Source organism: Tistlia consotensis USBA 355, from assembly GCF_900177295.1.
Lineage (GTDB): Bacteria > Pseudomonadota > Alphaproteobacteria > Kiloniellales > DSM-21159 > Tistlia > Tistlia consotensis.
Map to the genome: position 1 here is coordinate 94,124 of NZ_FWZX01000002.1, position 54,374 is coordinate 148,497.

At 72.0% G+C, this 54,374-nt stretch carries 54 protein-coding genes (1 of these 54 cut by a window edge); 24 read left to right on the forward strand and 30 right to left on the reverse strand.

The window, feature by feature from the left end:
* Window positions 1–274, reverse strand: a 274-nt coding sequence (locus B9O00_RS04035) for a Na+/H+ antiporter NhaA (protein ID WP_200808396.1), incomplete at its 3' end; no start/stop codon positions are given.
* 115 nt (window positions 275–389) lie between these two features.
* Window positions 390–1,526: an NAD(P)/FAD-dependent oxidoreductase gene (locus B9O00_RS04040; RefSeq protein ID WP_085121163.1), complete on the reverse strand. Its 1,137-nt coding sequence runs from the start codon at window positions 1,524–1,526 to the stop codon at window positions 390–392.
* Between the two features lie 167 nt (window positions 1,527–1,693).
* Here B9O00_RS04040 and B9O00_RS04045 point away from each other — a divergent pair, with 167 nt between their 5' ends.
* The gene (locus B9O00_RS04045) at window positions 1,694–3,100 is read left to right on the forward strand and encodes an FAD-binding oxidoreductase (RefSeq protein WP_085121164.1); all 1,407 of its coding nucleotides are present in this window, start codon (window positions 1,694–1,696) and stop codon (window positions 3,098–3,100) included.
* Window positions 3,101–3,158: 58 nt separating this feature from the next.
* Here B9O00_RS04045 and B9O00_RS04050 read toward each other — a convergent pair whose 3' ends face one another.
* Together B9O00_RS04050 and B9O00_RS04055 are read right to left on the reverse strand one after the other, a co-directional pair.
* The gene (locus tag B9O00_RS04050) at window positions 3,159–4,193 is read right to left on the reverse strand and encodes a cytochrome-c peroxidase (protein ID WP_085121165.1); all 1,035 of its coding nucleotides are present in this window, start codon (window positions 4,191–4,193) and stop codon (window positions 3,159–3,161) included.
* A 186-nt stretch (window positions 4,194–4,379) separates the two neighbouring features.
* Window positions 4,380–6,182 carry an aminopeptidase P family protein gene (locus B9O00_RS04055; RefSeq protein WP_085121166.1) on the reverse strand — a complete coding sequence of 601 codons (1,803 nt, stop codon included), beginning with the start codon at window positions 6,180–6,182 and terminating at the stop codon, window positions 4,380–4,382.
* A 417-nt stretch (window positions 6,183–6,599) separates the two neighbouring features.
* Between B9O00_RS04055 and B9O00_RS32980 the strand changes: the two genes are divergently transcribed.
* Complete coding sequence (locus tag B9O00_RS32980) at window positions 6,600–7,214, forward strand: YjiS-like domain-containing protein (RefSeq protein ID WP_159460096.1); 615 nt, start codon at window positions 6,600–6,602, stop codon at window positions 7,212–7,214.
* A gap of 87 nt (window positions 7,215–7,301) precedes the next feature.
* Here B9O00_RS32980 and B9O00_RS04065 read toward each other — a convergent pair whose 3' ends face one another.
* Window positions 7,302–7,784 (reverse strand): PAS domain-containing protein, encoded by a 483-nt coding sequence (locus B9O00_RS04065; protein ID WP_159460097.1) that lies wholly within the window; start codon window positions 7,782–7,784, stop codon window positions 7,302–7,304.
* A 148-nt stretch (window positions 7,785–7,932) separates the two neighbouring features.
* Entirely contained in the window at window positions 7,933–8,814 is an 882-nt protein-coding gene (locus B9O00_RS04070; RefSeq protein WP_085121169.1) for a 50S ribosomal protein L11 methyltransferase, read from the reverse strand.
* A 209-nt stretch (window positions 8,815–9,023) separates the two neighbouring features.
* On the opposite strand from B9O00_RS04070, the gene B9O00_RS04075 reads away from it, so the two are divergent.
* On the forward strand, window positions 9,024–9,275 hold the full coding sequence (locus B9O00_RS04075; RefSeq protein ID WP_085121170.1) for a hypothetical protein: 252 nt from the start codon (window positions 9,024–9,026) through the stop codon (window positions 9,273–9,275).
* A gap of 197 nt (window positions 9,276–9,472) precedes the next feature.
* Here the strand turns inward: B9O00_RS04075 and B9O00_RS04080 are convergent, their stop codons facing one another.
* Window positions 9,473–9,697, reverse strand: a complete 225-nt coding sequence (locus B9O00_RS04080; protein WP_085121171.1) for a YMGG-like glycine zipper-containing protein — start codon at window positions 9,695–9,697, stop codon at window positions 9,473–9,475.
* A gap of 171 nt (window positions 9,698–9,868) precedes the next feature.
* Window positions 9,869–12,199: an ATP-dependent helicase gene (locus tag B9O00_RS04085; protein WP_085121172.1), complete on the reverse strand. Its 2,331-nt coding sequence runs from the start codon at window positions 12,197–12,199 to the stop codon at window positions 9,869–9,871.
* A 154-nt stretch (window positions 12,200–12,353) separates the two neighbouring features.
* Between B9O00_RS04085 and B9O00_RS04090 the strand changes: the two genes are divergently transcribed.
* Entirely contained in the window at window positions 12,354–13,496 is a 1,143-nt protein-coding gene (locus B9O00_RS04090) for a succinylglutamate desuccinylase/aspartoacylase family protein (RefSeq protein WP_085121173.1), read from the forward strand.
* Between the two features lie 28 nt (window positions 13,497–13,524).
* Here B9O00_RS04090 and B9O00_RS04095 read toward each other — a convergent pair whose 3' ends face one another.
* Complete coding sequence (locus B9O00_RS04095) at window positions 13,525–14,097, reverse strand: hypothetical protein (RefSeq protein WP_085121174.1); 573 nt, start codon at window positions 14,095–14,097, stop codon at window positions 13,525–13,527.
* 395 nt (window positions 14,098–14,492) lie between these two features.
* On the opposite strand from B9O00_RS04095, the gene B9O00_RS04100 reads away from it, so the two are divergent.
* On the forward strand, window positions 14,493–16,283 hold the full coding sequence (locus B9O00_RS04100; protein ID WP_085121175.1) for a chloride channel protein: 1,791 nt from the start codon (window positions 14,493–14,495) through the stop codon (window positions 16,281–16,283).
* Between the two features lie 162 nt (window positions 16,284–16,445).
* The gene (locus B9O00_RS04105) at window positions 16,446–18,575 is read left to right on the forward strand and encodes a BTAD domain-containing putative transcriptional regulator (protein WP_159460098.1); all 2,130 of its coding nucleotides are present in this window, start codon (window positions 16,446–16,448) and stop codon (window positions 18,573–18,575) included.
* A 16-nt stretch (window positions 18,576–18,591) separates the two neighbouring features.
* Here B9O00_RS04105 and B9O00_RS04110 read toward each other — a convergent pair whose 3' ends face one another.
* The 3 genes from B9O00_RS04110 to B9O00_RS04120 all read right to left on the reverse strand — a co-directional run bounded on the left by B9O00_RS04110 (window position 18,592) and on the right by B9O00_RS04120 (window position 22,769).
* Window positions 18,592–18,966 (reverse strand): hypothetical protein, encoded by a 375-nt coding sequence (locus B9O00_RS04110; RefSeq protein ID WP_085121177.1) that lies wholly within the window; start codon window positions 18,964–18,966, stop codon window positions 18,592–18,594.
* Window positions 18,967–19,063: 97 nt separating this feature from the next.
* Window positions 19,064–20,842, reverse strand: a complete 1,779-nt coding sequence (locus B9O00_RS04115) for a peroxidase family protein (RefSeq protein ID WP_085121178.1) — start codon at window positions 20,840–20,842, stop codon at window positions 19,064–19,066.
* A gap of 97 nt (window positions 20,843–20,939) precedes the next feature.
* On the reverse strand, window positions 20,940–22,769 hold the full coding sequence (locus B9O00_RS04120) for a chloride channel protein (RefSeq protein WP_218822847.1): 1,830 nt from the start codon (window positions 22,767–22,769) through the stop codon (window positions 20,940–20,942).
* 145 nt (window positions 22,770–22,914) lie between these two features.
* On the opposite strand from B9O00_RS04120, the gene B9O00_RS04125 reads away from it, so the two are divergent.
* Entirely contained in the window at window positions 22,915–23,409 is a 495-nt protein-coding gene (locus tag B9O00_RS04125; protein ID WP_085121179.1) for a GNAT family N-acetyltransferase, read from the forward strand.
* A gap of 3 nt (window positions 23,410–23,412) precedes the next feature.
* On the opposite strand, the gene B9O00_RS04130 is transcribed toward B9O00_RS04125, so the two are convergent.
* On the reverse strand, window positions 23,413–23,901 hold the full coding sequence (locus tag B9O00_RS04130) for a thioesterase family protein (protein ID WP_085121180.1): 489 nt from the start codon (window positions 23,899–23,901) through the stop codon (window positions 23,413–23,415).
* A 119-nt stretch (window positions 23,902–24,020) separates the two neighbouring features.
* On the opposite strand from B9O00_RS04130, the gene B9O00_RS04135 reads away from it, so the two are divergent.
* The 6 genes from B9O00_RS04135 (at window position 24,021) to B9O00_RS04160 (ending at window position 30,895) form a co-directional block, all read left to right on the forward strand.
* On the forward strand, window positions 24,021–24,965 hold the full coding sequence (locus tag B9O00_RS04135) for a hypothetical protein (RefSeq protein ID WP_159460099.1): 945 nt from the start codon (window positions 24,021–24,023) through the stop codon (window positions 24,963–24,965).
* A gap of 280 nt (window positions 24,966–25,245) precedes the next feature.
* Complete coding sequence (locus tag B9O00_RS04140; RefSeq protein WP_143596138.1) at window positions 25,246–26,151, forward strand: MlaA family lipoprotein; 906 nt, start codon at window positions 25,246–25,248, stop codon at window positions 26,149–26,151.
* Window positions 26,152–26,185: 34 nt separating this feature from the next.
* On the forward strand, window positions 26,186–26,842 hold the full coding sequence (locus B9O00_RS04145; RefSeq protein ID WP_159460100.1) for an MlaC/ttg2D family ABC transporter substrate-binding protein: 657 nt from the start codon (window positions 26,186–26,188) through the stop codon (window positions 26,840–26,842).
* Between the two features lie 147 nt (window positions 26,843–26,989).
* Window positions 26,990–28,732, forward strand: a complete 1,743-nt coding sequence (locus tag B9O00_RS04150) for an IlvD/Edd family dehydratase (RefSeq protein WP_085121184.1) — start codon at window positions 26,990–26,992, stop codon at window positions 28,730–28,732.
* An 89-nt stretch (window positions 28,733–28,821) separates the two neighbouring features.
* Window positions 28,822–29,268 (forward strand): sugar dehydrogenase complex small subunit, encoded by a 447-nt coding sequence (locus B9O00_RS04155; protein WP_085121185.1) that lies wholly within the window; start codon window positions 28,822–28,824, stop codon window positions 29,266–29,268.
* Window positions 29,269–29,278: 10 nt separating this feature from the next.
* Entirely contained in the window at window positions 29,279–30,895 is a 1,617-nt protein-coding gene (locus B9O00_RS04160) for a GMC family oxidoreductase (RefSeq protein WP_085121186.1), read from the forward strand.
* On the opposite strand, the gene B9O00_RS04165 is transcribed toward B9O00_RS04160, so the two are convergent.
* The 3 genes from B9O00_RS04165 to B9O00_RS04175 all read right to left on the reverse strand — a co-directional run bounded on the left by B9O00_RS04165 (window position 30,892) and on the right by B9O00_RS04175 (window position 34,065).
* Window positions 30,892–31,326: a RidA family protein gene (locus tag B9O00_RS04165; RefSeq protein ID WP_085121187.1), complete on the reverse strand. Its 435-nt coding sequence runs from the start codon at window positions 31,324–31,326 to the stop codon at window positions 30,892–30,894. The genes B9O00_RS04160 and B9O00_RS04165 overlap by 4 nt on opposite strands.
* Before the next feature lie 16 nt (window positions 31,327–31,342).
* Window positions 31,343–31,849, reverse strand: coding sequence for an ASCH domain-containing protein (locus tag B9O00_RS04170; RefSeq protein WP_085121188.1), 507 nt, complete (start codon window positions 31,847–31,849; stop codon window positions 31,343–31,345).
* A gap of 182 nt (window positions 31,850–32,031) precedes the next feature.
* Window positions 32,032–34,065, reverse strand: a complete 2,034-nt coding sequence (locus B9O00_RS04175) for an oxidoreductase (protein ID WP_085121189.1) — start codon at window positions 34,063–34,065, stop codon at window positions 32,032–32,034.
* A gap of 155 nt (window positions 34,066–34,220) precedes the next feature.
* Between B9O00_RS04175 and B9O00_RS04180 the strand changes: the two genes are divergently transcribed.
* From B9O00_RS04180 to B9O00_RS04195, 5 genes are all read left to right on the forward strand, one after another.
* The gene (locus tag B9O00_RS04180) at window positions 34,221–34,808 is read left to right on the forward strand and encodes a YqaA family protein (RefSeq protein WP_322111190.1); all 588 of its coding nucleotides are present in this window, start codon (window positions 34,221–34,223) and stop codon (window positions 34,806–34,808) included.
* An 18-nt stretch (window positions 34,809–34,826) separates the two neighbouring features.
* Window positions 34,827–35,342 carry a disulfide bond formation protein B gene (locus B9O00_RS04185; protein WP_085121190.1) on the forward strand — a complete coding sequence of 172 codons (516 nt, stop codon included), beginning with the start codon at window positions 34,827–34,829 and terminating at the stop codon, window positions 35,340–35,342.
* On the forward strand, window positions 35,339–35,935 hold the full coding sequence (locus B9O00_RS04190) for a demethoxyubiquinone hydroxylase family protein (protein ID WP_085121191.1): 597 nt from the start codon (window positions 35,339–35,341) through the stop codon (window positions 35,933–35,935). Before B9O00_RS04185 ends, B9O00_RS04190 begins: the two co-directional genes overlap by 4 nt.
* A gap of 183 nt (window positions 35,936–36,118) precedes the next feature.
* Window positions 36,119–36,295, forward strand: coding sequence for a hypothetical protein (locus B9O00_RS32985; protein ID WP_159460101.1), 177 nt, complete (start codon window positions 36,119–36,121; stop codon window positions 36,293–36,295).
* 73 nt (window positions 36,296–36,368) lie between these two features.
* Complete coding sequence (locus B9O00_RS04195; RefSeq protein WP_085121192.1) at window positions 36,369–37,307, forward strand: ornithine cyclodeaminase family protein; 939 nt, start codon at window positions 36,369–36,371, stop codon at window positions 37,305–37,307.
* A 3-nt stretch (window positions 37,308–37,310) separates the two neighbouring features.
* On the opposite strand, the gene B9O00_RS04200 is transcribed toward B9O00_RS04195, so the two are convergent.
* Window positions 37,311–37,868, reverse strand: a complete 558-nt coding sequence (locus B9O00_RS04200) for an HNH endonuclease (protein ID WP_085121193.1) — start codon at window positions 37,866–37,868, stop codon at window positions 37,311–37,313.
* 261 nt (window positions 37,869–38,129) lie between these two features.
* Here B9O00_RS04200 and B9O00_RS04205 point away from each other — a divergent pair, with 261 nt between their 5' ends.
* On the forward strand, window positions 38,130–38,645 hold the full coding sequence (locus B9O00_RS04205) for a redoxin domain-containing protein (RefSeq protein WP_085121194.1): 516 nt from the start codon (window positions 38,130–38,132) through the stop codon (window positions 38,643–38,645).
* 6 nt (window positions 38,646–38,651) lie between these two features.
* Here the strand turns inward: B9O00_RS04205 and B9O00_RS04210 are convergent, their stop codons facing one another.
* Window positions 38,652–39,317 (reverse strand): alpha/beta hydrolase, encoded by a 666-nt coding sequence (locus tag B9O00_RS04210; protein ID WP_085121195.1) that lies wholly within the window; start codon window positions 39,315–39,317, stop codon window positions 38,652–38,654.
* A gap of 25 nt (window positions 39,318–39,342) precedes the next feature.
* Window positions 39,343–40,035 (reverse strand): DNA-3-methyladenine glycosylase family protein, encoded by a 693-nt coding sequence (locus B9O00_RS04215; protein WP_200808397.1) that lies wholly within the window; start codon window positions 40,033–40,035, stop codon window positions 39,343–39,345.
* Between the two features lie 41 nt (window positions 40,036–40,076).
* Here B9O00_RS04215 and gluQRS point away from each other — a divergent pair, with 41 nt between their 5' ends.
* Window positions 40,077–40,940, forward strand: a complete 864-nt coding sequence (gluQRS, locus tag B9O00_RS04220; RefSeq protein WP_085121196.1) for a tRNA glutamyl-Q(34) synthetase GluQRS — start codon at window positions 40,077–40,079, stop codon at window positions 40,938–40,940.
* 19 nt (window positions 40,941–40,959) lie between these two features.
* Here the strand turns inward: gluQRS and B9O00_RS04225 are convergent, their stop codons facing one another.
* The 9 genes from B9O00_RS04225 to wrbA all read right to left on the reverse strand — a co-directional run bounded on the left by B9O00_RS04225 (window position 40,960) and on the right by wrbA (window position 48,297).
* Complete coding sequence (locus B9O00_RS04225; RefSeq protein WP_085121197.1) at window positions 40,960–41,868, reverse strand: DUF4743 domain-containing protein; 909 nt, start codon at window positions 41,866–41,868, stop codon at window positions 40,960–40,962.
* Between the two features lie 83 nt (window positions 41,869–41,951).
* Window positions 41,952–42,212, reverse strand: a complete 261-nt coding sequence (locus B9O00_RS04230) for an ACT-like domain-containing protein (RefSeq protein ID WP_218822848.1) — start codon at window positions 42,210–42,212, stop codon at window positions 41,952–41,954.
* A 252-nt stretch (window positions 42,213–42,464) separates the two neighbouring features.
* Window positions 42,465–43,871: an MFS transporter gene (locus B9O00_RS04235; RefSeq protein ID WP_085121199.1), complete on the reverse strand. Its 1,407-nt coding sequence runs from the start codon at window positions 43,869–43,871 to the stop codon at window positions 42,465–42,467.
* A gap of 107 nt (window positions 43,872–43,978) precedes the next feature.
* A complete protein-coding gene (locus B9O00_RS04240) occupies window positions 43,979–44,440 on the reverse strand; it encodes a VOC family protein (RefSeq protein WP_085121200.1) in 462 nt (153 codons plus the stop codon).
* Window positions 44,441–44,543: 103 nt separating this feature from the next.
* The gene (locus B9O00_RS04245; protein ID WP_085121201.1) at window positions 44,544–45,125 is read right to left on the reverse strand and encodes a YceI family protein; all 582 of its coding nucleotides are present in this window, start codon (window positions 45,123–45,125) and stop codon (window positions 44,544–44,546) included.
* A gap of 88 nt (window positions 45,126–45,213) precedes the next feature.
* On the reverse strand, window positions 45,214–45,780 hold the full coding sequence (locus tag B9O00_RS04250) for a cytochrome b (RefSeq protein WP_085121202.1): 567 nt from the start codon (window positions 45,778–45,780) through the stop codon (window positions 45,214–45,216).
* Window positions 45,781–45,871: 91 nt separating this feature from the next.
* On the reverse strand, window positions 45,872–46,843 hold the full coding sequence (locus tag B9O00_RS04255; protein ID WP_085121203.1) for a glutathione S-transferase family protein: 972 nt from the start codon (window positions 46,841–46,843) through the stop codon (window positions 45,872–45,874).
* A 70-nt stretch (window positions 46,844–46,913) separates the two neighbouring features.
* Window positions 46,914–47,630 carry a pirin family protein gene (locus B9O00_RS04260; protein WP_085121204.1) on the reverse strand — a complete coding sequence of 239 codons (717 nt, stop codon included), beginning with the start codon at window positions 47,628–47,630 and terminating at the stop codon, window positions 46,914–46,916.
* Window positions 47,631–47,697: 67 nt separating this feature from the next.
* The gene (wrbA, locus tag B9O00_RS04265; RefSeq protein WP_085121205.1) at window positions 47,698–48,297 is read right to left on the reverse strand and encodes an NAD(P)H:quinone oxidoreductase; all 600 of its coding nucleotides are present in this window, start codon (window positions 48,295–48,297) and stop codon (window positions 47,698–47,700) included.
* Window positions 48,298–48,460: 163 nt separating this feature from the next.
* Here wrbA and B9O00_RS04270 point away from each other — a divergent pair, with 163 nt between their 5' ends.
* Together B9O00_RS04270 and B9O00_RS04275 are read left to right on the forward strand one after the other, a co-directional pair.
* A complete protein-coding gene (locus B9O00_RS04270) occupies window positions 48,461–49,396 on the forward strand; it encodes a LysR family transcriptional regulator (RefSeq protein ID WP_085121206.1) in 936 nt (311 codons plus the stop codon).
* Between the two features lie 140 nt (window positions 49,397–49,536).
* Entirely contained in the window at window positions 49,537–51,360 is a 1,824-nt protein-coding gene (locus B9O00_RS04275; RefSeq protein ID WP_085121207.1) for a B12-binding domain-containing radical SAM protein, read from the forward strand.
* 51 nt (window positions 51,361–51,411) lie between these two features.
* On the opposite strand, the gene B9O00_RS04280 is transcribed toward B9O00_RS04275, so the two are convergent.
* Both B9O00_RS04280 and B9O00_RS04285 read right to left on the reverse strand, forming a co-directional pair.
* The gene (locus B9O00_RS04280; RefSeq protein WP_085121208.1) at window positions 51,412–51,753 is read right to left on the reverse strand and encodes a hypothetical protein; all 342 of its coding nucleotides are present in this window, start codon (window positions 51,751–51,753) and stop codon (window positions 51,412–51,414) included.
* Between the two features lie 109 nt (window positions 51,754–51,862).
* Window positions 51,863–52,276, reverse strand: a complete 414-nt coding sequence (locus tag B9O00_RS04285; protein WP_143596139.1) for a hypothetical protein — start codon at window positions 52,274–52,276, stop codon at window positions 51,863–51,865.
* Between the two features lie 298 nt (window positions 52,277–52,574).
* Between B9O00_RS04285 and B9O00_RS04290 the strand changes: the two genes are divergently transcribed.
* Both B9O00_RS04290 and B9O00_RS04295 read left to right on the forward strand, forming a co-directional pair.
* The gene (locus B9O00_RS04290) at window positions 52,575–53,828 is read left to right on the forward strand and encodes a saccharopine dehydrogenase family protein (RefSeq protein WP_085121210.1); all 1,254 of its coding nucleotides are present in this window, start codon (window positions 52,575–52,577) and stop codon (window positions 53,826–53,828) included.
* Window positions 53,829–53,879: 51 nt separating this feature from the next.
* Window positions 53,880–54,374: the start of an ABC transporter substrate-binding protein gene (locus tag B9O00_RS04295; protein ID WP_085121211.1), read on the forward strand. Its footprint extends 627 nt past the window's final position; only the first 495 of its 1,122 coding nucleotides appear in the window; it begins with the start codon at window positions 53,880–53,882; its stop codon lies off the right edge, out of view.

Here is a 54,374-nt window from a genome sequence, read left to right on the forward strand (position 1 = left end):
GCTCGCCCTCGACCAGCTCGCGCTTGATCTCCAGCCCGACCAGCAGGAAGAAGATCGCCATCAGGCCGTCGTTGATCCAGAGCAGCAGCGGCTTGTGGATCTCCAGCGCGCCGATCTTGATGGCCACCGGGGTCGAGAGCAGGGAGTCGTAGAGCCAGGAAGCCGGCGAGTTCTGAATCGCCAGAGCCAGTATCGCCGCGCCGATCAGCAGGATGCCGCCCGATGCCTCGAGCTTCGTGAATTCGCGGATCGCCGATACCGCCCGCCTCACCATGCTCACTCTTCCCCCTCTGGTCTGGCCCGATGGCGCCTGTCATGTAGGAGACCGGCCGGTCGAGGCAAGCAAAAGCGGCCGGCGCGGGCCGCCGGCCGCCCGTTTCCGTTCCTTGTCAGGCTGCGGCCGAGGCGCCCTCCGCGAGGCGCTCCAGCACGAGGCCGGCGAGCGCCAGCGAGGCGGTCAGGCCGGGGCTCTCGATACCGTAGAGATTGACCAGCCCGGGCACGCCGTGGCTCGCCGATCCCTGGACCAGGAAGTCGGCGGCCGGCTCGCCGGGGGCCTGCAGCTTCGGGCGCATGCCGGCATAGCCGGGCAGCAGGGCGCCGTCGGGCAGCTCCGGCCAGTAGCGCCGCACGGCGTCGTAGAAGGCCTCGGCGCGGCGCGGGTCGACGTCGTAGTCGTCGGGGCTGTCGACCCACTCGACGTCGGGGCCGAAGCGCGCCTGGCCGCCCAGGTCGACGGTGACGTGCACGCCGAGGCCGGCCTTCTCCGGCATCGGATAGATCAGCCGGCCGAAGGGCGAGCGCCCGGCCAGGGTGTAGTAGTTGCCCTTGGCGTACCAGGTCCGGGGGATCGTCGCCGCCGGCAGGCCGCTGAGGCTGGCGGCGACCGCGCTGGCGCCCAGGCCGGCCGAGTTGACCACCGTGCGGGCCTCCAGCTCCATCGGCGCGGCGCCGCCGACCTCGAGGCGGATGCCCGCCGCGCCGCCGAGCACCGCGCCGCCGAGGACCGGCGCGTCGAAGGCCAGCATCGCGCCGGCCGCCTCGGCGTCGCCCTGGTAGGCGAGCATCAGGCCGTGGCTGTCGAGGATTCCGGTCGAGGGCGAGAACAGCGCGCCGACGCAGCGCACCGCGGGCTCCAGCACCGCGGCCTCCCGCGGCGTCATGTAGGTCAGGTCGTCGACGCCGTTGGCCGCGGCCTTCTCGCTGAGCTCCTTGAGCCCGGGCAGCTGGCTCTCGTCGGTCGCGACGATCAGCTTGCCGCAGCGCCGGTGCTCGACGCCGTGGCTGGCGCAGTAGGCGTAGAGCGCCCGCTTGCCCGAGACGCAGGCCCGCGCCTTCAGGCTGCCGGCCGGATAGTAGATGCCGGCGTGGATGACCTCGGAGTTGCGCGAGGAGGTGCCGGTGCCGATCGCGCCGGCGGCCTCCAGCACGATCACCTCGCGGCCGCTCAGCGCCAGGGCGCGCGCGCAGGCGAGGCCGACCACGCCGGCGCCGATCACCACGGCATCGATCTGCTCAACGCTCATGGCCTTCTAGCTAGCCGAAGCCGCCCGGGTCGGCAAAGGGCCTTTGCGCGGGCCCGCCCGCCGGCCTTTGCGCTGGCGCAGGCCCGGCCCATCTCTGCTAGTGTCGCGCAAGGACGACCGTCCCCGGCGCATCGCTGCCGGGGCCCCGCTACAGAGGAAACGCCGCCATGAGCGCGCAGCCCGCCGCCACTTCGCCCGCCCCCGCCACGCCGCAGGCGCTGATCGACAGCCTGAAGGACCTGCTCGGCGAGCGGCTCTCGACCTCGGCCGCCGTCCGCGAGCAGCACGGCAAGGACCTGACCTTCCACCAGGGCTTCCCGCCCGACGCCGTCGCCTTCGCGCGCTCGACCGAGGAGGTCCAGGCGATCGTCCAGCTCTGCGCCAGCCACAAGACGCCGATCGTGCCCTTCGGCACCGGCACCTCGCTGGAGGGCCACATCGCGGCGCTGAAGGGCGGCGTCTGCATCGACCTCTCGCAGATGAACGCGGTGCTCGAGGTCAACAGCAACGACCTCGACTGCCGGGTCCAGGCCGGCGTCACCCGCAAGCAGCTCAACGAGTACCTGCGCGACACCGGGCTGTTCTTCCCGATCGATCCCGGTGCCGACGCCTCGCTGGGCGGCATGACCGCGACCCGGGCCAGCGGCACCAACGCCGTGCGCTACGGCACGATGCGCGAGAACGTGCTCGGCCTGACCGTGGTCACCGCCGACGGCCGGGTCATCAAGACCGGCGGCCGGGCGCGCAAGTCGGCGGCCGGCTACGACCTGACCCGCCTGTTCGTCGGCTCCGAGGGCACGCTCGGCGTGATCACCGAGATCCAGCTGAAGCTCTACGGCATCCCCGAGGCGATCTCCGCCGCGGTCTGCTCCTTCGACACGCTGGAGGGCGCGGTCAACACCGTGATCCTGACCATCCAGTCGGGCATCCCGGTCGCGCGCATCGAGCTGCTCGACGAGGTCCAGATGGGCGCCGTCAACCGTTATGCGAAGCTCGACTATCCGGACAAGCCGACGCTGTTCTTCGAGTTCCACGGCTCCAAGGCCGGCGTCGAGGAGCAGTCGGAGTCGGTCGCGGCGATCGCGTCGGAATACGGCGGCTCCAACTTCGCCTGGACGACCCAGCAGGAGGAGCGCAGCAGGCTCTGGCAGGCGCGCCACGACGCCTTCTGGGCCTGCAAGGGCCTGAAGCCCGGCGCCGAGGGCTGGGCGACCGACGTCTGCGTGCCGATCTCGCGGCTCGCCGAGTGCATCCTGGAGACCAAGAAGGACATCGCGGCCTCGAACCTGCTGGCGCCGATCGTCGGCCACGTCGGCGACGGCAACTTCCACCTGACCTACCTGATCGACCCGAAGGACCCCGACGAGCTGAAGCGCGCCGGCGCGCACAACGACCGCATGGTGATGCGCGCCATCGCCATGGGCGGCACCTGCACCGGCGAGCACGGCATCGGCTACGGCAAGATCCCCTTCCTGCAGGCCGAGCACGGCGAGGCGGTCAGCCTGATGCGCACCATCAAGCAGGCCCTCGACCCCGACAACATCATGAACCCGGGCAAGGTGCTGCCGGCGTAGAATGGGGCGGCCCGGTGGCCGCCCCTTCCACGTCCGGCCTTCGCCGCCGGCCCCGCCCTCAGGGCTGGGGCCTGGGGGTCGAGGCGACGCTGGGCGGCAGCACCGGGAAGGGAATCTCCGGCTGCCGGCCGGTCAGCGAGTTCAGGAACGCCGTCACCTGATCGATCTCGCCGGGGGTCAGCTGCTCGCCGAGCTGGGCCGTCCCCATGATCGCGACCGCCTGCTTCAGGTCCCAGGCGTGCCCGCTGTGGAAGTAGGGTGCGGTCAGCGCGATGTTGCGCAGGGTCGGGACCTTGAAGACGTAGTCGTCCTCGACCGTCTTGGTGACCTGCAGGCGGCCATGGTCGTCCGGCGGCAGGAACTCCCAGCCCGGCTTCTCGACGACGCCGAAGGGGGCGTACATGCCGCCGCCGACGTTGATGCCGTTGTGGCAGCTGGCGCAGCCCTTCTCGATGAACACGGCCAGACCCTGCCTCTGCTGCTCGTCGAGTGCCCCGTCGTCGCCGGTGAGCCAGCGGTCGAAGGGGGCGTCCGGCGTGATGAGCGTCGCCTCGAAGACGGCGATCGCGCCCTCGATGTTGCCGTAGGTCACCGGGTCGGCCGCGTCCGGGTAGGCCGCCTTGAAGGCCTCGAGGTAGCCCGGGATGCCCTTCAGCTGGTTGACCGCGTGCTCCTTGGTGATGCCCATCTCGATCGGGTTGGCGATCGGGCCGCCGGCCTGTTCCTTGAGGTCGGCGGCGCGGCCGTCCCAGAACTGGGCGGTGTTGAAGACGGCATTGAACACGGTCGGCGCGTTGCGGCCGCCGCGCTGCCAGTTGTGGCCGATCGAGTTCGGCCGGCCGTCGGCGCCGGCCAGGCCGACCAGATGGCAGGAATTGCAGCTGATGTTGTGGGCTTCGGAGAGCCGCGGCTCGAAGTAGAGCATGCGGCCGAGCTTGAGCTTCTCGGCACTGGCCGGATTGCCCGGCAGGACCGGGGGCGATGCCGGGATCGGCTGGAAGAGATCCTTCGCCTGGTCCCGCAGGCTGTCGGCCGCGTCGGCCGGAACGACCCCGGCGAGGGTCAGGAAGAACGAGAATGCCAACAAGCGCATGACTGGGGTCTCCCGTTCGGTTGCTGCTCGTGACCCGCCGTTCCCGACGGCACCAGGCCGTCGTCTCGACAGGCGCTGGCCGCCGATCCGGCGGGGCTGCAGGATACCCGTCTTATGCTTACGTCAACCTGACATGATGCTCGCATCGGATGCGGCAATAGACCGCATTCCCGACGCTGCCGCTGCCTATCCGATCAGCGGCGCCGTCGCCTGCTCCAGCCAGGCCCGCGCGGCGCCGTCGAGCAAGGGCGACAGGCTCTCGCGCACCCGGGCGTGGTAGGCGTCCAGCCAGGCCGTCTCCTCCGCCGACAAGAGCGCCGGCTCGACGGCGTGGCGGTCGATCGGGGCCAGGGTCAGGGTCTCGAAGGCGAGCATCGGCTTCTCGTCGCCCGGCCGGGCGTCCTCGACCACCGCGACCAGGTTCTCGATGCGGATGCCGTAGGCGCCTTCCTTGTAGTAGCCCGGCTCGTTCGAGACGATCATCCCGGGCCTGAGGGCGACCGAGTTCGGCACCTTGGAGATGCGCTGCGGGCCTTCGTGGACGCCGAGGTAGCTGCCGACGCCGTGGCCGGTGCCGTGGTCGAAGTCGAGGCCGGCCTGCCAGAGGTGCATGCGCGCCAGGGCGTCGAGCTGGCTGCCCGTGGTGCCGGCCGGGAAGCGCTGGCGGGCCAGCGCGATGTGGCCCTTGAGCACCCCGGTGAAGCGCCGGCGCATCTCGTCGGAGACGCTGCCGATCGCGATCGTGCGCGTGACGTCGGTGGTGCCGTCCAGGTACTGCGCGCCGGAATCGACCAGCAGGAACTCGCCGGGCCGGATCGTCCGGTTGGTCGCCGGGATCGCCCGATAGTGGATCACCGCGCCGTTCGGGCCGCTGCCGGCGATGGTGCTGAAGGACAGGCTGCGGTAGCGCTCGCCCGCCGCGCGCAGGCCGGCCAGGTGCCCGATCGCGCCCAGCTCGTCGAGCCCGCCTGACGGCGCGGTCTCCTCCAGCCAGTGCAGGAAGCGGCTGAGCGCCGCGCCGTCGCGCCGATGGGCGGCGCGGGTGCCGTCGAGCTCGACCGGGTTCTTGCAGGCCTTCGGCAGCAGGCAGGGGTCGTCGCCCTCGACGATCTCGCTGCCGCCCTCGGCCAGGCGGTCGAAGATCCAGGCGCCGGCGCTGCCCGGATCGGCCAGCACGCGGACCTTGCCGAGCGACTCCAGCGCCTCGCACAGCTCGTCGGGGCGGCGCAGGATCACGCCGTTGCCGAGCTGCGCCTGCAGCTCGGGGCCGGCGACCTTCTCGGGCGCGACGAACCACTCGACGCGGGCGTCGTCGCGCAGGATCGCGAAGGACAGGGCCAGCGGCGTCTGGGTGACGTCGCCGCCGCGCACGTTGAGCAGCCAGGCGATCGAGTCCGGCTGGGTCAGCACGGCCGCGGCCAGCTTCTCGGCCTTCAGGCGGTCGGCCAGCTCGGCGCGCTTCTCGGCAGAGGGGCGGCCGGCGAACGCCAGGGGGTGCGGCACGACCGGCGCCGCCGGCTCGGCCGGACGGTCGTCCCAGACGGCGTCGACCGGGTTCGTCTCGACCGCGACGGCCTCGCCGCCGGCACGCCGCGCCTCGGCCTGCAGGCGGCGTGCCTGGCTCTGGCTGTGCAGGCGCGGGTCGTAGCCCAGGCGCTTGCCGGCCAGGTGCTCGGCCAGCCAGGCCGAGAGCGGCTGCTCGGTGACGTGGCGCGGCTCGAAGAGGCGGGTGTCGACCTGCTGGCGCGCCTGCAGGGTGTAGCGGCCGTCGACGAAGATCGCCGCGCGGTCGGCCAGCACCGCGGCGCTGCCGGCCGAGCCGGTGAAGCCAGTCAGCCAGGTCAGGCGCTCGGCCGAGGGCGCGAGCTCCTCGCTCTGGTGCTCGTCGGCGTGGGGCACGAGGAAGCCGTCGAGGCCGCGGCCGGCGAGCTCGCGGCGCAGCGCGGCCAGGCGCGTGGCGGAGAGGGAGTGCTGGGAGTCGGGGCTCATGCACGAAAAGCTATGCGGCCCCGCCCCGGCCTGCAAGCGGCGCCGGCGGCGGGAGCCGTCCAACGGTCCGGTGGGCCGGAGGCCGCCCGAACGGCCGGGGCAAGATTCCGCTGCGCGGCGGAGCCGGCCGGTCGCGTCGCGATGCCGTTGCCGGCAGGGCGCGAAACAATCTTTCCGGGAGCCTCGGAAACCGCCTTCGGGCGGGGGGCCGGCAGGTCTCTCCAGACTGCCCCAGTAGAGCCCGCGGGCCGTTGATTTCCCCTTAATGCGAGGCATGCCGGCCCCGCATTGCTGCAGTGCAAAATGCCCGCTAACGCGCGGCCCGCCTCGGTTCTATCTCCTTGAGTGAACGCTCGCTCCTATTTCCTGATGGAAGCGAGGACGACCGGAACGAGACCCCACGGAAGGATCGGAAAGATGACCCGTCTCATCGACCTCGAGAGCCAGCGCCGCATCGATGCGGCCCTGTCGCTCGACAACATCGACCGGCTGATCATGCGCGCCCGGCGCGAGCAGTCGAAGCACATGGCCCTGCTGACCCGCAAGGCCGCCGCCGCCGTCGCCAACGCGACCGGCCTCGCGGCGCTGGCCGACGCCATGCGCCGCCACACCGTCTACCGCCGGACGGTCGACGAGCTCAGCCAGCTCGACGACGCCGTGCTGGCCGACATCGGCTTGACCCGCTCGGAGATCCGCCGCCGCGCCCTGGAGTGCTCGAAGGAGTGCGTCCCGGCGCGCGAGACCTGGCTGAGCCGCCTGGGCGCCTGGTACGGCCGCGTCCGCGACGAGCACCGCACGGTGCGCGAGCTGTCGGCCCTGGACGAGCGCATGCTGCGTGACATCGGCATCGAGCCGGGCAGCATCCGCGGCGCCGCCGAGGGCATGACCAGCCCGAGCCATCCGATGGTCGTCGAGGCCGTCACGGCACTGCGCGAGGCCGCGGTGATCCTCTTCGCGCCCTTCAAGCAGTCGCGCGAGCTGCCGGCCGGCCAGGTCCAGGCCGAGCCCACGACCGAAAAGCGGGCCGCCTGACGCGTGAGCGCGGGAACCGAATTGCCAGCCCTGTCCTGACGGGACGAGTCGACCGCGGCTCGTCCCGACTTTTCTTTGATTGCATTTCTAGGAACTACGGCCGACCCGGCGCAGATCCGGCAGGTCGTAGACCGTGGCCCCCAGGATCACGTCGATCAGCCTGCCGTCCGCCGACAGCGGCAGCAGCAGCCGCTCGTAGCCGATGTGGCTGCGGTCCAGCCATTCCAGCCGGCCGCGCCGCAGCAGCGGCCGCCCGGTCGCGACCACGCTCGCGTAGTCCGGCCTCAGCGCCGCCGTGTAGTCCTGGTCGTCGAGCTCCGACAGCCGCGAGCCGGTCAGGTCGCGGCCGTAGACGCGGGCCATCTCCGAGCCGAAGAGCCGGAAGCGGAAATCGAGCTCCGGTTCGCGGATCACGTCGATCAGGAAGACCTGGCCGAGCAGCCAGACGAAGTCGGCCGGATCGATGTCGGCCCGACGCGGCAGGCCGGATCCGCCGCGTTCCGCCCAATAGAGCGCGAAGCGCCTGAGCACGGGCGAGGCGATACTTTCCAGGAATTCCGCATCGAGCACGACGACCTGCCCTGACGACGTCCTTGCGCCAGCACAACCCGCCTTGCCCGACGACTGCGGCAAGGAAGGATCTTCCCCGAAGGGGAGGACTCAACTATGTGGTGCGGAGACGCCCCAAGGCAAGCGTGTCACGTGCTCGGCAAGGCCGTCAGCGCGCCGACGGCTTCTGCAGCAGCAGCACCGACCATTCGTTGAAGTGGCGCCGCGCCACCAGCTGGAGGCCGACCGCCCGGTGGCGGGCGAGCACGCGCCGCTCCTGCCGGATCAGCAGGCCCGACAGCACGACCAGGCCACCGGGCGCGAGATGCCGGGCGGTGTCCAGCGCCAGGCGGCAGAGCGGCCCGGCCAGGATGTTGGCGACGATCAGGTCGTAGGGCGCGGCCGCGCGCAGCCGCGGATGGGCATAGCCGGTCGCGCCCAGCGTCTCGATCCAGGGCGCGCCGTTGGCGCGGACGTTCCCGGCCGCGACCTCGACGGCCGAGGGGTCGATGTCGGCCGCCAGCACCTGTGCGGCCGGCCACAGCTTGGCGATCGCCAGGGCCAGGACCGCCGAGCCGCAGCCGAGGTCCAGCGCCCGGCCGACCCGGACGCGCCTGGCCAGTTCGCAGAGCGCGACCAAGCAGCCGTAGGTCGTCTCGTGACGGCCGGTGCCGAAGGCGAGGTTGGCGTCGATCAGCAGCGGGATGCTGCCGCCGGGCGGCGGCTCGGTGACGTGGCTGCCGTGCACCCAGAACCGGCCGGCGCGGATCGGCTGCAGCTCGGCCTGGCTCTCGGCGACCCAGTCGATCTCCGGCAGCAGGCCGAGCTCGAAGTCCGGCGCCGCGACGCCGGCGGCCAGCGACGCCGCGACGAGCCGTGCCGTGACCCAGGCCCGGTCCGGCTCGTCGCCGAAGTACCAGGTCATGCGCACCCGGCCGTCGGCATCGGGCAGGTCGGTGGCCAGCGCGCCCTCGAGGGCGGCGAGCGCGGACTCGAGGATCTCGGCGGCGGCGGCGGGAGCCTTCAGGCTCAGTCGGTAGATCGCGGACATGGCGCCTGCCTCTGGACGAGGCCGGTGCCGCGGTCAAGGTGCTTCGCGTCACGGACCCGCGGTCCGGGGCGTCCAGGCAGGGACGACTGCTACCGACCCTGGCAGTGTTTCCGGGGGCGTGCTACCTTCGTCTGCAGCGTGGCGCTGCCGGCTTTCCGGCGACGGCGAACGGCCCGAGGGCCCATGTCGCCGTTCTTGGGAGTATCGCGATGAGCAACGGCCAGAGCGACCCGCTCACCGGCTACGACGCCAACGTCTGCGTCCTGGGCGACCAGGCCTTCAACATCGGCCAGAAGGTCAGCTACCAGGGGCGCATCCTCTACTGCGCGCCGCCGGGCGCCTGGATCGACTACGGGCCGTCCAACCCGACGCCGCTTCTCGACCGGGACAATCCCGGCGCTTCGTCCGGCGGTGGCAGCGGCGGAACCGGTGGAAGCAGCGGCAGCGGCGGCACGAGCTGAGCCGACGGCCACGGCACGACCCGCGCCGACGGCAGGCGAGCCGAAGCCCAGGCCGAAGCCCAGGCCGAAGCCCAGGCCGAAGCCCAGGCCGAAGCCCAGGCCGAAGCCCAGGCCGAAGCTATGCCGGCGGCTGGGCGACTGGCTGCGCCGGCTGGCGAGCGAGCCGCCCTGAGCGGCCCCCGCCAGCCGGTCGCCGCCTACTTCTTCAGCTTGTCGGAGAGATAGCCGGCGCCGGCGCCGACCGCGCCGCCGAGCGCGGCGCCGCAGGCGACGCAGCCGCCAGTGATGACGGTCCCGGCGGCGCCGACAGCCGCGCCGATCGCGCCGCCCGAGAGGGTGCGCTGCTCGGTGCTGTTCATGCCCGAGCAGCCGGCCAGGCCGAGGGCGGCAACCAGTGCCACGGCGAGAGTCACGCTGCGCATCTCAATACCTCCTTCGTCCCCCACAAGCGGTCCGCACCAGGAAGCGCGGAGCGCCGAAAAGGTTTCACCGGCTAATGAAATAGGGGCGATCTGGGGCCGCCGCGGGGTGGCCGCGGGGCCGAATTGTGGCATCCGGTTACCGCGGCGCCGCGGCTGGCCCGGCGCGGCGCCTCAGCCGGCCCGCTCGGCGGGCACCAGGAAGGCGGCCATGACCTTCTTGGCGTCGCTGTGGTCGAAGGCGACGGTCAGGCGGTCGCCCTCGACCTCGGTGATCGCGCCGTAGCCGAACTTCTTGTGGAACACCCGCTCGCCGCGGGCGAAGCCGTGGCTCTGCTTCGGCAGGCTCTCGACCGTGCGTGCCTTGAGGTCGAGCGTCGGGGCGCCGCGGCCGGCGGTGCCGGCCTCGCGCGCCTTCTGGGCGCGCAGCATGCCCGGCGACCAGCGGGTCTCGCCCCAGTCGCGGAAGCCGCCGCCGAAGGCCGAGCCGCCCCAGGTCGCGGCGGCCGCGCCGTAGAGCCCCTGGTCGCTCTCCTGCTCGACGTGGGCGGCCGGCAGCTCGTCGACGAAGCGCGAAGGGATCGCCGCGGCCCAGGAGCCGTGCAGCCGGCGGTTGGCGGCGAAGGAGACGATCGCGCGCAGCCTCGCCCGGGTCAGGCCGACGTAGGCGAGCCGCCGCTCCTCCTCCAGGCCGCGCAGGCCGGTCTCGTCGAGCGCGCGCTGGTTGGGGAACAGCCCCTCCTCCCAGCCGGGCAGGAAGACCGTGTCGAACTCCAGGCCCTTGGCGGCGTGCAGGGTCATCACGGTGACCTGGTCGGCGCCGCTGTCCTGCAGGCTCTCCATGACCAGGCTGACGTGCTCCAGGAAGCCGGCCAGGCTGTCGAACTCGGCAAGCGCGTCGATCAGCTCCTTGAGGTTCTCCAGGCGGCCCGGCGCCTCGATCGACTTGTCCTGCTGCCACATCGCCGTGTAGCCGGACTCGTCGAGCACGATCTCGGCCAGCTCGGGATGCGGAACCGCCGTCGCCTGGGCCTGCCAGCGCTCGAAGCCGGCGACCAGCTCGGCCAGCGCCCGGCGCGCCTGGGGCCTGAGCTCCTCGGTGCCGACCGCGAGGCGCGCCGCCTGGAACAGCGAGACGCCCTGGGCCCGGCGCAGGTGCTGCAGGGTCTGCAGGGCGGCGTCGCCGAGGCCGCGCTTCGGCACGTTGAAGATGCGCTCGAAGGCGAGGTCGTCGTCGGGCTGGGCGATCAGGCGCAGGTAGGCCAGGGCGTCGCGGATCTCGCGCCGCTCGTAGAAGCGCGGGCCGCCGACCACCCGGTAGGGCAGGCCGATCGAGACGAAGCGCTCCTCGAACTCGCGGGTCATCGCGCCGGTGCGCACCAGGATCGCGATCTCGGAGAGCGCATGGCCCTTGCGCTGCAGCGCCTCGATCTCCTCGCCGACGAAGCGCGCCTCGGCCTCGCCGTCCCAGAGGCCGCGCACGCGGACCTTCTCGCCCTGCTCGCCCTCGGTCCAGAGCGTCTTGCCGAGCCGGCTCTCGTTGTTGGCGATCAGGCCGGAGGCGGCGCCGAGGATGTGCGGCGTCGAGCGGTAGTTGCGCTCCAGCCGGACCACCGTGGCGCCCGGGAAGTCCTGCTCGAAGCGCAGGATGTTGCCGACCTCGGCGCCGCGCCAGCCGTAGATCGACTGGTCGTCGTCGCCGACGCAGCAGAGGTTGCGGTGGCCGGCGGCGAGCAGGCGCAGCCAGAGGTACTGGGCGACGTTGGTGTCCTGGTACTCGTCGACCAGGATGTAGCGGAACTGCTGCTGGTAGCGCTTCAGCACCGCCTCGCTGGACTGGAAGACGGTCAGGCAGTGCAGCAGCAGGTCGCCGAAGTCGCAGGCGTTGAGCTCCCTGAGGCGCGCCTGATAGGCGGCGTAGAGCCTGAGCATCTTGCCGCCCGCGAGGTCGCCGGCGTCGGCCGCCGAGACCCTGTCGGGAACCAGGCCGCGGTCCTTCCAGCGCTCGACGACGCTGAGCAGCAGGCGGGCCGGCCAGGTCTTGTCGTCGATGCCCTCGGCGGCGACCAGCTGCTTCATCAGGCGCAGCTGGTCGTCGGGATCGAGGATCGTGAAGTTGCGCTTCAGGCCGACCGCCTCGGCCTCGCGGCGCAGGATGCGCGCGGCCAGGGCATGGAAGGTGCCCATCCACCAGCCCTCGACCGAGGCGATGCCGAGCAGCGCGGCGACCCGGTCCTTCATCTCCCGCGCCGCCTTGTTGGTGAAGGTGACGGCGAGGATCTGGTGCGGCGCCGCCTTGCCGGTCCACAGCAGCTGGGCCAGGCGCGCGGTCAGCGCCCGGGTCTTGCCGGTGCCGGCGCCGGCCAGCATCAGCACCGGCCCGTCCAGGGCCTGCACCGCCTGGCGCTGCGGCTCGTTGAGGCCGGCGAACCAGGGCGGCACGCGGTCGGTCCCGGAAGGCGCGGCAGGGGCCTGGGAAGCGGGGGCGCGGTCTGAGGAGGACATGACGCCACTATATAGCGTCGGCCCCGCTGAGTCGGCAGGGGGCAACCGGCCGCTTCGGCACCTCCGAACCGCCGGCTCTGGATTTTTCCGGCCGGCCCGGCCAAAGATCGCGGCCTCTCCCGCCGCGTCCCCTCCAGAACCGGAGTTCCCCGCCATGCCCCGCCAGATCGAGCGCATCCTCCTGTCACGGCCGGCCCCCGGCACCGAGCGGGTGCTGCGCGTCTACCGCTGGGGCGATCCCGAGGCGCGGCCCAAGGCCTACATCCAGGCCTCGCTGCACGCCGACGAGACGCCGGGCCTGCTGGTCGCGCACCACCTGACGCGGCTGCTCGACGCGGCCGACGCCGAGGGCCGGATCCGCGGCCAGGTCGTGCTGGTGCCCTACGCCAACCCGATCGGCCTGGCCCAGTTCGTCAACGGCCAGCAGCTCGGCCGCTACGAGCTGAACGGCGGCGGCAACTTCAACCGCAACTGGCCCGACCTCGCGGCGCTGGTCGAGGACGAGCTGGAGGGCCGGCTGACCGGCGACGCCGAGGCTAACGTGGCGCTGATCCGCGGCGTCCTGAAGGCGGCCCTGGAGCGGCAGCCGGAGCCGAACAAGGAGCTCGACCGCCTGCGCCTCGCCCTGGCGCGCCGGGCCTGCGACGCCGACCTGGTGCTCGACCTGCACTGCGACGACGACTCGCTGTTCCACCTCTTCGCGATCCCGCAGCACTGGCCGGCCCTGGAAGACCTCGCCCGCGAGCTCGGGACCCGTGCGGTGCTGCTCGCCGAGGACTCCGGCGGCGGCTCGTTCGACGAGGCCCTGTCGGGGCCCTGGCTGCGCCTCGCCCGGCGCTTCCCGGACGCGCCGATCCCGCCGGCCTGCCAGTCCGCCACGGTCGAGCTGCGCGGCGCCGCCGACGTGCGCGACGAGCTGGCCGCCGCCGACGCGGCGGCACTGCTGCGCCTGCTGGTGCGGCGCGGCTACCTCGAGGGCGCGGTCGGCGAGCTGCCGGACGCGCTCTGCGAGGCGACCGACCTGGATGCCACCGACACGATCAAGGCGCCGGCCGCCGGCGTGCTGAGCTACCGGATCGAGCTGGGCGAGCGGGTCGGCAAGGGCGAAGTCGTCGCCGACCTGATCGACCCGGCCGCCGAGGACCCGCTGGCCGGCCGCAGCACCATCGTCTCCGGCACCGACGGCTTCCTGCTGTCGCGCCGCAGCCGCAAGTTCGTCACCGCCGGCGAGTCGGTCGCCAAGGTCGTCGGCAGCGAGCCGCTGCCGCACCGCAGGGGCTACCTGCTGGAGGATTGACGGCCGTCATCCGATCCGACGATCTGGCCTAGAGGCAGCGCCAGGCCGGCTGCGGGGCGGTCCGGCCGGGCAGCAGGACCTCGATCCGCTGGTCGCCGGCCGGCTGCGCGGGCACCGAGATGCGCAGCAGGCCGCCGTCGGCCAGGCGCACCAGGACCGCACCGTGCTCGATCCGGTAGTGGGCGCCGGCCCGGTCGTGGCGCCGGCCGAACCAGCGCACCCGGCCGTCCTCGATGACCAGCCCGGACAGGCAGTGCGACCCGGGATCGCCGCCGGTCTCCTCGTCCTCGGCCGAGGGCTCGGGCAGGGCCCAGGCGCCGATCAGGAAGTCGGGCGCCGTCTCGCGCCACCGGTCGAAGTGGCGCAGCCGCGCCAGCGCGTCGAGATAAGCCGCCATGCCGTGCCGGCTGCGCTCCAGCGCGAGGAAGCGCGCCGGCGCGGCCTGGCTGAGGCGGGCCAGGCGCGCCTCCTCGTGCAGCTCCATCAGGTCGGCGACCGGCAGGTAGAGCAGCAGCAGGGCCAGGGCGGCGGCGGCGAGCCGGAGCGGGGCCGGCAGTCGCCGGAGGCCGGCCAGGGCGCGATGCAGGAGCTTTGCCGTCATGCTGCGGCAAGTGTCGCCTGCCGCCGCGCCAGGTCAACCGCCGCCTGCGCGGGGCGCTCGACCCTTTCGTGGCGCGCCGTTCTGCCATGCGGCGACCGCGGGCGGTTCGAATGCCGCACTGCAAGGCGGACCATGGACTTGTCGCCTGTCAAGCGGTAGTTTCCGCGCCGCGGTGCGGGATTTTCGCGCTTTCACCGCGGTTTATTCGATGAGGCTGCCGGCGCTTCGGCGCCCAGTCCTCCTCGCCCTTCCGGGACGTCTCCAGGGACCCGCGCGGCCGGCCGTCTACGACGGCGCGCAAGCCGGGCCGGCCCCGAGCTTTGGCGGCGCCCCCGGGGCGCGCAGGGCCGGGCCGCGCCGCCGTCTCCGGGGTCGGACTCAGAGCAGAAAGAGCCATGGAAAAGATCGAGGAAGAGCGCAACGTCAGTCTGTGGGTCATGGGCGGGATGGCGCTGCTGGTCGGCATCGTCACCGGCTATGGAGCGGTCTTCTTCCGGCTGCTCATCTCGGTGATCCACAACCTGTTCTTCTTCGGCCAGTTCTCCTTCGCGGCGGCCGGCGAGCACTTTACGCCGGAGAGCGCCTGGGGCCCGCTGGTCATCCTGGTGCCGGTGGTCGGCGGCATGGGCGTGGTCTTCCTGGTCAAGACCTTCGCGCCGGAGGCCAAGGGCCACGGCGTGCCGGAGGTCATGGACGCGATCTACTACAAGGAGGGGCGCATCCGGCCGGTCGTCGCGGTCGTCAAGTCCTTCGCCTCGGCGCTCTCGATCGGCAGCGGCGCCGCGGTCGGCCGCGAGGGGCCGATCATCCAGATCGGCTCGTCCTTCGGCTCGACCCTCGGCCAGCTCACCAAGATCGCCGCCTGGCAGCGCATCACCCTGGTCGCCGCCGGTGCCGGCGCCGGCATCGCCGCGACCTTCAACACGCCGCTCGGCGCCGTGCTCTTCGCGGTCGAGCTGATGCTTCCCGAGGTCAGCACCCGGACCTTCCTGCCGGTGGTCATCGCGACCGGCACCGCGACCTACATCGGCCGCGTCGCCTTCGGCCTCTCGCCGGCCTTCCACATGCCGATGCTGCAGGTCACCGACCTGCACCCGGTGCAGGTCTCGACACTGCTCGGCTTCGTGCTGCTCGGCGTGCTCTGCGGCGTCGCCTCCTGGGCCTTCGTGCGCCTGCTGACGATCATGGAGTTCTACTTCGAGCGGCCCTTCTGGCACCGCCATCCCTACTTCACCCACGCCGTCGGCATGACCCTGCTGGGCTGCATGATGTACGGCCTGTTCGAGTTCTTCGGGCACTACTACGTCGACGGCGTCGGCTACGGCACGATCCAGGCGATCCTGCGCGGCGACATGACCGGCGTCTGGCTGCTCGGCCTGCTGTTCGTCGCCAAGCTGGTCGCCACCACCCTGTCGCTCGGCACCGGCTCGTCGGGCGGCGTGTTCTCGCCCTCGCTGTTCATGGGCGCGACGCTGGGCGGCGCGGTCGGCGCGCTCATCCTGCCGCTGATCCCGGGCGCGGACTTCTCGGTCGGCGACTTCGCGGTGGTCGGCATGGCCTCGATGGTCGGCGGCTCGACCGGCGCGGCGATGACCGGCATCACGATGATTTTCGAGATGACCCGCGACTACAACATCATCGTCCCGATGATCATCGCGGTGGCCCTGGCGGTCGGCGTGCGGCGCTGGCTGTCGCCGGAGAACATCTACACGATCAAGCTGGCCTGGCGCGGCCACTTCATCCCGAAGGACCGCCACGGCAACATGTTCCTGGTCCGTCACGCCAACGAGGTCATGACCTCGGCGCTGACCGTCCTGCCGTCCGAGCTGTCGCTCCACGAGGCGCTGCAGCGCATGCGCGCGACGCCGACCCCCGACGGCAAGCCGCTGACCCACATCATCGTCGAGGATCGGGGCCGGGTGCGCGGCATCGTGCCGGTGGTCGGCCCGCTGACCGCTCTCGAGGAGGTGCGCGGCACCGGCACCCTGGGCGACCTCGCCGATCGCTCCTTCGTGCTGACCCGCCCGGAGGAGTCGATGTTCGACCTGTTCAAGCGCCTCAACCGCCGCAACGCCGAGCGCGCCCTGGTCACCAAGGCGACCGGCGTGCCCAAGCCCGAGGACATCATCGGCGTGATCTCCAAGCGCCTGATCGCCGACTCGGTGCTGGCCAACTTCAAGGGATAGGGGGCGGCGCGGCGCCTCGAGACGGCGGGCGGCGGGCAAGACCCCTCACGGCGGGGGACACCTCTCACGACAGTGTTCCAGCCGGACGTCATACCGCTTGTTGATTGTCATACCTTCGCAAGCTTAGTCTCGGCGAGCGGCAAGACCAGCGCCGGGGGAAGGGTGACACAGGGCTCGGCCATCGAGGGTGCGCCAGCGCGGGGGAACGCGACTCCCGCCCCGGGCTCCGACGGCCGGCTCAAGGTCGAGGCGCTGGGCGGACTCGCCTTCGCCTTCCTCGAGCGGCCGATCGACCTGCCGAGCCGCAAGGCGCGGGCGCTGCTCGGCTATCTCGCCTCGACGCGGGGCGGCCGGGCCAGCCGGGAGCATCTGGTCGGCCTGCTGTGGAGCGAGTCGTCCGAGGAGAAGGCCCGGGCCTCGCTGCGCCAGGCCATCCGCCTGCTGCGCCAGACCTTCCAGGAGATCGGCTTCGAGGGCTTCGAGGCCGGCCGCAGCGAGATCTCGCTGCGGCCGGAGGCGGTCAGGCTCGACGTCGCCGAGGTGACCGACGCCGTCGAGCGCGGCGTCGTGCACCAGGCGCTGTTCGGGCGGGAGCGGATCGCCGACTCGCTGATCGCCGGCTACGAGGATCTCGATCCGGCGCTGCGCAGCTGGCTGGTCGTGCAGCGCGAGATGCTCGGGCAGAAGCTGGCGCGCGGTCTCGAGCTGCAGCTCGCCGACGCGGCGCAGGCCGAACCCGGAGCCGGCAAGGGCGCGGCCGAGGCGCTGCTGCTGCTCGATCCCACCCACGAGGGCGCCTGCCGCCACCTGATGCTGGCGCGCGCCCGGACCGGCGACGTCGCCTCGGCCCTTGCCCTCTACAACAAGCTCTACGAGCTGCTCGACCGGGAGTACGACGTCGAGCCCTCGGAGCCGACCCAGGAGCTGGTCGTCGCGATCAAGCTCGGCGAGGTCCAGGCCGCCGAGACGCCGCGCGCGGCCGGCGGCGAGGCCCGGGGCGAGCAGGGCGGCGTGGCGCGCCCGCCGGCCGCGGACGCCTCGCCCCGGCTGACGCTGCTGGTCGGCCACTTCGATCTCGACGGCGTCGGGGACGAGCAGAAGTACCTCTGCCTCGGCTTCCGCTCCGAGCTGATCTCGACCCTGACGCGCTTCCGCTTCTGGTCGATCGTCGACCTGTCCAACTCGGCGCTGCAGTTCAACCCGCAGTCCTTCCCGGAGCCGACCTACCTGATCCACGGCCAGCTCTACCGCGACGCGGCCAGCGTCTACCTGGTGATGGAGCTGAAGGAGCCGGCGTCGGGGCTGGTGGTCTGGAGCGAGCGCTTCGTGCTGATGCTCGACAACTACTTCTCGGCGCAGCAGAAGGTCGTCCGCAAGATCGCCTTCTCGCTCAATGTCCACATCTCGCAGGAGCGGCTGCAGCGGGTCGCCGGCCAGCCGGACATCTCGCTGGACGTCTACGACCGCTGGCTGCGCGGCCATGCCTTCGTGCTGAAGTGGGCGCCGGACCTGCGCTGGCGGGCGGTCGACATCTTCAAGTCGATCATCGAGGACTGCCCGCAGTTCGCCATGGCCTACAGCAGCCTGGTCGGCGTGCTCAACAGCAACCACTTCATCTTCCCGGGCATGAGCCGGAGCAGCGAGGTCGAGCGCGAGGCCCTGTCGCTGGCGAAGAAGGCGGTCGAGATCGACCCGCTGGATTCGCGCTCGCAGCTGCACCTGGCCTGGTCGCAGGCGATGAACGGCGAGCATTCGATCGCCGAGCTCGGCTTCAAGCTGGCCTGCGAGCTCAACGAGTACGACTCCTGGACCACCGCCTCGGCGGCCGGTGGCCTCGCCTTCTGCGGGCGCCCGGAGATCGCGGGTCCGCTGTCCGAGAAGGCGATCGAGCTGGCGGTCGCGCCGGTGCCGATGGTCTGGGCCTACGTCGGCTGCGTCCGCTACATCTGCGGCGACTATGCCGGCTGCGTGCAGGCCGCGACGCAATCCGAGGACGAGGTGCTGGTGATGGCCGGCTGGAAGGTCGCCGCCCTGCGCCGGCTCGGGCGTCCTGACGAGGCGCGCAGCCACGTCGGCCAGCTGTTCCGGCGCATCGTTGCCGGCTGGCGCGGCGAGGCCGAGCCGTCGGTCGAGACCATGATCGCCTGGCTGGTCGGCTGCTTCCCGATCCGCGACCAGTCGATCCTCGACGACCTGAGGGCGCAACTGCGCGCCGCCTGCTCCGAGCCCTATCCGCTCGACGACGACGACGCGCTGTCGCTGGTCGGTCAGGTGCGCACCGGCGCCAAGTGACCCGCGCGCCAGGGGCTCAGGTGCACAGCGAGCAGGTGTAGTCGCCGACGCGGAACTCGAAGAAGGCGAGGTCGTCCGGGAAGTCGCCCCTGACCCGCTTCGCGTAGTTCGGGTCCAGGTGGTACTCCTGGTTCGGGTCGGCGATGCGGTTGCGCGTGTCCTGCAGCATGTCCGCCGGCGGGATCTTGATGGTCCAGACCTCCTTGGTGGTCTTGATGAAGTTCAGCTTCGTGATGTAGCTCGGCAGCGGGAACGCGATGATGCCCTCCAGCTGCTGGGCGGCCTCGTCCAGGGTCTGCGGGATCGGCATGCGCCCGTCCGACCACTCCATGACGCGACGCCCGAAGGCCTGGCGGTCAAGGATGTTGATGCGCTCGATGAACTCGGTCATGGGGTTCTCCCCTTGCTTGGCTGCTTCGACCCTGCCGTTCTCGGCCGCCGCAGGGATTCGGAACTGAGGTGGGGCGGCCGCGCCGGACGGGCTCGGATCAGAAGGGCGGCTCGCCGCGTCGCGCGCGATCGCCGGCGATGAAGGCGATCAGCTCGGGCAGGGTGCCCGGCACGGCCCCGGCGAAGACGCTGTCGGCCGCCGCCGCCACCTCGGGGTCGCCCTCGACGACCGGCTGCATGACCCTGAGCGCCGAGAGCATGACGCCGGCGACGATGGTCGAGCCGAGGATGCCGAGCCGCTCGCCGCACTTGTCCATGGCGGCCTCGAAGAGCGTGAAGAAGTAGAGCGGCGGGTTCTCGGCGATCGCCTCGGCCTCGCCGCGCTCGAAGCCGTGGAACGGCGTCGCCAGCAGCCACTCCTTGATCGCGCGCTTGCGGATCTTCGGGAAGCCGAGCAGGTCCGAGCGGGCCTTGTCGCTCGGCGGCAGCCGGGCGATCAGCGAGTCGACGGTGCGCATGCCGCAGCCGACGCTGCGCATCAGGTCGCGGTGCATGACGCCGTGGCCGGTCCGGGTGTCGCCGACCACCAGGGTGGTGTCGCCGGCCATCGCGCCGCCGCCGAACTGGGGATTGATGCGCCGGCCGAGGTTCGGCTTCACCGCCGGATCGATCTCGAAGAAGTGCTTCCAGTCGACCAGCCAGTCGGTGCCGAGCGGCAGCAGGCTGGGGCTGCGCGCCGAGCTGCGCTCGAGCAGCTGGTAGATCGTGCCCGGCCGGCGCTGGATCCCGTTGACCACGTAGTTCGGCCGGACCAGCCGGTGGGCGAAGCGGTAGACCGCGTGGGAGAACTCGACCGGGATGCGCTGCTCGTCGGGCGAGACCGAGAAGAGCGGATGGTGGTGACGGCCCCTCGAGAGATCGCTCAGGGCCGTCTCCAGCCCGCTGTAGACGCCGGTGTCGAGCAGCCGCTTCAGCAGGTCCTGGACGACGATCCGCCGGAACACGTAGGCGACGATCTTGCGCGTCCGGATGAAGTGCTCGTAGTGCTCCAGGTTGCTGCTGCGCGTCGTCAGCGGGCCGGCCGTGGCGTCGAGCACGATGTTGTGGAACTCGTGGAACAGCGCGGTCATCTGCGACAGGATCAGGCTGTCGTCGTTGCGCGAATCGGCGAGCAGCGTATCGGTCAGGCCGGGGCGCGCGACCTCCTCGACGAAGGGGCAGCTGGCCCGCGGGATGTCGCGCGCGGGAAAGCCCGGCTCGAGCGGCCGCTCGCCCCACTTGGCCTTGTCGGGGCCGGTTTCCGCCTTGCCGACCCGGCCCAGGCGCAGGCGCTTGCGGACGTAGCTCCAGCTGTCCGGGGGCGCGGCGAAGGGCGCCGGCGTGACCAGCGGGCCGGCGCCGTAGATCGTCTCCAGGAACAGGCGCTGGGTGCGGAAGTTGCGCGCCGCGCGCACCTCCTGCTGGTCGGAGTGGGCGATCGGCGCGACGTGGGCGACCAGGTCGTGCGCAACCAGCTGGGCGAAGTAGGTGTAGCCGGCCGGCAGGTTCGGGTTGTCCTCGGCCTTGTAGCCGCAGTGCTGGTCCTCGTAGTCCTGGCGCGAGCCGAGCGTCATGCGCCGGAACAGACGGTCGAGCGTGCCGACGGATTCGTCCGGCGCGGCCGCCTCGGGGGCCTCGTCGGCCGTGTCGGGCTCCTCGCCGAGCCGCACGACCTTGCGGTCGGTCGGATAGCCGTCGAACAGCTCGTCGTCTGCCGCCGGGCCGAAGGCGTTGCTGCGGCCGAGGTGGTGTCCGAGCCGGTGCGCCAGGGCATCGCCCCTGTCCTGCGCGCGCGCCTTCGGCTCCGTGAGCTGCGGGCCGCTGAATGGGCAGTGCATCGGATCCTCCCCCCTTGCCGATCGAACCCAGGCTCGATCCTCGGCGGCCGAGCGTGAATCCAGCGTGATTCGCGAGGCGCTGAAAGCGCGCCCCCGGTTAGCCCGCCTCCTCCGACTGGCTCTGCAGCAGCAGGCGGTGGTAGGCGGCCATGATCTCGTGCTCGTGGGCGAGGCCGAGCAGGCGGCGGCTGTCGCGGTCCTCGACGACCGGCAGGTGGGCCTCGCCGGTCTGGCGGAAGCTGCGGATCGCCGCCTCCAGGTCGTCGTCGGCGGCCAGCAGCGGCGGGTTGCCGCGGGCGATCGCCAGCGCCGTCAGCTCGCCGTGGTCCTGGCCGTCGAAGGCGACGGCGGCGAGCTCTCCGTAGGTGATCAGGCCCTTCAGCACGCCGGCGCCGTCGACCACCGCCAGCTCGCCGTGGCGGGCCCGGGCGAAGGCCTCGCGCACCGCCGAGAGCGGCGACTCCGGCTCGATCCGCGGGATCTCGGTATCGGTCAGGCTGCGCACCTGGGTGTCGCGCAGCAGGCCGACGTCGCGGCCGCCCTGGATGTGGACGCCGCGGCGGGCGAGCTGCCAGGTGAAGAAGGAATGGCCGTGCATCTCCTGGACCAGCAGGCTGGCGATCGCCGTCGCGATCATCAGCGCGATGGTCAGGGCGTAGTCGCCGGTCATCTCGAAGACGATCAGGATCGTCGAGATCGGCGCGCCCAGAACGGCGCCGGTGACCGCGCCCATGCCGACGATGGTGTAGGCGCCCTGGCTGGAGGCGAGCTCGGGAAAGACGCTGCCGGCGACGATTCCGAAAACGCCGCCGAGCATCGCGCCGAGGAACAGCGAGGGCGAGAAGACCCCGCCGCCGAAGCCCGAGCCGAGCGTGATGCCGGTCGCCGCGGTCTTGGCGACGACCAGGGCCAGCATCAGGACCAGGCCGTAGCGCTCCTGCAGGGCGGCGTCGGTCGCCTCGTAGCCGACCCCCAGGACGTGCGGGAAGGCGAGGGCGATCAGGCCGAGCAGCAGGCCGCCGATCGCCGGCCAGGACCAGCGCGGCAGCCGGCTGCGCTGGAAGCACCAGTGCGAGAAGATGATCGCGTGCATGAACAGCAGGGCGGCGACCGCCGCCGTGACGCCGAGCAGCGCGAAGGCCGGAAACTCCCAGATCGAGACGTCCATGTGCGCGGCCGGCAGGATGAAGGCCGGGAAGTTGCCGTAGTGCATGCGGCTGACCAGCGTGCCCATGACGCCGGCGATGACGATCGGCGCGAAGGTCGCCAGGGCGTAGTGACCGACCACGACCTCCAGGGCGAAGAAGACGCCGGCGATCGGTGCGTTGAACGAGGCCGCGACCCCGGCCGCGACGCCGCAGCCGAGCAGCAGCCGCGTCTGGCGCCGCCCGAGGTGCAGGCGCCGCGCCAGGTGCGCGCCGATCGTCGCGCAGAGGTGGACGACCGGGCCCTCGCGTCCGGCCGAGCCGCCGATCCCCAGCGAAGCGGCCGAGACCGCGGCGACCTTGAGCCCGGCGGTCAGCGACATGCGGCCGCCCTTCAGCGCCGCCGCCTCGATGACCTCGGCGACCGCCTGCGGCCGGCCGGCCGGCAGCAGGCGCTGCACCAGCACCCCGACGATCAGGCCGCCCAGGGTCGTGATCAGCAGCAGGTGCCACCAGGCCAGGCTGGCCGCGGGGCTGGCCAGCTTCTCGCCGCCGACGCCGTAGCCGAGCCACTGCACGGCCTCGATCAGGTAGCGGAAGCCGATCGCCGCGAGGCCGGCGAGCAGGCCGATGACCACCGGGGCGACGCCGACGATCAGCTGCTCGGCGCTGGCGAGGCGGCGCAGGCCCTCGGCCAGGTGCCGGCGCGTCGGCAGGGGCGGGGCGCCCGCCGGGTCGGGGGGCCGGGACCTGTCTTTGCCGCTCTCCTCGGTCATCGCCATCGGCCGCGGCTCCGGGGACCGATGCCCCGGGCCGGACCGCCTCTCTCGACTGCCGCTCCGCTGCGCGGCAGTCTAGATTGCGGTGCCCGCCCGCGTCGTCACAAGGCGCGAGGCTCGGAAAGAGGACAGGGAGAGGGAGGCCCGGATGCCGGGAGTGACCATCCGACCGGCCGTCGAGGCCGACTGCGCGACGCTGCTGTCGCTGATCCGCGAGCTCGCGGTCTTCGAGGGGCTGCTCGACCACCTGGTCGTCGACGAGGCCAGGCTGCGCCGCGACGGCTTCGGGCCGACGCCACGCTTCTCCTGCCTGCTCGCCGAGGCGGACGGCGAGGCGCTCGGCCTCGCGCTCTACTTCCCGACCTACAGCACCTTCGCCGGCGAGGGCGCGCTCTACGTCGAGGACCTGATCGTGCGCGAGGCGGCGCGCGGCCGCGGCGTCGGACGGGCGCTGCTCGCGGCCTGCGCCGCCGAGGCCGAGCGCCAGGGCTGCGCCCGGGTCATGCTGGCGGTGCTCGACTGGAACCGGCCGGCGCGCCAGCTCTACGAGAGCCTCGGCTTCCGCGAGCTCTCGGCCTGGCGGCCCTACGGCCTTGCCGGCGAGGCCTTCCGCGCGCTCGCCCGCGAAGGGCGCGGCGACTGAGCCTTACCGCTTCGGCGCCGGCATGGCGATGCTCTTGCCGACCGCGGCGGGCCGCGGCAGGGCGGCATGCGCGCGCCCGATGGCGTCCAGCGCCGCGTAGATCTCGTCCGGCATCTCGGCGACCCGGCGCGTGTTGAGGTCGACGAAGAGGCTCATCCACTCGACCGTCGCGGCCAGGAAATCCTCCTCGGCGTGGCGCATGGTCATGAAGGTGTGCAGGCGCTTGCGGTCGTAGCCGATGACCTGGAGCGTCAGCGCGATCGGCGCGTCGAGCTTCAGCTCGGCGTGGTAGCTGACGTGGGCCTCGCCGGTGAAGATCGTGCCGCCGGTGCGCTCGCGGAACGCCTGGTCGACGCCGATCCGGTCCATGAAGACGTCGTAGCCGCGATCGAAGGCGAAGAGGTAGAAGGCGACGTTCATGTGGCCGTTGTAGTCGATCCAGCCGGGCTCGACCTTCAGGCGCTTCACTTCCAACGGCCCCTGGCTCGACATCGTGGGCGGCTCCTCTCGCTGCTGGTCCTTGGTCGGGCGGCGGAGCCTAGCCAATTGGCCGGACCGGCGAAAGCAGGCTAGCTTGCCGGGAAAACAACGACGAACGCGGACCTTCCTGCTTGCCCCTGCTCGCCTTCCTCGGTCGCCACGGAACCAGGGCCCTCTTCGCCGGCGTGTTCCTGGGCATTGCGCTGCCCGGTCTCGCGGCCCTGTTCCGGCCGCTGCTCGGCCCGGCCGTGGCGCTGCTGCTGCTGCTCGCCCTGCTGCGGGTCGACTGGCAGGCGATGGGTGCCGTGGTGCGCCGGCCCTGGCTGTGCGCGGCTCTCGTCGCCTGGATCCTGCTCGGCTCGCCGCTGGTCATGTGGGGCTGCCTGCAGCTGCTGGCCCTGCCGCAGCCGCTGACCGTCGCCCTGGTGCTGATGAGCGCGGCGCCGCCGATCGTCGGCGGCGCCGCCATCGCCATGCTGATCGGCCTCGACGGGGCGCTGGCCGTGGTCATCGCGCTGTTCTCGACGCTGCTGGCGCCGCTCAGCGTGCCGCCGTTGGCGCTGCTGCTGCTCGGGCTCGACCTCCAGATCGGCCTCTTCGCCTTCATGGGCCGGCTGGCGGCCATCGTCGCCCTGGCCTTCGCCGGGGCCTGGCTGCTGCGCCGCCTGGTCGGGCTGCCGCGACTCCGCAGCCTGTCCGGCCACATCGACGGCCTGGTCGTGCTGATCATGCTGGTCTTCGCCGTGGCGATCATGGACGGCGTCACCCGGACCCTGCTCGAGCGCCCCGGCACCGTCGCGCTCTGGCTGGCCGCCGCCTTCGTCGCCAATCCGGGGCTGCAGCTGATCGCCGCGCTGCTGTTCCGGCCGCTCGGCCTGCGGCGCGCGCTGACCGTCGGGCTGCTCGCCGGCAACTGCAACATGGGGCTGCTGCTGGCCGCCCTGCCGCCGGGCGCGGACTTCGACGTCGTGCTCTACTTCGCCCTGGCGCAGCTGCCGATGTACATGCTGCCGGCGCTCGCCCTGCCGCTCTATCGACGGCTTCTCGAGGCGCGCGGCGCCTCTACCGGAGGGTGAGGCGGCGATCATCGGCTCGCGAATTATCTGCGGCATTTCTGCCACAGACGGGGCGACGGCGGGGCGGCCGTTCCGTCACCTGACTGGTGTTCGGTGCGGTGCTATGATATCCGCAGTGCCGCTATGGGCAGGATGAGGGGCGCTTGCGAGAGCCGAGTCCGGCAACCGGCTAAGCAAGCTGACCTTAACGAATTTGGACGAGACTCCTGGTAGCGCAATACCGTCAGGCGAGTCGGCGGCTATGCGAGGATCGGGAGTGAGAAGACAGATCGGGATGGCCATGGTTTCTCTAGTCGACTTCGGCCGGCGCAAGTCCGGCCCGCGTGCCGGACGGTCCGCACTGGGGCTTGCGGCCGTGCTTTCGCTCGGCCTGCTCGCCGGTTGCGCCCAGCCGAACGCCGGCGCCCCGCAGATCGGCGCGTCCGGCGGCCTGATCGATGCCGCCCAGCCCGGCGACCAGCAGTTCGCCCAGAGCGACCTCTCGGACATCTATTCCGATGCGTCGCCCGGCGACATCTGGGACCCGCTCGAGCCGCTCAACCGCTTCATCTTCGCGATCAACGACGCGCTCGACACCTTCCTGATCAAGCCGATCGCCGTCACCTATCACTTCTGGACGCCGGCGGGCGTGCAGCACTCGGTGACCAACTTCGTGCGCAACCTCGGTGCGCCGGTGGTGCTGCTGAATGACGTGCTGCAGGGCGAGTGGGACCGCGCCGAGATGACGGCGGGCCGCTTCTTCATCAACTCGACCGCCGGCTTCGGCGGCCTGTTCGATGTCGCGACCGACTCGGGCTATCCCTATCACGACGAGGACTTCGGCCAGACGCTCGGCACCTACGGAGTCGGCCCGGGCCTCTACGTCGTGCTGCCGCTGTTCGGCCCCTCGAACGCGCGCGATGCCGTCGGCCTGCTGGTCGATTCCTACACCGATCCCTGGAACGACCTCGCCCGGGTCGAGGACAGCAACACCTTCCTCTACGGCCGCGCCGCCGTGACCGGCCTCGACCTGCGCGCCCGCAACATCGACTCGCTCGACGAGGTCAAGCGCGACGCGATCGACTACTACGCCCGCCTGCGCTCGCTCTACACGCAGCGCCGGGCGGACCAGATCCGCAATTCGTCGGATGCCGAGGACGCGGCCGGCACCGTGGTCTCGGACGCGGGCAAGAACAGCTCGCAGTGACACCTTTGTCAGGTCGTTCAAGAAGGGAGCTTTGATGCGAATCATGCTCACTCGGCTACGCCATGGGCTCTTCGGGCTCGCTGCCGGGCCGGCCCTGCTTCTGATCGCGGTGCTGGCGACGGCCCCGATCGCGCAGGCCGCGTCGAGCGCCGACCAGTTCCTGAAGCACTACGGCGAGGAGGTGCTGAAGCAGCTGACCCAGTCGGGGATCAGCGACGACGAGCGCAAGGCGCGCTTCGAGAAGCTGCTCGACGAGGGCTTCGACGTCCAGGCGATCGGCCAGTTCGTCGTCGCCCGCTACTGGCGCGCGGCCGACGATCAGCAGCGCGAGGCCTTCCTGAAGGTGTTCCGCGACTACCTGACCCAGCGCTTCCTGCCGCTGTTCAGCGACTACAAGGGCGAGTCCTTCGACACCCAGGCGCCCAAGCCGACCGACCGGCAGGGCCTGGTCTGGGTGCCGCTGAAGCTCGACCGCGCCGTCGGCGGCGAGCCGGTCAGGACCGAATGGCTGCTGCGCGCCACGGACGACAGCTACAAGATCCTCGACGTCAAGGCCGAGGGCACTTCGATGGCGATCACCCTGCGCGACGAGTACGCCAGCGTGATCCGGCGCGAGGGCAGCCTGGAAGGCCTGACCAAGGAGATCAAGCGCCTGCTCGACCAGGGCGCCTTCGTGCCCAAGAAGAGCTGAGCTCTCGACCCTTCCGGCCCGAGAAAGGCCCCGGTCGCCCGACCGGGGCCTTTTTTCATGCCTGCCGCGACCGCCGGGGCCGTTGCCCCCGGGCGGCCCGCCTGACAGCATCCCGACAAGAAGAAGCCGACCGGCGGGAGAGCGAACGTGAGCAGCAAGCGAGACGGCAGGACGGGCGGCTATCGCAGCGCCGAGTGGTTCGGGCCGCACGACGTTCACGGCGTGCGCCATCGCAACCTGATGAAGAACCAGGGCCTGCCGGACGACCTGTTCGACGGCCGGCCGGTAATCGGCATCTGCAACACCTACTCCGAGCTGACGCCCTGCAACGCCCACTTCCGGACCCTGGCCGACCGGGTCAAGCGCGGCGTCTGGGAGGCCGGGGGCTTCCCGCTGGAGTTCCCGGTGACCAGCCTCGGCGAGACGCTGATGCGGCCGACCGCCATGCTGTTCCGCAACCTGGCGGCGATCGACGTCGAGGAGTCGATCCGTGCCAACCCGGTCGACGGCGTCGTGCTGCTGGTCGGCTGCGACAAGACCACGCCGGCCCTGGTCATGGGCGCCGCCTCCTGCGACCTGCCGACCATCGCGGTCTCCGGCGGGCCGATGCTGAGCGGCCACTGGCGCGGCGAGACCATCGGCTCCGGCACGCACATCTGGAAGTTCGACGCGATGGTCAAGGCGGGCGAGATGACCACCGCCGACTTCCTGGAGGCCGAGGGCTCGATCGCCCGCTCGCCGGGCCACTGCATGACCATGGGCACGGCCTCCTCGATGGCCTCGATGGTCGAGTCGCTGGGCCTCGGCCTGCCGCAGAACGCGGCCATCCCGGCCGTCGATTCGCGGCGCAACGTGCTGGCCCACCTGGCCGGCCGGCGCATCGTCGAGATGGTCAGGCAGGACCTGCGCCTGTCGAAGATCCTGACCCGGGAGGCCTTCGAGAACGCGGTCCGCACCAATGGCGCGATCGGCGGCTCGACCAACGCCGTCGTGCACCTGCTGGCGATCGCCGGGCGCCTGAAGGTCGACTTCACGCTCGACGACTGGGACCGGCTCGGCCAGGGCGTGCCCTGCCTGCTGGACCTGATGCCCTCGGGCCGCTTCCTGATGGAGGACTTCTTCTACGCCGGCGGCCTGCCGGTCGTGCTGCGCCGGCTCGGCGAGGCGGGCCTGCTGAACCGCGACTGCGTCACCGCGAACGGCCGGAGCATCTGGCAGAACGTCGAGACGGCGCAATGCTGGAACGACGAGGTGATCCGGCCCTTCGACAAGCCGGCCAAGCCCCAGGGCGGCATCGCCGTGCTGCGCGGCTCGCTGGCGCCGGACGGCGCGGTCATCAAGCCCTCGGCGGCCTCGCCCGAGCTGATGCAGCATCGCGGCAGGGCCGTGGTCTTCGAGGACATCGAGGACTACCGGGCGCGCTGCGACGACCCCGACCTGCCGCTCGAGCCCGGCTCGATCCTGGTCCTGAAGAACTGCGGCCCGGTCGGCTATCCCGGCATGCCGGAGGTCGGCAACATGCGGCTGCCCGAGCGCATGCTGAAGGCCGGGGTGCGGGACATGGTGCGGATCTCCGACGCGCGGATGAGCGGCACGGCCTTCGGCACGGTGGTGCTGCACGCCGCCCCGGAGGCCGCCGTCGGCGGGCCGCTGGCGCTGGTCGAGACCGGCGACGAGATCGAGCTGGACGTCGCCGGCCGGCGCCTCGACCTGCTGGTCGGCGGGGAGGAGCTGGCGCGCCGCCGCGCCGCCTGGCGGCCCAGCCATCCGGTCGCCGACCGCGGCTGGGTCAGGCTCTACCAGGAGACGGTCAACCAGGCCGACAAGGGCGCCGACCTCGGCTTCCTGACCGGCGGCTCGGGCGCCCCGATCCCGCGCGAGAGCCACTGAACGGAGCGGCCGCGCACCGGGGTGTCGCACCGGGGCCTTGCGTCCGGCGCCGGTCTGGCGGTCTGATTGGGCGGGGAGGACGGCTCGACATGGCAGGGCATCGCACGACGTTTCCGGCCGTCCGGCTGTCGCGCCGCCGGCTGCTCGCCGGTGCCGCGGCGGCGGCCCTGCTCGGCAGCGGCCTGCGCCGGGCTGCGGCTGCGGACCACGCGCTGCCGGCCTTCATGAGGCTGAGCGAGGCCCTGACCGGGCGCCGCCGTCTCGATGCCGCCGCCGGTGCCCGCTATCTCGCGGCCCTGGGCGAGCGGCTCGACGCGGCGGCCTTGGCGCGGCTGCTCGCGGCGCCGCTGCCGGCAGACCTCTCGGCCGCCGCCGACCGCATCGTCGCGGACTGGTATTCGGGCGAGGCGCGGATCGACGGGTCGACGGTCTCGGTCGACTACGACGGCGCCCTGCTGTGGGATGCCCTGGACTTCACCAAGCCGCCCGGCCAGTGCGGCGGCGAGACCGGCTTCTGGGCCGATCCTCCGGCCTGAGGCGCGACCGATGACCGACAGCGAGACCGAGATCCTGATCGTCGGCGCCGGCGTCGCCGGGGCGCTGCTCGCCTGCGGCCTGGCGCGCAAGGGGCTCAAGGTCGTGCTGCTCGACGCCGGGCCGCGCATCGACCGGGGCGCGGCCGTCGAGCGGTTCCAGGCGGCCTGGCCCAAGGTGCCGGAGTGCGCCTATCCCAACCCGGACTTCAGCCCGCATCCGACGACCGACAAGCCCGACGGCTTCTTCGTCCAGGCCGGGCCCGAGACCTTCCGCTCGACCTACCTGAAGCAGGTCGGCGGCACGACTTGGCACTGGCTCGGCACCGCCGTCCGGCTGCTGCCCGACGACTTCAGGATGCGCAGCCGCTTCGGCCAGGGCGTCGACTGGCCGATCGGCTACCGCGAGCTCGAGCCCTGGTACGGCGCGGCGGAGCGCGAGCTCGGCGTCTCCGGCGACGACGCCGACGATCTCGGCTCGCCACGCTCGACCCCCTATCCCCTGCCGAGGATCCCGCAGTCCTACGTCGATCTCAGCTTCGCCAGGGCGCTGGACGGCTCGCTCTATCCGGTGCGCGCGACGCCGCAGGCGAGGCTGTCGCAGCCCCGCGGCCAGCGCCCCTCCTGCTGCGGCAGCGCCAGCTGCATCCCGGTCTGCCCCGTCCAGGCCAAGTACGACGCGACGGTGCACACCGACCTTGCCGAAAGCCTGGGCGTGACGCTGCTGCCGGAGACGGTCGCGACCTTCGTCGAGCTGGGCGACGACCGGCGGGTCCGCGCCGTCCGGTTCCGCCGGCCGGGCGGCAGCGCCGGGCGGATCGCGGCGAAGGTCGTGGTGCTCGCGGCCAACGCCGTGGAGACGCCCCGCCTGCTGCTCTCCTCGGCCTCGGAGTCGGCGCCGGCGGGCGTCGCCAACGGCTCGGACCAGGTCGGCCGCAACCTGATGGACCATCCGATCCAGCTCAGCTGGGCGCTGGCCAGGGAGCCGGTCTGGCCCTATCGGGGACCCGGCTCGACCTCGGGCATCGAGAGCCTGCGCGCCGCGCCCTGGCGCGATCGCAAGTCGGCCCTGCGCCTGGAGATCGGCAACGAGGGCTGGAGCTGGCCGACCGGCGCGCCGCAGTCGACGGCCCGCCGCCTCGCCGAGGCCGGCCTGCGCGGCGATGCGCTCGAGCGGGCGCTGCGCGACGAGACCTCGCGGCATGTCCGCCTCGCGGCCCTGACCGAGCAGCTGCCCCTGCCGGAGAACCGGATCACGCTCGATCCGCAGCGCCGCGACGGCGCCGGCATGCGGCGGCCGGTCGTCGCCTACCGCCTCGACGACTATACCCGGGACGGCCTCGCCGAGGCCCGGCGCGTCCACGACGAGATCTTCGCCAAGCTCGGCGCGAGCGGGGTGCAGCACGCGACGGACGCCCAGGGCGCCGGCCACATCCTGGGGACCGTGCGGATGGGCGGCGATCCGCGTGCCTCGGTCGTCGATGCCGGGCTGCGCGCCCACGAGCACCCCAACCTGTTCCTGGTCGGCGGCGGCGCCTTCCCGACCGTCGGCACCGGCAACCCGACCCTGACCATCGCGGCCCTGGCGCTGCGCGCCGTGGAGCCGATCGCGGCCTCGATCGCGGGCTAGCCGTGCATCGGCCGGGCCTCCGGCGGCCGCCGGAAGCGGTCGCGCGGGATCTCGGCGACGGCGGTGATCTCGACCAGCAGCTCCGGCCGATAGAGCCGGGCGACCTCGATGGTCGTGGTCACCGGGTAGGGCGGCGCGAAGAAGGCCTTGCGCACCGCGCCGCTCGTCATGAAGGCCTCGATGTCGGTCGTGTAGTGGACCAGCGAGACGACGTCCGACAGCCGGCCGCCGAGGCTCGCCAGCACGGTTTGGACATTCTCCAGCACCTGCCGGACCTGGGCCTGCATGTCGCCTTCGCCGACGACCGCGCCGGCGCGGTCGAGCGCGACCTGGCCCTTCAGGTGGACGACCTGCCCCTCGCCCTGGAGCACCGCCATCGAGAAGGCGCCGAACGGCGCCCAGACCTCGGGCGGGTCGTAGCTCTCGGCCATGGCTGCTTCCGCTCCCCTATCCGCCTCGGCCGGCCCGCGCCGGCGGATCGGCGATGTCGGGTGGCCAGACGACCGTGAATCGCTCGAACACCGTCGCGATGCCGTCGTGCATCTCGAAGCCCTCGCGCTCGCCCTGGCGCCTGAAGTAGCGCCGGTAGACGTCGAGCCACCAGGCCACGGTACCTTCTCCCTCGCCCTCGTCCAGCGCGAAGCGCTCGTCGACCGAATCGAGCCGGCCGACGCGGACCTCGGTGGTCCGCCAGATGCCGCAGGGGGCGCCGTTCTCGTCGATGACGACGACGTGCCCGCCGACCTCCGGCAGCGGGTCCTTGCCGGGACCGAAATCGCTGAACAGGCTGGCGATGGCACGCTTGCGGCCGATGGCGATCAGCGCCCAGAGCTCCGCGGAATCGTGCGGGGTGTCGGCCATGACGACGACGTCGTACCGGCTGCTCGCGGCGACTTCCGCCCGTTCGCAGTAGGCGCGCCAGAAGGCGTCTGTAAGCGGCGTCTTCTTCCCCATGCGCCTACCGTGGCCGCCTGATGTCGCGTGCAGCCGGGATGCGAGCAACGTCGGCGTCCCGCTACCGCCCCGGTCGGTCCGGGCGCGGCGGACGCCGGGGCTGGCCGACGGTAGCGACAGTACGAATCGACGGCAACCATAGCATGGGTGGGCGATCGCCACGACGGCCGCCGGCCATGGATTCAAGCGACGTCGCGCCGCCAGGGCCAGAGCGTCGAGGACTCGGCCTCCAGCTCGACCGCCGCCTTGTAGCCGCTGTAGACGGCGGCGGCGATGATGTTTGGCGCCTCGCAGTCGCCGATCCGCTGCAGGCCCTTCAGGCCCGGCGTCTCGCCGGCCTCCTGCAGGGCGGCCAGCTCCCGATAGAGCCCGTCGACCGGCTCGCGCCGGGTCAGCGGCAGCAGCCAGTCGGCGGCCAGGTCCTGGCGCTCGCCGGCGAACACGCAGGCGGTCGTGACGGCGCCGGGCGCGACCGCCTCCAGGCGCCGGTTGGTGACGATCCGGACGCCGGCCCGCAGCAGCCCGGCGTTGGTCGCCTGGGCCTCGCCGGTGTGGCCGCTCCAGTCGCCGGCGCGGCCGGCGGTGGTCACCAGGGTCACGGCATTGCCGCGGGCGCGCAGTGCCAGGGCCAGCACCGGGCCGAGGTAGTAGTGGTCGTCGTCGAAGATCACGGCGTGGCCGGGCGGCGTCTGCGCGCCGGACAGCAGGGCCTCGGCGGCGACGACGAGGGCGCCCTCCGGGACCTCCAGGGGCCGGTTCCGGCTGCGTCCGATGCCGTCGCTCGTCCAGCGCGCGCCGGTCGCGACCAGGATGTGGTCGGCCTCGACGGCCAGCGCGTCGGCGGCGGCCATCGGGCTCTCGCGGAACAGCGAGACGCCGGCCAGCTTCTCGATCTGGCCGACCCGCCAGTCGCGCACCCGGCCCCATTCGGCCAGGCCGGGCAGGCGGCTCTCGGCGGCGACCCGGCCGCCGAGCGTGCGGCTCGCCTCGGCCAGCAGCACCTCGAAGCCGCGCTCGCCCAGCACCCGCGCCGCCTCCAGCCCGGCCGGGCCGGCACCGACCACCAGCACCCGCTCGCGCCGCTTCGCGGGCGGCACGCGCTCGGGATGCCAGCCGCGCCGCCACTCCTCGCCCATGGTCGGGTTCTGGGTGCAGCGGATCGGCACGCCCAGGGTGTCGTGGGCATAGCAGACGTTGCAGCCGATGCACTCGCGGATGTCCTCGATCCGGCCGCTCTCTATCTTGCTCGGCAGGAAGGGATCGGCGATCGACGGGCGGGCGGCGCCGATCAGGTCCTGGGCGCCGCTGCGCAGGACCCGGGCCATGGTATCGGGCGAGGTGAAGCGGCCGACGGCGACGACCGGCTTGGTGGTCAGCGCCCTGGCGCGCGCCACGCTGGCCTCCAGGGCGCCCTGGGCGACGAAGCGCGAGCCGCCCATCTCGATGTCGTAGTCCCTGACCGTCAGGTCCCAGAGGTCGGGCAGCTCGGCCAGCAGGGCGAAGGCCTCGTAGCTCTCCGGCTCCTGGAGGTCGACGCTGAAGCGGGTCGCGACGGCGGCGCGGCCGGCGACCGCCTCGCGCGTCTCCTCGATCAGCTCGCGCACGATGCGCACGCGGTTCTCCAGCGAGCCGCCGTACTCGTCGCTCCGCCGGTTGGCGACGGGATCGAGGAACTCGGAGAGCAGGTAGCCGTGAGTCGCGTAGACGTAGACCAGGTCGAAGCCGGCCTCGACGGCGCGGCGGGCGGCCTCGACCTGCCAGCCCCGCAGCGCGCGGATGTCCGCCCTGTCGAGCAGGCGGCTCTGGCCGGGATGGGTCATCGCGGTGTTGGTCACCGGCCGGCTGGCGATGCCGCGGGTCGGCAGCCGGGTGTCGAAGTTGGCGACCGCGGCGCCGCCGTGCCAGAGCTCGACCCCGGCCAGGGCCCCCTGGGCGTGGATCGCCTCGGTGGTCAGGGCGTGGGCGCGGACGTCCTCGGGCCCCCAGAGCCGGGCGAAGGGATAGTGGCCGTCGTCGGAGCTCGGGTGCACCGAGCAGTACTCCGTGCAGACGACGCCCCAGCCGCCCTCGGCCTTCATGGCGCGCATCGCCGCCTGGGTGCGCGGCCGCTGCCAGCCCATGCCGCTGCAGTGCGGCACCTGGTAGAAGCGGTTGCGCGTGGTGACCGGGCCCAGGCGCAGCGGTTCGAACAGGAGGTCGTAGCTGGCGGGACGCATCGGCTCCGGTCCGGTGGGGCGCGAAGGGACGCGGCAGCCTAGCGCGCCGGCCCGGCGCCGGTGAAGCGCGCGGTCGCACGGCGCAGATGACGACGCCGGCGCGAGCCATTAGGCTGCCGCGCCATGAGCGATTCGCCCCCCTGCCGCGCCCCCCGATGAGCCTGCTGCACCGCCTCTACGACTGGACCCTGCGCCAGGCCGGGGCCCGGCACGCCCTGCCGACCCTGTTCGGCGTCGCCTTCATCGAGTCCTCGATCTTCCCGATCCCGCCGGACGTGCTGATCCTGCCGATGGTGCTGGCCCGGCGCGAGCGCGCCTGGATCGTCGCCCTGGTGGCGACCCTCGGCTCGGTGCTCGGCGGCCTCGCCGGCTATGCCATCGGCTACTTCCTCTACGAGACGGTCGGCCGGCAGATCCTCGACTTCTACGGCTACAGCGCGCAGTTCAAGGAGTTCACGGCCTACTACAACGAGTGGGGCGCCTGGATCGTCGCCGGCGCCGGCTTCACGCCCTTTCCCTTCAAGGTGATCACCATCGCCAGCGGCGTCACGCGGCTGGACGTCCTGGTCTTCCTGACCGCCTCGGTGCTGTCGCGCGGCGGCCGCTTCTTCCTGATCGCGGCCCTGCTGTGGCGCTTCGGTGCGCCGATCAAGCGCTTCGTCGAGGCCTATCTGCCGCAGCTGACCTTCCTGTTCTTCCTGCTGCTGATCGGCGGTTTCGTCGCCCTCAAGTACCTGTTCTAGGCCGCGAAGCCGTCCCATATGAGCGCCATGCGGAAGCTGCTGACAGACCATCCCTTCCTGGCCCCGCTGATCGGCGTGCTGGCCGGCCCGGCGGCCCTGGCCCTGGCGCTGGTCGGGCAGTACGGCTTCGGCCTGCAGCCCTGCGTGCTCTGTCTCTGGCAGCGCTGGGCGCTCGGCATCTCGGCCGCGCTGGCGCTGCCGGGCCTGGCCGCCGGCGGCAGCCTCCGCCGGCTCTCGCTGGCCGCCTCGGGCCTCGGCTACCTGGCGACCGCCGGCATCGCCGTCTTCCACACCGGGGTCGAGCGCCATTGGTGGCAGGGCACGGCGGAGTGCCACCAGCCGACCCTGCAGAGCGCGCTGACGGTCGACCAGCTGCGCGACACCCTGATGGGCACCGGGCTCGGCTCCTGCGACCAGATCCCCTGGTCGCTGTTCGGCCTGTCGATGGCCAACTACGACGTGCTCTACAGCGGTGCTGTCGCCCTGCTGCTGCTCGCCGCCGCCCTCTGGCTGCGCCGCGAGGCCGCGCGATGACCCGCCGCCACGCTCCGGATCCCGACGATCTCGCGCCGCCGAAGCGCCGACGGCGGCGGCTGCCCGGCGATCCGCCGGCCGAGGCCTCGGTCGCGCGCATGCTGCGCGTCGACCAGGCCGGCGAGTACGGCGCCCGGCGCATCTACGAGGGCCAGCTCGCCGTGCTCGGCCGCAGCAAGGCCGGCCCGACGATCCGCCACATGTACGAGCAGGAGCGCGAGCATCTCGCGACCTTCGACGGCCTGCTGCCCGAGCGCCGGGTGCGCCCGACCCTGCTCTCGCCGTTCTGGCACATGGCCGGCTTCGCGCTCGGCGCGGCGACCGCGCTGATGGGCGAGCGCGCCGCCATGGCCTGCACCGTCGCGGTCGAGGAGACCATCGACCGCCACTACGCCGGCCAGGCCGAGGTGCTGGAGACCCGGCCTGAGGAGGCCGGCCTGCGCGACACGATCGAGCGCTTCCGCGCCGAGGAGCTGGAGCACCGCGACATCGGCCTGGCGCACGAGGCCGAGCAGGCTCCCGCCTATCCTCTGCTCTCGGCGGCGATCAAGGCCGGTTCGCGCGCGGCGATCTGGCTCAGCGAGCGCTTCTAGGGCCTGGCGGATCGCGCCCTGGGACGGCAGCCCACAGGGACGGCGGGCAGTCCGGGAGCATTTGCGTCGAATTGATGCCAACTTCCTGGAAACTAACGGAAAATTAATCCCGTTCCGTAACCGAATCTTGGCTTTTCGGGCTTACATGGGTAGGGGACAACCCCTGTCTCGAAAGCCACGGCCATGTCCGCGCTGTCGTTCAAAGGCCAGTTGCATCCCCCGGCCTGGTGGCCGGAGGTCAAGCGCGTCGCTGCCCGCGTCATCCTCGGTCCCGACCAGTCTCCGCCGAAGGCGCCGCTGCCCGACACCGTCGAGCAGGCCCGCGAGGGCAAGATCTCCGACTGGCTGAGGATGGACTGAGCCGGGCTTGACGCCGGTGCCGGCCGGAGGCTTGCATGCCCGTCCTTCCAGACGGCCATGAGGTGCTCCGCCCGTGACTCCCTTCATCCGCAAAGAAGACGCCGCCGGCAAGCTGAGCTGGGGGGCCGTCGCCGATGCCCTCGAGGCCGGCCACCGGCTGCCCAAGGCCCGCTTGCGCGACGTGTTGGTCGAGGGCGGCCGGACCACCATGCTGAACCGAACGGCCTGGATCGAGGGCCTCGGCTTCGCGGTCAAGGCGGTCACGGTGGTTCCGGAGAACGCCGCCCGGGGCCTGCCGACCGTGCAGGGTGCCGTGCTGGTCTTCGGCGACCTCGAGGGCGAGCTGGAGGCGGTGATCGACGGCGTGCTGGTCACCGACTGGAAGACCGCCTCGGACTCGGTGCTCGGCGCCCGCCTGCTGGCCCGCCCGGACAGCCGCCGGCTGCTGGTCGTCGGCGCCGGCACGGTCGCCGGCAACCTGGTGCGCGCCTATTCGGAGGTTTTCCCCGGGCTCGAGGAGATCGCGCTCTGGAACCGCACCGCCGCTCGGGCGCAGGCGCTGGCCGGGGAGCTGGCCGCCGAGGGGCTGTCCGTGACGCTGGCCGAAGATCTCGCCGAAGCGGCGGGGCAGGCCGACATCGTCGCCTGCGCGACCATGGCAAGGTCGCCGGTGCTGCAGGGCGACTGGATCCGGCCTGGCACCCACGTCGACCTGGTCGGCGCCTACAAGGCGGACATGCGCGAGGCCGACGACGCGCTGCTCGCCAAGGCGCGGCTCTTCGTCGACAGCCGCGACACGACGATCGGCCACATCGGCGAGCTGATGATTCCGCTGGCGTCGGGCGTGATCGTCGAGAGCGACGTGCTGGCCGACCTCTACGAGCTGGCCGCGGGGCGGGCCGGACGCCGAGACCCGGCGGAGATCACGCTCTTCAAGAACGGCGGCGGCGCGCACCTGGACCTGATGACCGCCAAGGCCATCCTGCGCGCCGTACAGGAGGCCGGCTCCTGAACCTCAGGATTCCAGCTCGCTGTCCCAGTAGAGGAAGTCGTTCCAGCTGTCGTGCAGGTAGTTCGGCGGGAAGGCCCGGCCGTTCTCCTGCAGCCGGTAGGTCGAGGGCATGTCCGGCGGCTCGAGCGGCAGCATGTGGCAGTCGCGCGGCATGCGGTTGCCCTTGCGCAGGTTGCAGGTCTGGCAGGCCGTGACGACGTTCTGCCAGGTCGTGCGGCCGCCGCGCGAGCGCGGCACGACGTGGTCGAAGGTCAGGTCCTCGGAAGGGTAGCCCTCGCCGCAGTACTGGCACTGGAAGCGGTCGCGCAGGAACACGTTGAACCGGGTGAAGGCCGGCCGCCGGTCCATCGTGACGTATTCCTTGAGCGCGATGACGCTCGGCAGCTTCATCGAGAAGCTCGGCGAGTGGATCACGCGGTCGTACTGGGAGATCACGTTGACCCGGTCGAGGAACACCGCCTTGATCGTGTCCTGCCAGGCCCAGAGGGACAGCGGAAAGTAGCTCAGCGGACGGAAGTCCGCATTCAAGACCAGAGCGGGAAAACTCTCTCCGGATCCCAAGTGACCGTCTCCCTTTACTGAGCTCTTACGACTCGAAGACCGTTCAAGGTTGGCTGCTGGATAGCGTGGCTCCGTCTAGAACACAAGATCTTGTGCGCCGCAGCGCGGCAAACTTCACCATACTGTCATAGCCTGTCCCGGCCTGCCAGATGGCCGATCACGATTCGGTGCGCCGGGGGCGCGCCGCCAGACCTTTCCCCCTATCTCTCGGGACGGCGCCGGCAACGGAAGCCGGCCGAATGGCACGCAGGAGGAGACAGCATGTCCGACAAGCCCAAGGCGGGAGACGTCACCCCGGCAATAACCCTGCCGCTGGTCGGCGGCGGCGAGGCCAGCCTCGGCGGCCGCGGCCGCTGGCAGCTCGCGGTCGTCTACCGCGGCAAGCACTGCCCGCTGTGCCGCCGCTATCTCGGCCGGCTCGGCGAGCTGAGCGAGCGCTTCGCGGCGCTCGACACCGAGATCCTGCTGCTGTCGGGCGACCCCGAGGAGAAGGCCGCCGCCACGAAGGAGGAATGGCAGGTCGGCCTGCCGATCGCCTATGGCCTCACGGTCGAGCAGATGGGCACGCTGGGGCTCTACGTCTCGGCGCCGCGCAGCGAGCAGGAGACCGACCGCCCCTTCGCCGAGCCCGGCCTCTTCGTGACCAACCCGGAGGGCCGCCTGCAGGTCGTCGACATCTCCAACGCGCCCTTCGCCCGCCCGGACCTGGAGACCCTGGCCAACGGCCTCGCCTTCGTCCAGCAGAAGGACTACCCGATCCGCGGCACCCTGGGGTGAGGGCGGTCAGCCCTCCGCGAAGCGCTCCGTCAGGAAGCCGATCGCGGCCCTGAGCCCCGCCTCGTCGATCGAGTGGGCGAGGCCGGGGCGCGAGAGCGTCTCGACCGGCACGTCGAGCGCCGTCAGGCCCTGCTCGGCGGCGGCCAGGGCCTGGAAGGGCACGACCGGGTCGGCCTCGCCGTGGACCAGCAGCACCGGCGGCCGGCTGGCGATCTCCTTCGTCAGGCGCAGCGGCTCGACCAGGGCGCCGGAGAAGCCGACGATGCCGGCGACCGGCTCGGGCCGCCTCAGGGCCGTGTGCAGCGCCATCATGGTGCCCTGGGAGAAGCCGACCAGGGCCAGCTCGGCGGCGGTCAGGCCGAGGCGGTCGAGCTCGGCGTCGAGGAAGCGGTCGATCGGGCCGCGGGCGCCTTCGGCCCCCCAGTAGAGCTGCTCCGGATCGCGGATCTGCAGGCTGAACCACTGGTAGCCCATCGGCCCCATGTCGCAGGGGAAGGGCGCGTCGGGGGCGGCGAAGGCGGCCTCGGGCAGCGCCTGGGCGAGATAGGGCGCGAGGCCGATCAGGTCCTCGCCGTCGGCGCCCAGGCCGTGCAGCAGCACGACGAGCTGGCGGGCGGGACCGCCGCTGGCGGGCTCCAGGCGCGGTCCGTCGAGTCCGATCGGCAGGTTCATGGTGTCTCCCGTGATGGCTGGTGGGTCAGGGCAGGATGTCGGCGGATCCGGGGGCGCTCCCGGGGGCGCTCCCGGGGGCGCTCCCGGGGGCGCTCCCTGAGATGGCCCCGTGGGTGCGATAGTGCCAGAGCAGGCGCGCCCCGACCGCGCGATAGGGCTGCCAGGGCCCGGCCAGCCGCCGCATCGTCCCGGCGTCCGGGCGCTCGGGCAGGCGCTTGAGCTTGTGCATGCCCATCATCAGGCCGACGTCGTCGGCCGGGAAGACGTCGGGGCGGCCGAGCGAGAACAGCAGGTAGACCTCGGCGGACCAGCGGCCGAGGCCCTTGACCGCCGTGACCGCGGCGACCGCCGCCTCGTCGTCGAGACTCTCCAGGTGCGGCACGCCGAGCGCCCCGGACAGCAGGGTCTCGGCCAGCGAGCGGGCATAGCGCACCTTCTGGCGCGACAGGCCGGCGGCGCGCAGCGCCTCGTCGTCGAGCTCCTGCAGGCGCTCCGGCACCAGCGGATCGCAGGCGGCCTCCAGCCGGCCCCAGATCGCCGCGGCCGAGGCCAGCGAGACCTGCTGGGCGACGATGACCCGGAGCAGGGTCGCGAAGCCGGGCGGGCGGTAGCGCAGGGGCGGCGGGCCGACCTCCTCCAGCGCCCGGGCGCAGTCGGGGTCGAGGCGGCCGAGCGCCTGCAGCGCGCCGGGCAGGCTTTCCTCGTCGATTCGCAGCACGGGCTGGACAATAGCCGAGCGGAAAGCTACCGCCAGCCCCCATGCTCGAGACCACGCCCCCCGAGACCACGAGGTTCGCGCCCTCGCCGACGGGGCTGCTGCACCTGGGCCATGCCCACTCGGCGCTCTTCGCCGCGCGAGCTGCCGGCCCGACCGGCCCGGGGGGCGGCCGCTTCCTGCTGCGCATCGAGGACATCGACCGGGCGCGCTGCCGGCCCCTGTTCGAGGCGGCGATCCTGGAGGACCTGGCCTGGCTCGGCCTCCGGTGGGAGCAGCCGGTGCGCCGCCAGTCCGACCACCTGGACGACTACGCCGCCGCCCTGGCCCGACTGGAGGGCGCGGGCCTGCTCTATCCCTGCTTCTGCACGCGGCGCGAGATCGCCGAGGAGATCGCGCGCAGCGCCCGCGCGCCGCACGGCCCCGAGGGCCCGCTCTATCCGGGCACCTGCCGCCGCCTCGACCCGGCCGAGCGGGCGGCACGGCGCGCGGCCGGCGAGGGCTTCGCGCTCAGGCTCGACGTCGAGGCGGCGGTGCGGCGCACGGGCCCCCTGACCTGGCACGACGCTGCGAAGGGCGAGATCCGCGCCGCGCCCGAGAGCCTGGGCGACGTCGTGCTGGCGCGCCGCGACATCGGCACCAGCTACCACCTCGCCGTGACGGTCGACGACGCGCTGCAGGGCGTGACCCTGGTGACCCGTGGCGAGGACCTGTTCCACGCGACCCACGTCCACCGCCTGCTGCAGGCCCTGCTCGACCTGCCGGTGCCGCGCTGGCACCACCACGGCCTGCTCGCCGACGAGACCGGCAGGCGCCTCGCCAAGCGCCACGACGCCCTGGCCGTCGCGGCGCTGCGGGAAGCCGGCAAGACGCCCCAGGAAGTGCGGGCGATGGCGGGGTTCGGCTGACCGCCTTCCCAACCCCCTGTCAGCCGCCCGCCGGCAGGCTCCAGTAGCGCGATTCCTCCTCGCGGCTGAGGCGCAGGGACTGGATCAGCTGCTGGTAGTCGGACTGCAGGCCCGGCACGACGAAGGACTGGCGCAGCGCGAAGTCGAGCAGGATCAGGGCGGCGCGGCTGGCGAAGTCCTCGGTCTCGCGCAGGGTCGCCAGGACCTGGTCCATGGCCATCTGGTCGTAGGTCACGCGCTGGCCCTGGTCGAAGGGCTTGAAGCCGCGGGCCGGGCCGTAGTCGACGACGAACCAGGCCTCGTTGGCCAGGCGCTCGCCCGGCAGCGGGTGGATGTAGCTGACCAGGCTGGTCCACTTGGCGTAGAGGCCGAGGTTCTGGCCCGAGATCCCGGCCAGGCCCGCGGCCTGGTCCGCCAGGGTCTGGGCCAGGGTGGCGCCGCCCGGCACGGTGACGTCGATCGTCACGTCCAGCTTGACGTCCGATTTGCCCGAAGCGTCGGACGTCGCGGTCTTGGGTCTCGACAGCCAGACCGTCGTGCCGGCCGGCTTCAGCTCGTAGCCGACCACGCCGATGCCGAAGACCCGCCCGCCGAACGAGGGCAGGGCGCCGCTGTCGACATGGGCGAGCGCGGAATCGCCCCAGTAGCGGACCAGCGGCAGCAGCTGCCCGCTCGCCTTGAAGCGGCCCTCCTGGGCGCCCTGCGTGACGACCTGGGCCAGCGCCTGGCTGCGCTCGCCCACGGTCGCCAGTGCCGGCTTCAGCCAGATCGCCCCGCCGCGCTGCTCGAAGTCGGTCTTGAAGGTCGCCAGCAGCCACTGGCCGAAGCTCTGCCCGAGCTGGCCGACGACGCGGCCCTCGACGACGAAGGGCGTGTAGAGCTCCGGGGTCCAGACGGTACAGGACCGGACCCGGTCGAGCAGGCTCATGGCCCCGGTTCCTCGATCCTGCGGCAGGCGGGCGGCCTGCCGTCAGGACGCGGGGGCGGTGCGGCTTGTGAGCGGAGCTGCCCTTACCTGAAGCGCTTCTCGGAGGTCAGCACGGTCTCGACCCCGGGGATCTGGCGCAGGCAGCGGGCGATGTAGTCGCCGAGCTCGACGGTCAGCTCGGCGACCTGGATGTCGATCGCGAGGCTGGCCGAATCGCGGCCGTGCGAGGGCGCCAGGCGGTCGCTGTGCCAGCGCAGCGGCACGAGGCTGCGCTTGGCGAAGAGCTCGAGCACCCGCGGCAGGATGCCGGGCTCGGCGGCGGCGGCGACGGAAAAGCAGAACACGGGGCTGCGCTCGGGCGCGCGCTCCGACATTCGGCCGGCAGCGGCGGCGGGGGCAGTGGCGACGGGGGCAGCGGAACGGGGATTAGTCGACATGAGACGCGGTCTCCGGACGAGGCAGGGCAGACGAACAGGCACGACCCGGCAGCCCAACGGCCGCCGGGTGGCTAATTCGAATGCTCGGGCTCATCCGAAGATGCGTCATGGCCGGGAGCTTAGGGGGCGGCGGGCTGGCCGGTCAAGGCGGCGTGCGACTCACTCGCCCGGCTGCAGGGAGACGCCGTCCATCAGGCGCAGGGCGCTGACGCAGGCCGCCACCGCGGCGAAGCCGGCGGCCATGACCAGGGCGGCCGGCGGCCCCTCGGCGAAGACGCCGAAGGCGAAGGCGACCAGGGCGGCGCCGGAGGTCTGGCCGAGCAGCCGCGCCGTGCCGAGCATGCCGCTGGCGCCGCCGGCGCGGTGGCGCGGCGCCGAGCCGATCAGCGCCCGGTTGTTCGGCGTCTGGAAGAGGCTGAAGCCGAAGCCGCAGAGCGCCATGCGCAGGGCGATCTCCAGGTTGGTCGGCTCGGCCGGCAGCAGGGCGAGCAGGGCGAGGCCGGTCGCCAGGATCGCGAGCCCGAGGCTGCACAGCAGGCCGGGCGGATAGCGGTCGGCCAGGCGTCCGGCGACCGGCGCCATCAGGGCGGTCGCCAGCGGCCAGGGGGTCAGCAGCAGGCCGGTCTCGACCGGCGAGCGGCCGAGCAGGTTCTGCAGGTAGAAGGGCAGCGAGACGAAGGACAGCATCTGCGCGGCGAAGGAGCAGATCGAGGTTCCGACCGAGAGCGCAAAGAGCGGGATGCGCAGCAGGTCGACCGGCAGCAGCGGCGAGGTCTGCGTCAGCTGCCGGCGCACCAGCAGGAAGCCGAACAGCAGGGCGCCGCCGAACTCGGCGGCGATGAGCGGCGGGCTCTCGCCGTGGCCGAGCCCGTCGATGCCGACGATCAGCAGGCCGAAGGTCAGCGCGCTCAGCAGCGCGCTCAGCACGTCGAAGCCGTGCGCCGCGCGCGGGGTCACCGGCAGGCTGCGGGCGCCGGCCAGGGTCAGCAGGCCGAGCGGCACGTTGATCGCGAACAGCCAGGGCCAGTGCGCGACCGAGAGGATCGCCGCGGCGACGCTCGGCCCGGTCGCCGCCGAGACCGCGACGACCATGGCGTTGAGGCCGAGGCCGCGGCCGAACAGCCGGCGTGGATAGATGAAGCGCAGCAGCGCCGAGTTGACGCTCATCAGGCCGGCCGCGCCGAAGCCCTGGATGCTGCGCGCGACGGTCAGCTCGGTCAGCGTGCTCGACTGGGCGCAGGCCAGCGAGGCCAGGGTGAAGAGCACGACGCCGCAGACGTAGACCCGGCGGTAGCCGAAGATCTCGCCGAGCGAGGCGAAGGGCAGCAGCGAGACGATGATGCTCAGCTGGTAGGCGTTGACTACCCAGATCGAGTCCGCCGGGTTCGCGGCGACGTCGCGCGCGATGGTCGGCAGCGCGACGTTGGCGATCGAACCGTCGAGCACCGCCATGGTCAGGGCGAGGCCCATGGTGAGCATCGCCCAGTAGCGGCGCGGGACGGGCAGGCCGTCGGTTTCGATTGGCTGCTGGTTCGACAAGAGCGCTCGATCGAGGGGAAAGCTCATCCCGACCTAGTGGCTTGCGGCGCCGGGCGCCAGACCCATCGTCCGCGAGGCTGCCTTGAGCGACGTGCAGGGATGGCGCGGCAGGCTGGGACGGCACGGCGCCGGCATCAGCCGCTCCCGTCGGTCAGCGGACGCTCGCCCAGGCTCTCGGCGACCATGACCAGGTAGCCGTCGGGGTCGAGCACGAAGATCTCGCGCGCACCGCCCTCGCGGTCGCCGTGCCGCCGCCAGACCTCGCGGGGGCCCGCGTAGAGCGGCCAGCCGGCGGCCGCCAGCGCCTCGGCGACCGGCGCCAGGCTGTCGACGTAGAGCTGAAACATGACGCCGCGGCCGTGCGGGCGCTCCAGGGCCGCGGTCTCCCACCGGCCGTTGCGCCGGCACAGCATGATCTGCGCGCCCTCCGGCCGCTCCAGATAGACGAAGCCCTCCTCGGGTCGCCGGTAGGCGACCGCGAAGCCGAGCAGCGCCGTCCAGAAATGCAGGCTGGTCTCGACATCCCCGACGACCAGCTCGCAGACGAGCCTGGCCCAGCCGGTCTTCGGCGGCGCGCCGAACACCTCGTCGCTCATCCCGTCCTCCGGCTCGCCTCGATGGCGAGGTCGCTGTCGAGCTGCTCGCCGAGGGCGGCGGCGAGCCGGACGAGCATAGCGGTTTCCTTCGCCCGTGGCCGGGCTATTCGGCGCGGGTCGCGACCAGCTCGAAGACGATGGTGACGGCGTCGCCGACCATCCCGGTGTCGTGCCACTGGCCCTGGCCGACACCGTAGTCGAGGCGGCGGATGCCGAGCCGGCCCGAGGCCGACGCCCTGCCGTCCGCGATCGTCAGCGAGAAGGGCAGCACCACGTCGCGGGTGACGTCGCGCAGGGTCAGCTGGCCGCGCGCCTCGTAGCGATCCGCGCCGGTCGCGGCGATCTCGTCGGCCAGGAACCGGCCCTCGGGATAGTCGGCGACGTCGAACAGCGACGCCGAGCGCAGCAGTTCGTCGCGCTGGTCGGAGCCGGTGTCGGCACTGGCGAGGTTGATGACGACCGCGACGGTGCTGTGCGCGAGGTCGCCCGGATCGAAGGCGATCTCGGCGGTCCAGCGGGCGAAGCGGCCCTCGTAGCGGCTGCCCGACTGCTCGAACAGGAAGCCGAGCCGGCTGTGCGCCGGGTCGACGGTCCAGAGCACCGGCGCCTGGGCCGCCGCCGGCACGGCGGGGCCGAGGCCGAGCAGCAGGAGGAGGAGGAGGAGGACGGCGGGCCGGCGCATCATCGCCGCCCGTGTCGCGCGGCGGGCAGCATGCGCGCCAGCACCTCGTCCCTCAGCAGGAGGAGGAGGAGGAGGACGGCGGGCCGGCGCATCATCGCCGCCCGTGTCGCGCGGCGGGCAGCATGCGCGCCAGCACCTCGTCCCTCAGCAGGAGGTGGTGGCGCAGGGCGGCGGCGACGTGGAGGGCGACGAGGGCGAGGAAGCTCCAGCCGATCAGGAAGTGCGCGGTGCCGAGCAGGGCGTCGAGCGTGCGGTCGGGGCCGAGCGGGCTCGGCAGGGTGACGGCGAGGAACAGCACCGTCGGAAAGCCCGAGACGAAGCCCTGCGCCAGCCCGACCAGCGGCTGGACGATCAGCAGCAGGTAGAGCGCGGCGTGGCTGGCCCGGGCCGCCTGCCGCTCCCAGTCCGGCAGCTGCGCCGGCAGGGGCGGCGGCGGCGAGACCCGGCGCCAGGCGAGGCGCAGCAGGGCGAGGAGCAGGATCGTGACGCCCAGGGTCTTGTGCAGGTTGACCAGCACGAACTGCTGCTTCGAGAAGGGCTCGACCAGGCGGTCCATCCAGAAGGCCAGCGGGAACTGCAGCAGCACCAGGAGGGCGATCAGCCAGTGGAAGGCCTGCGCCGTGCCGCCGTAGCGGGTCGCGGGGTGACGGGACGCCATGCGGTCTCCTCGGGCCGTTCGGCCGTCGGCACAGCGTCGGGCGCCGGCGACGCCGCGTCAACTCGCGGTGGCAGGGGGAGGCGGCGGCGGCTCAGCCGCGGCCGTGCGGCTCGGCGAAGTCGATCTCGGGGCCGAGCGGCACGATGCCGGTCGGATTCACCGTCGGGTGGCTGCCGTAGTAGTGGTGCTTGATGTGATGGAGGTCGACCGTGCCCGCGACGCCCGGCTGCTGGTAGAGCTCGCGGGTGTAGGGCCAGAGGTTGGGGAAGTCGACCAGCCGCTTCAGGTTGCACTTGAAGTGGCCGTGGTAGACCGGGTCGAAGCGCAGCAGCGTGGTGAACAGGCGCCAGTCGGCCTCGGTGATCCGCCCGCCGGCGAGGTAGCGCCGCTCGGCGAGCAGGCCGTCGAGCCAGGACAGGCTGTCGAACAGCGGCAGCACGGCCTGCTCGTAGGCGGCCTGGCTGGTCGCGAAGCCGGCCTTGTAGACGCCGTTGTTGACCGTGTCGTAGACGCGCGCGTTGATGCGGTCGATCTCGTCGCGCAGCGGCTCGGGATAGTAGTCGCCCTCGGCGGCGCCGAGGCCGTCGAAGGCCGAGTTCAGCATGCGGACGATCTCGGCCGATTCGTTGCTGACGATGGTGCCGCGCCGCTTGTCCCAGAGCACCGGCACGGTGGCGCGGCCGCTGTAGCCGGGCTTCGCCTTGACGTAGAGCTGCCAGAGGTGGTCCAGGCCGAAGAGCCTGTCGCCCGTCCCGCCGTCCTCGGCCAGGAAGCGCCAGCCGCCCTTGCCCATGTGCCAGTGCACGACGGAGACGTCGATCGCCTCCTCCAGGCCCTTGAGCGCGCGGAGGATCAGCGTGCGGTGGGCCCAGGGGCAGGCCAGCGAGACGTAGAGGTGGTAGCGGCCGGGCTCGGCCGCGAAGCCGCCCTCGCCCGTCGGGCCGGCCGCGCCGTCGGCGGTCACCCAGTTGCGGAAGGCGCTGTCCTGCCGCACGAAACGGCCGCCGCTCGACTTGGTGTCGTACCATTCGTCGTGCCAGGCGCCGTCGACCAGCAGGCCCATCGTCCCGTCCTCTTGCCGCTTTTCCTCGCAAGGGGAACGGGCCCGGAGCGGGCCCGTTCCAGCCGTGCCGTCAGGCCCTGACGTCGGCGATGACGATCTCGGCGTCCTCGTCGGCCGTCACGGTCACGCCCTCGGTCTGGCGCAGCACCGCACCGTCGCGGGTGCCGAGCGTGACGCTGTCGCCCTCGGCGTCGGTCACCGTCACCGTGCCGAGCGCCGCCACCAGATAGGCCTGGCGGTCGGCGCCGAGCCTGTGCTCGACGCTCTGGCCCCGCTTCAGGGTCGCGCCGAGCACCGCCGCGTCGGCGTTGATCGGCAGGGCCGCCTCGTGGCCCTTGCGGCCCGAGGCCAGGGCGACCAGCTCGCCGGCCCGCTCGGCCTTCGGGAAGCGCCGGGCATCCCAGCGCGGCGTCGCGCCGGCGACCTCCGGCCGGATCCAGATCTGGTAGATCTGCGTCGGCTCGGACTCGAGGTTGAACTCGGCGTGCATGATGCCCTTGCCGGCCGACATGACCTGGACGTCGCCGGCCTCGGTGCGGCCCTCGTTGCCGAGGTGGTCGCGGTGGCTGATCGCCCCCTTTCGGACATAGGTGATGATCTCCATGTCGCGGTGGCCGTGCAGGTCGAAGCCGGTCTGCGGCTCGATCGTGTCGTCGTTCCAGACCAGCAGGGGGCCGACGCCGCTGCGGCGCGGGTCGTGGTAGCCGGCGAAGCTGAAGTGGTAGCGCGCGGCCAGCCAGTCGTTGTCGAAGCGGCCGAGCGATTCGAAGGGTCGCAGGTCGATCATGGTCGTTGCTCCAACCGGGCCGGCCCCTCTGGCCGGCCCTCTCTCGTTATCGTGCCGAACGGGTGTCTCACCCGTGCAGCTTCTTCGCGATCCCGGCGACGTGGCGCCCCTGGAAGCGGGCCTGGCCGAGCTCGTTCTCGCTGGCCTGGCGGCTGCCGTCGGGGCCGGCCAGCATGCCGGCGCCGAGCGGGCTGCCGCCGCGCGGCTGGCTGATGTCGAGCAGCTCCTGGGCCGCGTAGGGCAGGCCGACGATCACCATGCCCTGATGGGCCAGGGTCGGCCAGAAGGTCAGGATCGTCGTCTCGTTGCCGCCGCCGGTCGCCGTCGAGGTGAAGACGCTGGCGACCTTGCCGATCAGCTTGCCGCCCAGCCAGTGGCCGCCGGTCTGGTCGAGGAAGGTGCGCATCTGGCCGGCCATGTTGCCGAAGCGGGTCGGCGTGCCGAAGATGATCGCGTCGTAGTCCGGCAGCTCGGCCACCGTCGCCTCGGGCACGTCGTGCTCGACCTTGGCGCCGATCTTCTCCAGCGCCTCGCGCGGCATCGTCTCGGGCACGCGCTTCAGCGTCACCTCGACGCCCTCGACGCTCGCGGCACCCTCGGCCACGCTCTTCGCCATCGTCTCGATATGGCCGTACATCGAGTAGTAGAGCACCAGGACCTTGGCCATCGTTCGCTTTCCCTTGTTCTGCACCGCCTGCCGGAGTGCCGACGGCGTCGCGTTTCGAAGTCGAATGGATAAGTCGTGCGTTTCCTGGAAAAGATAATAGAGTGCGGAAGAACCGGATCGTTTCCCTGAGGAAACGCATGGGCTGTCGCGAGCGCACCGAACGATGCAGGACCATCTCGCCGCCATGGCGGTCTTCGCCCAGGTCGTCGAGTCCGGCGGCTTCTCGCTGGCCGGGCGCCAGCTCGGGCTCTCCAAGTCGGCCGTCTCCAAGGCGGTCGCGCGGCTCGAGGATCATCTCGGCACGCGGCTCATCAACCGCACGACGCGCAAGCTGTCGCTGACCGAGGCCGGGCGCTCGTTCTACGAGGGCTGCCGGCGGATGCTGGCCGAGGCCGAGGCCGCCGAGCGCGCGGTCACCCACCTGACCGACGCGCCGCGCGGCGTGCTGCGGCTCAACGCGCCGATGTCCTTCGGGGTCCGCCATCTCTCGCCCTGCCTCGGCGAGTTCATGGGCGGCTATCCCGAGCTGGAGATCGACCTGACCCTGGAGGACCGGCGGGTCGACCTGGTCGAGGAGGGCTACGACCTGGCGATCCGCATCGGCGTGATGCCGGATTCCAGCCTGGTCGCCCGCCGGCTCGGGCCCAATCCGCGGGTCATCTGCGCGGCGCCGGCCTACCTGGAGCGGCGCGGCGTGCCGACACGGCCCGAGGCGCTGTCCGGCCACGACTGCCTGCTCTACCACTACCAGACCTCGGGCGACAGCTGGCGCCTCAGGCCGCGACGGGCGCCGGACGGCAGCGGCGGCGGCGAGGTCACGGTGCGCGTCAAGGGGCGGCTCAAGGTCAACAACGGCGACAGCCTGCGCGAGGCGGCGCTGGCCGGCCTCGGCATCGCCCACCTGCCGGCCTTCATCATCTGCGAGGACCTGGACGCCGGGCGCCTGGTGCCGTTGCTGGAGGACTACGACGACGTCGCCGACGGCGGCGTCTACGCCGTCTATCCGGCGAGCCGCAACCTCTCGCCCAAGGTCCGCGTGTTCATCGACTTCCTGGCCGAGCGCTTCCAGCGCCGGCCCTATTGGCGCGACGGCGCATAGATCAGATCCGCTTCTCCAGGGCCGTCCGGTCACGGCCCGATTCCGCCAAGCGGCAGGTTTACTTTGGTTCCGCTACGCTCGCGATGGTATAAGCACGCCAGCGACAGCGTCCTTTACTTAGCGACATGAAAGGGGACCGAATGACCCTTGCCGCCGAGCCTGCCGCCGGGATCGCCAAGCGGACCTTCCGCGTCGTCCTGATCAAGCCGTCGCACTACGACGACGATGGCTACGTCATCCAGTGGTGGAAGGCCTGGATCCCCTCGAACTCGCTGGCCTCGCTCTATGCCCTGGCGCGCGACCTGGGCGAGAAGCGCGCGCTCGGCGACGACGTCGAGATGGTCATCGAGGCCTACGACGAGATGAACACGGTGCTGCCGATCGCCAGGATCGCGGACCGCCTGCTCGCCGAGGGCAACGTCGGCCTGGTCTGCCTGACCGGCGTGCAGTCGAACCAGTTCCCGCGGGCCATGGATCTGGCCCGGCAGTTCCGCGAGCGCGGCGTCCAGGTCGCGGTCGGCGGCTTCCACGTCTCCGGCTGCCTGTCGATGCTGCCCGAGCCGCCGGCCGACCTGAAGGAGGCCATGGCGCTCGGCGTCTCGATCTTCGCCGGCGAGGCCGAGCACCGCCTGGACGAGGTCTTCGCCGACGCCCTGAAGGGTGAGCTGAAGCCGGTCTACAACTACCTCTCGGACCTGCCGGCGCTGCAGCAGGCGATCACGCCCTTCCTGCCGGCCGAGCTGGTGCAGAAGTACGACGGCGTGATCTCCTCCTTCGACGCCGGGCGCGGCTGTCCCTTCCAGTGCTCCTTCTGCACGATCATCAACGTCCAGGGCCGCAAGTCGCGCTGGCGCGACGCCGACGACATCGAGCGGCTGGTCCGCCAGAACCGCGAGCAGGGCATCTGGCGCTTCTTCATCACCGACGACAACTTCGCCCGGAACAAGAACTGGGAAGCGATCTTCGACCGGCTGATCGAGCTCAAGGAGCGCGACGGCCTGGAGGTGCGCTTCCTGATCCAGGTCGACACGCTCTGCCACAAGTCGCCGGGCTTCGTGGAGAAGGCGGCGCGCGCCGGCTGCACCCACGTCTTCATCGGCCTGGAGAACATCAATCCGGACAACCTGGTCGCGATGAAGAAGAACCAGAACCGGATCACCGAGTACCGGCGCATGTTCCAGATGTGGAAGGAGGCCGGGGTCATCACCTACGCCGGCTACATCCTGGGCCTGCCCGGCGACACGCCCGAGACCATCAAGCGCGACATCGAGATCGTCCAGCGCGAGATCCCGGTCGACCTGCTCGAGTTCACCATCCTGACGCCGCTGCCCGGCTCGGAGGACCACCAGAGGCTGACCCGCGAGGGCATCTGGATGGACCCCGACATGAACAAGTACGACCTGGAGCACGTCACCACCGAGCATCCGAAGATGTCGAGGGAGGTCTGGCAGCAGACCTACCGGGAGGTCTGGCGCTGGTACTACACCGACGAGCACGTTGCGCGGATGATGAGGCGCAACGTGCGCTACGGCATCAAGCCGGTCAGGATCTGGCACGGCGTGCTGCAGATCTACTGCGCCATGCGCTACGAGGGGGTGCATCCGCAGCAGTGCGGCTATTTCCGCTACAAGCTGCGCAGCCAGCGCCGTCCGAGCCTGCCGCGCGAATCGATCCTGGCGTTCTACCCGAAGCGCGCCTGGGAGATCCTCGCGACCTACGGCGGCATGGGCCTCTACCTCTGGCGCATCCACCGGATCCGCAAGCGCATCCAGAAGGACCCGGCAAGCAGGAGCTACACCGACCTGGCGATCACCCACGTCGAGGACGCCGAGGGCGAGGATCTCGAGATGTTCGAGCTCAACGACGCCTCGCGTGCCGCGGTCGAGAAGGCCAAGCGCCAGGCCGCCGGCCGCAAGGGGAACGCCCCGGCGGAGGCCGAGGTGCCGGTCGAGGCCGCGGAATAGCGGCGGTTCCGGCCGGCGTCGCCGCCGGCCGGTCGCCTTCCCGCTCCGCCGTCAGGCCGCCTGCGCGTGGTCGTCGCGACGGGCCGGCGACCGATGGCCGCTCGACGGGCCGAAGGTCGTGCTCTTCTCCACCCGATAGGCACGCCAGCCCAGCCAGGCGGCGAGCGGCAGGGTCGCGACGATGCCGACCAGTCCGGCGCCGGCCTCGCCGCTGCCGTGCAGCCCGACCAGCGAGGCGCCGCCCCAGAACAGGGCGCCGGTGGTCAGGCAGATGGTGGTGCCGGTGACGACGAAGACGGTGGCGCCGGCGAAGACGGCGCGGGCGAAGGGGGTGGTCGGGTTTTCCGACCCTGCGGAGGCGCCGCGCGGCGCCGTGTGATGGCTTCTGGACATGTCTCTCGTTCCACGAGGTCCCGCGCCGCGATGGGAGCGGCGCGGCGCGGGAGGATTGTCTTCTCGGTAGGGCGGCGGCGGGTCCGGCCCGGCGCCGGCCGGTCGCGGCTCAGGCCGCGACGGAGGCTGCCGGCGGGCCGCGGTTGCGCTGGGCGCCGGCGGCCGGCGGCAGGCAGCGGCTCCCTTCGCCGATCGGCAGGCGGAGCCGCACGAGGCCCGGAACCGGCAGGGCCGGTGCCTGGGCCGGCAGCAGCGCGCCGCCATCGTCGTCCGGCTGGGCCGTGCCGCTGCGCAGCTCGCGCTGCTTCTCGAGCGACGGGCTGAGCCGGACCCGCTCGGGCAGGATCGAGGCGCCGACGGGGCCGCCGGCGTCGGCCTGGAGCTGCGGCGTGCCCGGCCGCGCCTGCGGTGCGGCACGCAGGCCCACGCCGCCGTCCGACAGGGACGGCAGGAAGACCGCCAGCAGAAGCAAGGCGGTCAGGCGCTGCAGCACGCGGCTCATGGTCCGCCCAAGATAGATCATCCCGCCGCCAGCGGCGAGCCGCTCCGCAGGGCGCGGCAGCGCGCCGCGTCCTCTATTCCCTCCGGGAAATGTCCGGATCGCCCGGAGCGCCTTCTCCCGGGGGAGACAGGGCACGGCTGCCTCCGGAGGTGGTGGAAAGCCGTCGACAGTGTCGCCCTGCGGTCATCTTAGGAATTTTTTCGGATGGCGGCGGTCGATAGGATCACTTTTAGTTTCCTGTCAGGACATTTCTGCGCCACGATAGCCTCCGTCACGGTGGCCGCGGGCGTTCCCGCGGCCGGAGCGAGCGGGAGGCGGGGTGCCGGATCGGAAGTACAAGGTCATGGTCGTTGGCCTGGGCCTGCAGGGGCGCGCGGTGCTGCACGACCTGCTGAGGCAGCCGGCGGTCGAGCAGGTCCACGGCGTCGACCTGGCCAGCGGTCCTGCCGCGCGCTGGGCCGAGCGCAACGCGCTGCCGGGCCACCGCACGCTGTCCGACCTCGACTGCTCCGACAAGGCGCGGCTGGTCGCGGCGATCCGCGACGCGCAGGTCGACCTGGTCGCCTGCATGGTCAGCCCCGCGCTGTCCCACGGCGTCGCCGAGGCCTGCATCGAGGTCGGCATCCCCTTCGTCAGCTCCAGCTACACCGGCACCCTGGCGCGGCTCGACGGCGCGGCACGGGCGGCCGGCGTCACGGTTCTGCCGGAGATGGGCTTCGATCCCGGCATCGACCTGATCATGGCGCGCGAGGCCGTGGCCGAGTTCGATTCGGTGCTGGGGCTCTACTCCTACGGCGCCGGCTTCCCGGAGCCGGCGGCCTGCGACAACCCGCTGAACTACAAGGTCACCTGGACCTTCGACGGCGTGCTCGCCTCCTATTGCCGCGACTTCCGGATGATCGTCGACGGGCAGGAGCGGCGGGGCAGCGGCGCGCGGCTGTACCACGCGGCCCAGCTGCACGAGCTTGAGGTGCCCGGCTTCGGCACCATGGAGGCCTACCCGAACGGCGACGCGGTGCACTACGCCTCGATCTTCGACATCCAGGCGAGCGTGCGCGACATGGGGCGCTTCGCGCTGCGCTGGCCGGGCCACAACGCGACCTGGCGCCTGCTCGCCGATCTCGGCCTGCTCGACGATGCGCCGCCCCAGGGCGGTCGGGCGGGCGAGGGGGCGGGGCCGAGTCCGCGCCAGTTCCTGGCCAGGCATCTGGAGCCGCGCCTGCAGTTCCGCGACGACGAGCGGGACGTCGCGATGATCGTCGTCGACGCCTGGGGCCGGCGGAACGGGCGCGAGGAGCGCGTCGTCTACCGCGTGGTCGACCGGCGCGACCTCGAGACCGGGCTGTTCGCGATGAACCGCGCGGTCGGCTACAGCGTCGCCATCGGGGTCCAGCTGGTGCTCGACGGGACGGTGCGGGGCGGCGGCGTGCTGTCGCCGGTCGCCCACGTGCCCGGAGCGCGCTTCTTCCAGGAACTGGCGCGGCGCGGCATCGCCGTCGAGCGCGAGACCGCCGAGGTGGCGGAGCACCCGGCGCGCCGGGTCGCGGCGGCCACCGCCGCGGCCGCGGAATAGGCCGGAAGCGAACGACAAGCAAGAAGCGGTACCAACGAACAGGAGGCTGAGATGTCCAAGCGAGAACTGGTTTCCAGGCGGCGGATCGGCGCCGGCCCGACGCGGCGCGACTTCATGAGGACGGCGGCCGGGATTGCGGCCGGGGCCGCGGTCGGCGGGCTGGCGCTGCCGGCCGTGGTGCGCGCCGAGGACAAGATCGAGGGCGAGCTGCTCGTCGAGACCTTCGGCGGCGAGTATTCGGACGCGGTGCAGAAGTACGTCGTCGCGCCCTTCGAGGCGAAGTACCCGGTCAAGGTCAAGCTCGCCAACTTCGGCAGCTCCAGCGAGCAGCTGGCCAAGATCCAGGCCGGCAACGCCCGGGTCGACGTCTCCTGGTTCGGCGACAGCCGGGTCTACCTGGCGATCAAGAGCAGCGCGATCCTGCCGCTGCGCCTGGAGAACATCCCCAACTTCGGCCAGCAGCACGAGAAGTTCCAGCATCCGGCCTACGAGGTCGGCGACGGCAGGAACTACAGCTCGGCGATGGTCTGGGGCGACCGGGCGATC

What these genes read in the sequence shown, in the direction of transcription:
- B9O00_RS04285 (WP_143596139.1), bottom strand. Translation starts at nt 52,276, where the DNA reads ATGATCTATCTTGGGCGGACCATGAGCCGCGTGCTGCAGCGCCTGACC.
- B9O00_RS04175 (WP_085121189.1), bottom strand. Translation starts at nt 34,065, where the DNA reads ATGCGTCCCGCCAGCTACGACCTCCTGTTCGAACCGCTGCGCCTGGGC.
- B9O00_RS04210 (WP_085121195.1), bottom strand. Translation starts at nt 39,317, where the DNA reads ATGAACCTGCCGATCGGACTCGACGGACCGCGCCTGGAGCCCGCCAGC.
- B9O00_RS04070 (WP_085121169.1), bottom strand. Translation starts at nt 8,814, where the DNA reads ATGTCCGCGATCTACCGACTGAGCCTGAAGGCTCCCGCCGCCGCCGCC.
- wrbA (WP_085121205.1), bottom strand. Translation starts at nt 48,297, where the DNA reads ATGGCCAAGGTCCTGGTGCTCTACTACTCGATGTACGGCCATATCGAG.
- B9O00_RS04090 (WP_085121173.1), top strand. Translation starts at nt 12,354, where the DNA reads ATGCCCCGCCAGATCGAGCGCATCCTCCTGTCACGGCCGGCCCCCGGC.
- B9O00_RS04190 (WP_085121191.1), top strand. Translation starts at nt 35,339, where the DNA reads ATGACCCGCCGCCACGCTCCGGATCCCGACGATCTCGCGCCGCCGAAG.
- B9O00_RS04255 (WP_085121203.1), bottom strand. Translation starts at nt 46,843, where the DNA reads ATGGGCCTGCTGGTCGACGGCGCCTGGCACGACGAATGGTACGACACC.
- B9O00_RS04120 (WP_218822847.1), bottom strand. Translation starts at nt 22,769, where the DNA reads ATGGCGATGACCGAGGAGAGCGGCAAAGACAGGTCCCGGCCCCCCGAC.
- B9O00_RS04245 (WP_085121201.1), bottom strand. Translation starts at nt 45,125, where the DNA reads ATGATGCGCCGGCCCGCCGTCCTCCTCCTCCTCCTCCTGCTGCTCGGC.
- B9O00_RS04235 (WP_085121199.1), bottom strand. Translation starts at nt 43,871, where the DNA reads ATGAGCTTTCCCCTCGATCGAGCGCTCTTGTCGAACCAGCAGCCAATC.
- B9O00_RS04250 (WP_085121202.1), bottom strand. Translation starts at nt 45,780, where the DNA reads ATGGCGTCCCGTCACCCCGCGACCCGCTACGGCGGCACGGCGCAGGCC.
- B9O00_RS04160 (WP_085121186.1), top strand. Translation starts at nt 29,279, where the DNA reads ATGACCGACAGCGAGACCGAGATCCTGATCGTCGGCGCCGGCGTCGCC.
- B9O00_RS04170 (WP_085121188.1), bottom strand. Translation starts at nt 31,849, where the DNA reads ATGGGGAAGAAGACGCCGCTTACAGACGCCTTCTGGCGCGCCTACTGC.
- B9O00_RS04260 (WP_085121204.1), bottom strand. Translation starts at nt 47,630, where the DNA reads ATGATCGACCTGCGACCCTTCGAATCGCTCGGCCGCTTCGACAACGAC.
- B9O00_RS04270 (WP_085121206.1), top strand. Translation starts at nt 48,461, where the DNA reads ATGCAGGACCATCTCGCCGCCATGGCGGTCTTCGCCCAGGTCGTCGAG.
- B9O00_RS04115 (WP_085121178.1), bottom strand. Translation starts at nt 20,842, where the DNA reads ATGCACTGCCCATTCAGCGGCCCGCAGCTCACGGAGCCGAAGGCGCGC.
- B9O00_RS04280 (WP_085121208.1), bottom strand. Translation starts at nt 51,753, where the DNA reads ATGTCCAGAAGCCATCACACGGCGCCGCGCGGCGCCTCCGCAGGGTCG.
- B9O00_RS04040 (WP_085121163.1), bottom strand. Translation starts at nt 1,526, where the DNA reads ATGAGCGTTGAGCAGATCGATGCCGTGGTGATCGGCGCCGGCGTGGTC.
- B9O00_RS04240 (WP_085121200.1), bottom strand. Translation starts at nt 44,440, where the DNA reads ATGAGCGACGAGGTGTTCGGCGCGCCGCCGAAGACCGGCTGGGCCAGG.
- B9O00_RS04185 (WP_085121190.1), top strand. Translation starts at nt 34,827, where the DNA reads ATGAGCGCCATGCGGAAGCTGCTGACAGACCATCCCTTCCTGGCCCCG.
- B9O00_RS04085 (WP_085121172.1), bottom strand. Translation starts at nt 12,199, where the DNA reads ATGTCCTCCTCAGACCGCGCCCCCGCTTCCCAGGCCCCTGCCGCGCCT.
- B9O00_RS04205 (WP_085121194.1), top strand. Translation starts at nt 38,130, where the DNA reads ATGTCCGACAAGCCCAAGGCGGGAGACGTCACCCCGGCAATAACCCTG.
- B9O00_RS04155 (WP_085121185.1), top strand. Translation starts at nt 28,822, where the DNA reads ATGGCAGGGCATCGCACGACGTTTCCGGCCGTCCGGCTGTCGCGCCGC.
- B9O00_RS04100 (WP_085121175.1), top strand. Translation starts at nt 14,493, where the DNA reads ATGGAAAAGATCGAGGAAGAGCGCAACGTCAGTCTGTGGGTCATGGGC.
- B9O00_RS04140 (WP_143596138.1), top strand. Translation starts at nt 25,246, where the DNA reads ATGGTTTCTCTAGTCGACTTCGGCCGGCGCAAGTCCGGCCCGCGTGCC.
- B9O00_RS04275 (WP_085121207.1), top strand. Translation starts at nt 49,537, where the DNA reads ATGACCCTTGCCGCCGAGCCTGCCGCCGGGATCGCCAAGCGGACCTTC.
- B9O00_RS04165 (WP_085121187.1), bottom strand. Translation starts at nt 31,326, where the DNA reads ATGGCCGAGAGCTACGACCCGCCCGAGGTCTGGGCGCCGTTCGGCGCC.
- B9O00_RS04055 (WP_085121166.1), bottom strand. Translation starts at nt 6,182, where the DNA reads ATGAGCCCCGACTCCCAGCACTCCCTCTCCGCCACGCGCCTGGCCGCG.
- B9O00_RS04180 (WP_322111190.1), top strand. Translation starts at nt 34,221, where the DNA reads ATGAGCCTGCTGCACCGCCTCTACGACTGGACCCTGCGCCAGGCCGGG.
- B9O00_RS04045 (WP_085121164.1), top strand. Translation starts at nt 1,694, where the DNA reads ATGAGCGCGCAGCCCGCCGCCACTTCGCCCGCCCCCGCCACGCCGCAG.
- B9O00_RS04080 (WP_085121171.1), bottom strand. Translation starts at nt 9,697, where the DNA reads ATGCGCAGCGTGACTCTCGCCGTGGCACTGGTTGCCGCCCTCGGCCTG.
- B9O00_RS32980 (WP_159460096.1), top strand. Translation starts at nt 6,600, where the DNA reads ATGACCCGTCTCATCGACCTCGAGAGCCAGCGCCGCATCGATGCGGCC.
- B9O00_RS04145 (WP_159460100.1), top strand. Translation starts at nt 26,186, where the DNA reads ATGCGAATCATGCTCACTCGGCTACGCCATGGGCTCTTCGGGCTCGCT.
- B9O00_RS04075 (WP_085121170.1), top strand. Translation starts at nt 9,024, where the DNA reads ATGAGCAACGGCCAGAGCGACCCGCTCACCGGCTACGACGCCAACGTC.
- B9O00_RS04050 (WP_085121165.1), bottom strand. Translation starts at nt 4,193, where the DNA reads ATGCGCTTGTTGGCATTCTCGTTCTTCCTGACCCTCGCCGGGGTCGTT.
- B9O00_RS32985 (WP_159460101.1), top strand. Translation starts at nt 36,119, where the DNA reads ATGTCCGCGCTGTCGTTCAAAGGCCAGTTGCATCCCCCGGCCTGGTGG.
- B9O00_RS04225 (WP_085121197.1), bottom strand. Translation starts at nt 41,868, where the DNA reads ATGAGCCTGCTCGACCGGGTCCGGTCCTGTACCGTCTGGACCCCGGAG.
- B9O00_RS04125 (WP_085121179.1), top strand. Translation starts at nt 22,915, where the DNA reads ATGCCGGGAGTGACCATCCGACCGGCCGTCGAGGCCGACTGCGCGACG.
- gluQRS (WP_085121196.1), top strand. Translation starts at nt 40,077, where the DNA reads ATGCTCGAGACCACGCCCCCCGAGACCACGAGGTTCGCGCCCTCGCCG.
- B9O00_RS04110 (WP_085121177.1), bottom strand. Translation starts at nt 18,966, where the DNA reads ATGACCGAGTTCATCGAGCGCATCAACATCCTTGACCGCCAGGCCTTC.
- B9O00_RS04095 (WP_085121174.1), bottom strand. Translation starts at nt 14,097, where the DNA reads ATGACGGCAAAGCTCCTGCATCGCGCCCTGGCCGGCCTCCGGCGACTG.
- B9O00_RS04130 (WP_085121180.1), bottom strand. Translation starts at nt 23,901, where the DNA reads ATGTCGAGCCAGGGGCCGTTGGAAGTGAAGCGCCTGAAGGTCGAGCCC.